Below are 40,409 nucleotides of genomic sequence, written 5' to 3'. Positions count from 1 at the left end.
CGCCCCCACCGGGGACGTGCGCCCGCGCGCCGGTCGTTCCGCGTCCGCTCAGTCGTTGGGGACCACGGGGTAGCGCGGCTCCCGCTCGGCCATCTGCCGCAGCGCCTCCTTGCGCTCCCGCTTGGAGAGCCGGTCGATGTAGAGGTAGCCGTAGAGGTGGTCGGTCTCGTGCTGGAGGCAGCGCGCGAAGTAGCCGGTGCCCTGCACGGCGATCGGCTCGCCCTTGGCGTTCTGGCCGCGGACCACGGCGTAGTCGGGGCGGGCCAGCTCGGCGTACGCGCCGGGCACGGACAGGCAGCCCTCGTTGGAGTCGTCCAGCACCCGGCGCTCGGCGGGCAGCTCGTCCAGGACCGGGTTGCAGACCGCGCCGACGTGCCGGACGCCCTCGTCGTCCAGGCAGTCGTAGACGAAGACCTTCAGGTCCACACCGATCTGGTTGGCGGCCAGGCCCACGCCCTCGGCGGTGCGCTGGCTGGCGAACATGTCGTCGATCAGCTGGGCCAGGTTGTCGTCGAACTCCGTGACGTCCTTGCACTCCTTGTGGAGCACCGGGTTGCCGACCACGGTGATCGGGCGGGAGGTGCCGCGCTCCCGGTGGGCGCGCTCACGCTCCTCGCAGTCCTCGGTGTCGACGATGAACTCGACGCTCTCCTGCTGATCACTGTCCTGCTGGGCCATCTCCGCCGTACGCCTTCCTCAAAACCCCGATGGGACGTCGTACAGCCTACGGGGACGGCTCGGCGCTCAGCAGACCTCTTCCAGATCACGCCATTCCCGGGTGTCCGGGCTGTCCGCGACCCAGCCGTCGAGCAGCCCGCGGACCAGCCCGGCCGGCGCCGCGATACCGCATTCGCGCTCCGGCACCCACAGCGAGCCCGAGCCCGCGGTGCGGTGGCCCAGCGGGCCGGGGTGGCCCGGTTCGCTGTGGTCGTGCGGGTCCAGGTGCTCGCCGTCGCCCTCGTCGCTGGGCATCCGGCTCTCCGAGCACGTACGGCACAGCAGGCGGACGGAGGACGACCAGTCCTCGGCGGCGAAGCCGGCGTCGGCCGCCAGCCGCTCCAGGGCGTCCCGGTCGGTCTCCGTGGCGGCCTCCAGGAGCACCACCCAGGTGGGGACCGGGGAGGGCGCCCACAGCTCGATCTCGTCGAAGACCGGGTACGCCTGCCCGTCGGACGTGGTCCGCTCGCCGTGCGGGACGCCGTCGTGCAGCACGACCTCGCCCCAGCGGCGCCCGGAGGACGGCAGCGGGATCGACAGCACCTCGATGCGGGCCGGGTCCAGGCGGCGGCCCCAGACCACCTCGGCCTCGCCCTCCGGGGAGAGCCGGACCGCGGCGCTGCCCAGGGCCATCCCGACGGGTTCGCCGGACGGGGAGCCCTCACCGGGGACCTTCAGGCCGTACGCCTGCCAGGCGCGGCGGGCCAGCGGCCAGTCCTGGAGGGCGGTGGCGGCGATGCCGACGTTCCACCAGTCGGGCGCACCGGTCTCGCGGTCGAGCAGCGCCACCGCGCGCAGCCCGGCGGCCCGGGCCTGCTCCCAGTCGTGCCGGAACTTGTGCAGCAGCGCGAGGTTGAACCAGGACTCCGACAGCCACGGCTCCATGTCCGCGGCCCGGGTCAGCAGCGCCCCCGCGTCCTCGTAACGGCCGTCACCGATCAGCGTGAAAGCGCGGTCGGTCGCCTGCCGCCACGAGGCGGAGGGCCGGTGCCGTACCTTGCCGAAGATCCTCACGATTCCCGCCTGCTGGTTGCTCTCGATGCCGCTCGGTAGGTCTCCCGGGCGGCTCCCGGGGCCCTTCCGGGGGCCCACTCGACAACCTGCCACAGATTGCCGTCGGGCTCAGCCTGGTTTGCTGCTCCCCCTGCGGCTGATGCCCTTCACCGACCCCCTGAACCCCCTGGGACTCTCCTTGCAGGGGCTTCCTTCGCATCCAACCATGCCCGTCTCGAAGGGCGCTCATTACCCATGGGTTCTGGCACCTCGGGAGGAATTCCGCAAGTGGAGGGAACCAGGGGCGGCACGGGCCGGACCGCGGCGGCTGCGGTCCTTCTCACACCTCCCGGCCGCCGCGGGCCAGCACCCGGGCGAGCGCCTCGACGACGCGCGGCTGGTGGTCCTGCGCGGTGGCCAGCCGCAGCCGCTCCAGGGCGCGCAGCCGGCCGCCCGGCCCGCCGGCGCCGCCCGCCAGGTCGTCGTAGGCGTTGACGGTCCGGACGATACGTGCGGTGACCGGCTGGTCCCGGTACGGGTCGGCCTGCCGCTCGACGATCACCGCGACCTCGGCGGGCACCCCGGTCTGCCGGACAACGGCGCCGCCCAGCAGGGCGATCCGGCGCTGCTCGGCGGGCGGCAGCGGGGCGGTGGCCCCGTCCGGCACCGGGTCCAGGAGGGACAGCTGGCCGATGTCGTGCATCAGGGCGGCGTACTCCAGCACGTCCAAGTCCGGCTCGGTCAGGCCGAGTTCGCGGCCCACCGCGCGGCTGAGCGCGGCCACCCGGCGGGCGTGGCCGTGCGGGGTGTACCCGGCGATCTCGGTGGCGCGGGCCAGCGAGGCGATGGTCTGGCGGTAGGTGGTGCGCACCGCCGCGAACCGGCCGAAGGCGAACTGGGTCAGCAGCAGCGGCAGACAGAACACCGGCAGTGCCCACAGCCCGGCGACCGCGGTGGCGAGCGCGATCACCACGCCGGTGGCGCAGACGGCCGTGCCGATGCCGGGCAGCGCCCGCAACTCGTCGCGCAGCAGCGGCCCGTACGGCCAGCCGGTGCGGGCGTGCGCCAGGGTCGCGGCGAGCACGGCGTCACACAGCGTGGTCAGCGCCAGCAGGCCGATCAGGAAAAGCGGGTAAACCGGTCCGTTCGCGACCCAGCTGTGCAAGGTGCCGGTGTTGTAGAGGGGTTGGAAGCAGGTGGCGGCGAACCCGGTGGTCAGCACCCGGCGGGCGAGCCGGTCCGACGCCGTGCCGCGGCCGCGCGCGATCTGCGGGACGACACCGATCAGGCCGGCCGCCAGGACCACGGCCACGGTCTGCGCAACGCCGTGCGTCGTCGGCCGGCCGCCCGCCTCCCCGAGCAGTGCGTACGCCAGCGCCCCGGCCGCGCCCAGCGGGGCGGCCGCACGGTCGTCCGGCGCCCGCCCCGGTCCGGTGGCCGGCGCGGGGCCGCAGGCGGCCAGCTCGCCGACCGCGATCAGCAGCCCGAAGGCCAGCGCGATGCCCGGCTGGTCGAGCCCGGCCCACAGGGTGTGGCCGAGGGACCAGCAGGCCAGCGCGGCGGCGGCGGTGTGGACGGCGGCGACGACGGCGCGGCCTCCGGGCCGGCGGACGGGCGGCCACGGGCCGTCCGGCACGGCGGTGGGCCGGCCGTCGGCCGTCGGACGGCCGGTCCGCCGGGTATCCGGGGGTTCGCCACGGGCACCGCTCATCGCGGTCCACCGCCCCACCCGGCCCGTCCGGCGGCCCCGGGCACCGGCTCGGGCACCGTGCCGGCCGGCCGGTCACCGCGGTCTTCCGGACCGGGCCCCTCCGCGCCCCGGGCGTCAGCCGTACGGGCTTCCGCGCCCCCGGCGTCCGCGGTACGGGCGTCCGTGGCGCGGCTCTCCCCGGTACGGGCGTCCGTGGCGCGGCTCTCCGCCCGTTCAGGCGTGACGTTTCCGCTCCGGGCCGCGCCCGGTCCGTCGTCCGCCGCGGTCACCAGGTCGGGGTCCCAGCCGTACCGGTGCAGCGACGCCACCAGCGCCCGCACCATCCGCGGGTCGAACTGCTTACCGGCGCATTTGCGCAGCTCCGCGACGGCCACCGGCACCGGCCGGGCCCGGCGGTAGGACCGGGTGGAGGTCATCGCGTCGAAGGCGTCGGCCACCGCGACCACCCTGGCGAACTCCGGGATCTGGTGGCCGCGCAGACCGTACGGGTAGCCGCGGCCGTCCAGCCGCTCGTGGTGGTGCAGGATCGCCGCCCGCGCCTCCCCCAGGAACCCGATGCCGCGGACGATCTCGTGCCCGTACTCCGGGTGCAGCTCGATCACCCGGCGCTCCTCCGGGGTCAGCGGCCCGTCCTTGCGCAACAGCCGGGTGGGCACGCCGAGTTTGCCGACGTCGTGCAGGATGCCGGCGAACCGGAGCACCTCGGTCCGGTCCTCCGTCATGCCCAGCTCGCGGGCGATCATCACCGAGGCGCGGCCGACCCGTTCGCCGTGCCCCCGGGTGTAGCGGTCCTTGAGGTCCACGGCCTGGACGAGCGCCCGTATGGTGGCCTGGTGAGCGGCGCGTTCACGGTGGCAGCGGTCGAAGACCCAGCACGACAGGCACATCGGCAGCAGCACCAGCAGCGCCGCCGGCGGCCCGTACGAGCTGTGCCACAGGACGGCCATCATCAGCCCGGCCAAACCGTGCACGAGGTGCCGGGCCAGACCGCCGGCGAGCAGCCCGCGCCAGGCGGTGCGCACCGGGTGCCGTTCGGCGGCGATCAGGATGCCGCCGTCCAGCGCCGCGAGCACCGCGCAGAACACCGCCGCGGCGGCCACGGCCGGCAGCAGCAGGAGCGGGAACCGCGGGGCGGACAGCGCGGGATGGCCCAGGGCCCGGAAGACCGCGGCGGCCGCACAACAGGCGAGGGCCTGCTCGGCGGCGTGCCAGATCCGGCGGGCGGTGGCCGCCCGGGGCCGTACGGGGGCGAGCAGCGCCCCGGGGACGGCGGCCAGCGCGGCCAGGGCCGGCGGCAGCAGGAAGACCCCGGCGAGGACCAGGGGGCTGGTCCAGCCCGTTCCGCCGCCGGACCGCGTCCGGTCCGGCAGCCGGCGGCCCAGGAGCGGGCAGCGCGGGATCCGTTCGCCCAGTGCGTACAGGGCGGCGAGGGTGAGGGCGGTGCCCCAGGGGGCGCCGGGGTCCGGCCGTAATGCCGGAGCGGTGCACAGCGCGGCGGCCAGGGCCGTGCCGCCGATGTACCCCCGCGCGGCCGCCGGAAGTTCCCGCATCGCGCCCTCCTCACCCTGCCGCCGGCTCCGCCCCGCCCCGGGACGGGGACGGCCTTCGGCACGCCGCATCCGCAGCGCGCTCGGGTCGGTGAGAATAGAGGGGCCGGCGCGCCCGGGAAGGCGCATCAGCGGATCGGGCGGGAGGAATCGCCCCGCCCCTCACTCATTGGGGTGATGTGCCGCGGTCTTCGCCCCGCACGGCCGCGGTCCGTGTATCGCGGCGGGGAGTCGGTGGCCCGGAAGGCCCTGCCGGGCCCGGGCGTCAGGCGTCGGCGGTGCGGGAGTCGGCCGCCGTGCCGGAGTCGCCGCCGGCCTCCGCCTCACGCGCCTCCTGCTCCCGCTGGGCCTGTTCGTGCCGGGCCTGGTCCAGGACGCTCACCTCGGGCACGGCCTCGCCGGCCCGGATGAGGTCGATCCGGCCCAGGACCTTGGAGCGCAGGTCGCTGGGGACGTCGTCATGGCCGCAGCAGCGCTTGACGAGCTTCTTGACGGCCTGCTCCAGGCCGTACTTCTCCAGGCACGGGGAGCATTCGTCGAGGTGCACCTGGAATTCCGCGCACTCCCCTGCGGGCATCTCCCGGTCGAGATACTCGTAAAGGTGGTCAAGGACCTCTGAGCAGTCCTTCTCGTGCGGCTCTCCGCAGCTCATGATCCCGAGCCTTTCCGGTCGTGCGACTCCGACGTCCGCGCGGCCTGCGGATCCGCAGTGGCCGCACCCGCCGGAACCAGCCCGCGTTCGCGGGCGTAATCCTCCAGCATGCCGCGCAGTTGGCGCCGGCCGCGGTGCAGACGGGACATCACCGTGCCGATGGGTGTCCCCATGATGTCCGCGATCTCCTTGTACGCAAACCCCTCGACGTCGGCGAGGTAGACCGCGATGCGGAATTCCTCCGGGATCGCCTGCAGGGCGGCCTTCACGTCGGAGTCGGGGAGGTGGTCCAGCGCCTGGGACTCGGCGGAGCGCAGCCCCGTCGACATGTGCGACTCGGCACGCGCCAGCTGCCAGTCCTCGATCTCCTCCGCGGCGCTGCGCTGCGGCTCGCGCTGCTTCTTGCGGTAGGAGTTGATGAAGGTGTTCGTCAGGATGCGGTACAGCCACGCCTTGAGGTTGGTGCCCTCGCGGAACTGGTGGAACGACGCGTACGCCTTGGCGTACGTCTCCTGGACAAGGTCCTCCGCGTCGGCCGGATTGCGCGTCATGCGCAGGGCGGCGGAGTACATCTGGTCCAGGAAGGTGAGCGCGTCCCGCTCGAAGCGCGCATTGCGCTCGGCCGCACCCTCCTGCCGGCGGTCGGACATCTCCTCGGCCGAGCCGTCGGTCCCTGCGTCGGTACCGGTGACCGGACCCACCTCCTCCAACACCGTCACGGATCCTGAAGCGGACCCACTCGATTCGGAGAATAGACGACGATCCGGTGCCGCCGCCGCTCCGGCCAGGGTGGGCTCTCCCACCTGCATCTGCGACCACGGCAGGTCGGCGGCCGGGCGGGCCGGGCAAGCGATTCCCATGCGGCGGACTCCCATTCCTCGTGCTTCGCTGTACGTACGCGCGTCCGTACGAAAGCCACAACAGCCGCCCCGGCCCGGGCATTCCCGCTCCGTGCGATCTTCTTCCGGAGGTTTTGCCGCCCACGGGTTGACAAATGGGGTTGCCGGTTCGGCAATGGAACCGTGGACGATGACACTGCGGGCACCCCGTCGGACCGGATGGCCGGCGCCCCGGCGGCCGGCGCCTCCCCCGACCGCGCCCCAACGGCACCGGACCAGGCGTACGACCGGGTCCTCGCCGAGGTGGGGCCCCGGCTGCGGCGGATCCGGCAGGAGCGCGGGGTGACCCTGGCCGCGCTGTCCGAGGCGACCGGCATCTCGGTGAGCACCCTCTCGCGCCTGGAGTCCGGCGGCCGCAAGGCCACCCTCGAACTGCTGCTGCCGCTGGCCCGGGCGCACCAGGTGCCGCTGGACGAGCTGGTGGGCGCGCCGGAGGTGGGCGACCCCCGGATCCGCGCGGTGCCGCAGCGGCGCGGCCGTATGACGGTGGTGCCGCTGACCCGTCAGCCGGGGGTGCTCCAGGCGTTCAAGCTGGTGATCGATCCCGTCGCCGGCCCACCGGAGCCGCGGACGCACGAGGGCTACGAGTGGCTGTACGTACTGTCCGGGCGGCTGCGGCTGCTGCTGGCCGACCGTGACGTGGTGCTGCGGGCCGGGGAGGCGGCGGAGTTCGACACCCGGCTGCCGCACTGGTTCGGGGCCGCGGACGGCACGCCGGTGGAGGTGCTGAGCCTCTTCGGGCGGCAGGGCGAGCGGATGCACGTCCGGGCCCGGCCGCGCGGGCAGGGCGACTGAGTCCGGAGACTCCCCCCCCGCCCGGGCACTCACCGGGGACGCGGGGCCGCTCCCGGCTCCCGGCTCCCGGCTCCCGGCTCCCGGCTCCCGGCTCCCGGCTCCCGGCTCCCGGCCGTAGGCTCTCAGCTCCCCGTCGGGCCTCCGTCGAGGCTCAGCCGAAGAGCCCGTCCAGCCAGGCGAGTACGGCGTCGCTGATCCGGGCCATCGTCGCGGCCTCGTCGACGCCCGCCTTCTTCGGGACCGCGAACCCGTGGTCGCCGTACGGCACTTCGGCGAGCTCCGTGCCCGGCGGGAACTCCTCGGGCCGGCCGAACGGGTCCCGGCCGCCCTGCACCACCAGCGTCGGCACCCCGGCGCCGGTCAGCTCGTCCACCCGGGACTTCTCCGGCCTGCCCGGTGGGTGCAGCGGGAAGCTCAGCGCCAGTACGGCCTCGGCGCCCAGGTCGCGGGCCGTACGGCAGGCCACCCGGGCGCCCGCGCTCCGGCCGCCGGCGACCACCGGCAGTCCCGGCTTCTCCAGCGCGGGCCACAGCGCCGTCCACGCCGCGTCCAGGGTCTTCGGCGCGGGCGCCACCTTCTTGCCGGCCACCCGCCACGGCTGCTCGACCAGCGCCACGGGGTAGCCGCGGGCCGGCAGCGCGGCCGCCAGGGCCCGCAGGTCACGCGCCTCGATGCCGCCGCCGGCGCCGTGGCTCACCGCCACCACGGCCCGTGCCGGCGTCGCCTCGCGGAACCACGTGATCCGGGCCTCGCCCGCCGGCGTCCCGACCGTCTCGGTCTCCTTCGCCCCTGTGCTCATACGCCCATCCTGCCCGCGCCCGGGCGCGAACGGCACCGCCCCACGCCCGTCGGACGGCCGCCGGCCCGGGCATGACCGGGTGCGCACCGGCTCAGAACAGCGTGCCGACCTCCGGCCCGTCGAGCTCGGTGAGCAACTCGGGCCCGTTGTTGCGGACGTTGCTGACGTCGGTCGGTACGGGATGGGCGCGCAACAGGCCGGGCGGCGGGGGCGCCAGCAGCTCCCGCAGCTCGTCGGGGTCCGTGCGGTCCGGGTCGAGCCAGGCGTCCCAGCGGTCGGGGGGCAGCACCAGCGGCATCCTGGGGTGGATCTCGGCCAGCGTCTGGGGGCCGGCGCCGCCGTCCGCCCCGGCCAGCGGGGTGGTCTCGGCGGCGGTGGTGACGACCGTGCAGGTCACCCACCAGGCCATCGGGTGGTCGCCGGGGAGCGTGCGGTCCCGCCAGAACTCGTACAGCCCGGCCATCGCCATCACGGAGCCGTCCGCGGGCGTCACGAAATAGGGCTGCTTGCGGGGCCGCTTCTTCCGGCCCTGCTCCTCCAGTTCCCGCTCGGCCGCTTCGGTGACCCACTCGAAGTAGCCGTCACCGGGGAGCAGACAGCGCCGGGTCGCGAAGGCCCGCCGGAACGACGGCTTCTCGTGGACCGTTTCCGACCGCGCATTGATCATTCGTGCCGCGCCGTCGGGTGATTTCGACCACGACGGGACCAGCCCCCACTTCAGCGGCCGCAGCTGGCGCACCGGCCCGTCGGGAGCGCCCTCACCTTTGAGGGGACGCTCCAGCACCGCGTGCACGGTGGCCGTCGGCGCCACGTTCCAACTGGGCGCCAGCGTCTCCTCGGGCTCCCACTGCTGCACCCCGAACAGGCCGACCAGGTCCTCGGGGCGACGACTCGCTGCATACCTCCCGCACATGCATGCCACACTGCCATGCCACACGAAGGGGAGACATGGAGACCGACCACCTCACCGACATATGGGGCCGGGTCACCGGGTCCCAGCCCGCCCCGTCGCTCTGGCTGGTGATCGCCACGGCGGTGCTCGCCCTGGGCGCCGTCGTCCCGCACACCGCGTGGCGGCTGTCGCGCAATGCGATCACCATCGCGCACGAAGGCGGGCACGGCCTGATCGCGCTGGTCACGGGGCGCCGGCTGGACGGCATCCGGCTGCACTCCGACACCTCGGGCCTGACGGTTTCCCGTGGCAAGCCGACCGGTCTCGGCATGGTGCTGACCGCGGCGGCCGGTTACGTGGCACCGTCCCTGCTCGGTCTGGCCGGCGCCGCCCTGCTGGCGGCCGGGCACATCACGGCGCTGTTGTGGGGCGCGACCGCCCTGCTGCTGGCGATGCTGGTCATGATCCGCAACGCCTACGGCGTGCTCACCGTCGTCCTGGCCGGTGCCGCGTTCCTGCTGGTCTCCTGGCTCACCACCCCGGACGTACAGGCCGGGTTCGGGTACGCGGCGGTGTGGTTCCTGCTGCTGGGCGGGGTGCGGCCGCCCTTCGAGCTGATGGGCAAGCGGCGCCGGGGCGGGGCAGTGGACTCCGACCCGGACCAGCTGGCGCGGCTGACCCACGTACCGGCGGCGCTGTGGCTCGGCCTCTTCCACGTGGTGACGCTGTGCTCCCTGATGGGCGGCGGGCGCTGGCTGCTCGGCCTGTGACGTCATCGGCGGGCCCCGGCCGTCAACGGCGGCACGCCCGGTACTCCCGCCCGGTATGTCCGCAGCGCCCCGTTCGACCGCCGTGCGCGGTCCGTACGTCCGCCCGCTCCGCACTTCCGGCACGCGCGCGCACTACCAGTGCCATGTTTCGGATGGGTTGCGCCACTTTTGATCAAGATCGGCACCCTTGCCCAGCCATTAAAGTAAGGGCATGACCGAGAGCCCCGCACATCCCGCCCTGTGGCCCGCCCCCGTCGCCCCCGGGGCCGTCGATGCAACCGTCACCGTGCCCGGCTCCAAATCGGTCACCAACCGCGGCCTGGTGCTGGCCGCCCTCTCCTCCGAGCCCGGCTGGCTGCGCCGCCCGCTGCGCTCCCGTGACACCCTCCTGATGGCCGAGGCGCTGCGCACCATGGGCGTCGGCATCGAGGAGACCGCCTCCTCCAGCTCCGCCGGTTCCGCGGGCGTCGTGGACCAGCCCGGCGGCGGCGAGGCCTGGCGGATCATCCCGGCCGGTCTGCACGGCCCGGCCACCGTCGACGTCGGCAATGCCGGAACGGTCATGCGCTTCCTGCCGCCGGTCGCCGCGCTCGCCGACGGCCCGGTCCGCTTCGACGGCGACCCCCGCTCCTACGAGCGCCCGCTCGGCGGCGTCATCGACGCGCTGCGCTCCCTCGGCGCCCGGATCGACGACGACAACCGCAGCGCGCTCCCGATGACGGTCTTCGGCAGCGGCGCCCTGGAGGGCGGCGCGGTGGAGATCGACGCCTCCTCGTCCTCGCAGTTCGTCAGCGCCCTGCTGCTGTCCGCGCCGCGCTTCAACCAGGGCGTCGAGGTCCGGCACGTCGGCGCGGCGCTGCCGTCGATGCCGCACATCCGGATGACCGTCGACATGCTGCGCAGCGTCGGCGCGCAGGTGGACACCCCGGAGGCGGGCGGCGAGCCCAACGTCTGGCGGGTCACCCCGGGCGCACTGCTCGGCCGCGACCTGGTCGTCGAGCCCGATCTGTCCAACGCCCAGCCCTTCCTGGCCGCCGCCCTGGTCACCGGCGGGCGGGTCACCATCCCGGACTGGCCCGAGCACACCACCCAGCCCGGTGACGCGCTGCGTGAGATCTTCACCACCATGGGCGGCTCCTGCGAGCTGACCGACCAGGGCCTGACCTTCACCGGCAGCGGCCGCATCCACGGCATCGACGTCGACCTGAGCGAGGTCGGCGAGCTGACCCCCGGCATCGCCGCGGTCGCCGCGCTCGCCGACTCCCCCTCCACGCTGCGCGGCGTGGCCCATCTGCGGCTGCACGAGACCGACCGGCTGGCCGCGCTCACCAAGGAGCTCAACGAGCTCGGCGGCGACGTCACCGAGACCGCGGACGGGCTGCACATCCGGCCGCGCCCGCTGCACGGCGGGATCTTCCACACCTACGAGGACCACCGGCTGGCCACCGCCGCCGCGGTCATCGGCCTCGCCGTCGAGGGCGTGGAGGTGGAGAACGTCGCCACCACGGCCAAGACCCTGCCCGACTTCCCCGCCCTGTGGACGGACATGCTCGCCGCGTCGCCCGGCCCGGCCCGGAGAGCCTGAGGGGTCCGGCCGCCATGCGCCGCTACGGCAAGAACCCCGATGAGGACGACGTCCGCGTCCGCCCCAACCGCAAGGGCAACCGGCCCCGTACGAACATCCGCCCCAAGCACGAGGACGCCGCCGAGGGCCTGGTCCTGACCGTCGACCGGGGCCGGCTGACCTGCCTCATCGAGGGCCGTACGGTCACCGCGATGAAGGCCCGCGAACTGGGCCGCAAGAGCGCGGTGGTCGGCGACCGGGTCGCCGTCGTCGGCGATCTGAGCGGCGCCAAGGACACCCTCGCCCGGATCGTCCGGGTCGAGCCGCGCACCTCCACGCTGCGCCGGACGGCCGACGACGACGACCCGTTCGAGCGGGTGGTGGTCGCCAACGCCGACCAGCTCGCGATCGTCACCGCGCTCGCCGACCCGGAACCGCGCCCCCGGCTCATCGACCGCTGTCTGGTCGCCGCCTACGACGCGGGCCTGGACCCGCTGCTGGTGCTGACCAAGTCCGACCTGGCGTCGGCCGACGCGCTGCTGGAGTCGTACGGCACGCTCGGCGTCCCCGCCATCGTCACCAACCGCGACGAACTCGCCGACGGCAGCGCCGCCGAGCAGGTCCGCGAGTCGCTCAAGGGCCGGATGACGGCGTTCGTCGGGCACTCCGGCGTGGGCAAGACGACCCTGGTCAACGCGCTGGTCCCGGAGCGCCGCCGGGCCACCGGCAACGTCAACGCGGTCACCGGCCGCGGCCGGCACACCACCACCTCCGCGCTGGCGCTGCCGCTGCCCGGTGACGCGGGCTGGGTCATCGACACCCCCGGCGTCCGCTCCTTCGGACTGGCGCACATCGACCCCTCCCGGGTCATCCACGCCTTCCCCGACCTGGAGCCGGGCACCGTCGACTGCCCGCGCGCCTGTAGTCACGACGAGCCGGACTGCGCCCTGGACGAGTGGGTCGCCGGCGGGCACGCCGACCCGGCCCGGCTGTATTCGCTGCGCCGGCTGCTGGCCACCCGTGAACGACGCGAGGGCGACTGATCTCCCGGAGTTCGCTGCCGACCGCCCGGGACAACTGCATAATCACACCAAGGCTGGCGCATGGTCACCGGCCGCTGACCGCCGGGCGGGGCCCCAGAGGAGTGAGGCTGCGGTCCCGTCGTCACTCATCCGGCTGACGGAGGCAATGGGACATGGCGTGGCTGCTGGTCGTGGTGGCGGGGCTGCTGGAGACCGGCTTCGCCGTCTGCCTGAAGCTCTCGCACGGTTTCACCCGCCTGCTGCCGACCATCGCCTTCGCATCCTTCGCGCTCGCCAGCTTCGGGCTGCTGACCCTGGCCCTGCGCAAGCTCGACGTGGGTCCGGCGTACGCGGTGTGGACCGGCCTCGGCGCGGCCGGGACCGCGGTCTACGGCATGGTCTTCCTCGGTGACGTGGTCTCCACCCTGAAGATCGTCTCGATCACGCTGGTCATCGTGGGCATCGTCGGCCTCCAACTGTCGGGCGGGGCGCACTGATCCGGCTGCCGTGACGGATCGTCAGCCCCGGCCGGCCGCGGCCCGTGCGCCGTCCCCGGCCGGCCGCCCGAACGCCCCCCGTACGAGCCGCGACACCGCCTCGGCCTCCTGGTCCCGCCGCGCCCGCTGGGCCGGTACGCGTCCCGGCGGTGCCGCCCCCGGGGGAGCCGGGGCGGGCGGGGCCACCACACAGGACAGCGTCAGCCGCGCCGCGGTCTCGCAGGCGGTGCCCAGGGCGGGCAGTTCCTCCGCGGGCCAGTCGGGCTCCAGCGCGGCGACCGCCTGGGCGCAGAACCGGCCGACCAGCTCGGCGGGCGCCGGGCCGGCGGACGGCGAAGGGGCCGGCAGCCACTCGCCCCAGCAGCCCGTCAGTGCCGCCCTGACCAGGGGGTTCGCCCGTGCGGTGCGCAGCGTCCAGGCGGCCGCCGCGACCATCCGGGCGGCCGCGTCACGGCGGGCGCCGGCCCTCCCGGTGCCGCCCCGGGCGAGCGCCCTGGCGACCCCGGCGAGGTAGTTGTCGGTCTCCCGGCGCACCAGGGCCCGGGCGAGCCCCTCCTTGCTGCCGAATTCGTTGTAGAGCGTCTGCCGGGACACCCCGGCCGCGGCCGCCACCTCGACCATCCGGATGTCGGACCAGGCCCGGGCGGTCAGCGCCGTATAGGCGGCGTCCAGCAAGGACTCACGCGCTGCGGGCATCCGTCGCCTCCCCGGCCGCCGGCCCAGGTGGCCGGTTTGCGCACAGAATTGAGGCGGCGTCAGGGGCTGTCAAGGGGCGTCACAGCGTCCTCGTCCGCGCGTCCCGTGACCGGTGCGCCGCCGGGGCCCGAGGGGACGCGGCCGGGTCCGCGCCCGCCGGACGGAGGGCGACACACGCCCGCCGGGCATGGCCGTGTGGCCAGCAGGTATACCAATGGATACTGTTCGCACATGCCCGACTATCACGATGATCTTCGCCTGGGCCACGTCCTCGCCGACGCCGCGGACGCCGCCACCATGGAGCGCTTCAAGGCGCTCGACCTGAAGGTCGAGACCAAACCGGACATGACGCCGGTGAGCGAGGCCGACAAGGCCGCCGAGGAGCTCATCCGCGGCCAGCTCCAGCGGGCCCGGCCGCGGGACGCCGTGCTCGGCGAGGAGTTCGGCAGCGAGGGCGCCGGACCGCGCCGCTGGATCATCGATCCGATCGACGGCACCAAGAACTACGTCCGCGGCGTCCCGGTGTGGGCGACGCTGATCGCGCTGATGGAGCGCGGCGAGGGCGGTGACCGCCCGGTGGTCGGCATCGTCTCCGCGCCGGCGCTCAACCGCCGCTGGTGGGCCGCGGAGGGCCTCGGGGCGTTCACCGGCCGCAGCCTGACCTCCGCGACCCGGCTGCAGGTGTCGAAGGTCGGCCGCATCCAGGACGCGTCGTTCGCGTACTCCTCGCTCACGGGCTGGGAGGAGCGCGGCAAGCTGTCCGGGTTCCTCGACCTGAGCCGGGACTGCTGGCGCACCCGGGCGTACGGCGACTTCTGGCCGTACATGCTGGTCGCCGAGGGTGCGGTGGACATCTGCGCGGAGCCGGAGCTGTCGCTGTGGGACATGGCGGCCTGCGCGGTGGTGGTCAACGAGGCCGGCGGGCGGTTCACCGGCCTGGACGGCAAGCCGGGTCCGCACAGCGGCAATGCCGCGGCCTCCAACGGTCTGCTGCACGAGGACCTGCTGAGCTACCTCGGCGACGCCGGCCACTGAATCCGCCGGGGGCCTCCGGTTTTCTGCCGGCCTTTGCCGCCGTATCCCGCGCTGACCTGTGACGCAGCGCCGCCAGGGGCAGGTGTTCGGACATCCGTCCAGCACTTGCCCCTTGTTACCGCGCGCGACGGCATGTGAACATGAGAATCCGCAAGTTTGTGAACTTGTGAATTCGTTCGCAAGGCGCATTCACCAAGGAGGTGGCTCCACTCCATGCCCATGTACGTCAAAGACGCCATGAGCACGGTGGTCCTCACCATCGGGCCCGCCCACACCCTCCGTCAGGCGGCCCAGCTGATGGCGGCCCGCCGCATCGGCTCGGCCGTCGTCCTCGACAGCGACCACAGCGGCATCGGCATCCTGACCGAACGCGACATCCTCAACTCCCTCGGCGCGGGCGAGAATCCCGACCGGGAAACCGTGCAGGCCCACACCACCCCGGACGTGGTCTTCGCCGCGCCGGACTGGACCCTCGACGACGCCGCGGACGCCATGGTGCGCGGCGGCTTCCGCCATCTGATCGTGCTGAACGACCACGGCCCGGTCGGCGTGGTCTCCGTCCGCGACATCATCCGCTGCTGGTCGACCGCCGGGGCACGGGCCGGCGCCGTCCCGGCCTGACCCCTCGTCAGCTGCCCTGGGTGAAGCGCCGGGCCCCTGGAGCCGGGCGCACGAAGAGGCCGGAGCCCCATGGCGTCCGGCCTCTTCGGCTGTTACGGCAAGCAGCCTCCGAGCTGCCCCGAGGGGCCGTTCGGTGATCAGCCGCGCAGGGCCTGGACCGCGGCCTCCAGCCGCTTGCCGTAGTCCGCGTCCGCCGAGCGGAAGTTCTCGATCGCCCGCTGGGCGATGTCGTCGCGGGAGACCTTGGCGAGGAAGCCCGCCAGGTTGTTGATCAGGCGCTCCTTCTCGTCCTCCGACATCAGGCGGTAGAGGTTGCCGGCCTGGACGAAGTCGTCGTCCTCGGCGTGCGAGGGCGCCGCGTGCTCACCGGTGGAGCCGGTGACCGGGGCCGGCTGCCACAGCGGCCGACCGGTCTGCGCCGGACCGCCGAAGCTGTTGGGCTCGTAGTTCTTCTGCCGGCCGTGGCGGCCGTCGTAGAGCGCGCCGTCCCGGCCGTGACTGCGTGCCTCGGTGGCGTGCGGGCGGTTGACCGGGAGGTGGTCGGCGTTGATACCGACGCGGTAGCGGTGCGCGTCGCCGTACGCGAAGAGCCGGCCCTGGAGCATCTTGTCGGGGGACGGGCCGATGCCCGGCACGAAGTGGTGCGGGGAGAATATCGACTGCTCGACCTCGGCGAAGATGTTCTCCGGGTTGCGGTTGAGCTCCAACTTGCCGATCTCGACGACCGGGTAATCCGCGTGCGGCCACACCTTGGTCAGGTCGAACGGGTTGAAGCGGTAGTGCGCGGCCTCGGCGGCGGGCATGATCTGCACCCCGACCGTCCAGGTCGGGAACTCGCCGCGCTCGATCGACTCGCGCAGGTCCCGCTGGTGGCTGTCCGGGTCCTCACCGGCGAGCTTGTTGGCCTCGGCCTGGGTGAGGTTCTTGATGCCCTGGTCGGTCTTGAAGTGGTACTTGACCCAGAAGACCTCACCGGCGGCGTTGTTCCACTGGAAGGTGTGCGAGCCGAAGCCGTCCATGTGGCGGTACGAGGCCGGGATGCCGCGGTCACCGAACAGCCAGGTCACCTGGTGGGTGGACTCCGGGCTCAGACCCCAGAAGTCCCAGACGTTGTCCGCCTCCTGCGAGCCGGTGTACGGGTCGCGCTTCTGGGTGTGGATGAAGTCGGGGAACTTGATGGCGTCCTTGATGAAGAAGACCGGGGTGTTGTTCCCGACGAGGTCGTAATTCCCCTCCTCCGTATAGAACTTCACCGCGAAGCCACGGGGGTCACGCACCGCGTCGGCCGCGCCGAGGTTGCCCGCGACGGTGGAGAACCGGAGGAAGACCTCGGTCTGCTTGCCGATCCCGGAGAGGAACGCGGCGCGGGTGTACTCCGTCACGTCGGCGGTGACCGTGAACGTGCCGTACGCGCCGGCGCCGCGGGCGTGCACGATGCGCTCCGGGATGCGCTCGCGGTTGAAGTGCGCGAGCTTCTCGATCAGGAGCTGGTCCTGGATGAGGCCGGGGCCGCCGATGCCCGCCGTCTCGCTGTTCTGGTTGTCCGCGACCGGAGCGCCGGCCTCCGTGGTCAGCGGTCCGGTGGTGCTCTCTACCGACACGTGCGCCTCCTGAAAAGTCTCTCCACCTGCCCTGGGCTTGCGCCGTACTCGATCCTACATTGGACAATGTCTAAGTCAAGAAGAACCCGAAACTCGTACCCGATCCGGCGATGGACGGCCGCTGGTACGCTGGCACTATCTGACTGATAGGTGATTGGCATGAGTGACCTGCTGGAACGACTCCGGGGACGCGGCTGGCGGCTGACCGCGCAGCGACGCGTCGTCGCCGAGGTCCTCAACGGGGACCACGTCCACTACACCGCCGACGAGGTGCACGCCCTGGCGGCCGACCGACTCCCCGAGATCTCCCGCGCCACGGTGTACAACACCCTCGGCGAGCTGGTCTCGCTCGGCGAGGTCATCGAGGTGAGCACGGACGGCCGCGCCAAGCGCTACGACCCCAACGCCCACCACGACCACCAGCACCTGATCTGCTCGCAGTGCGGCACGATCCGTGACGTGCACGTCCAGGGCGACCCGCTCACCGCGCTCCCCGAGCCGGAGCGGTACGGCTTCCAGGTCTCCGAGGTCACCGTGACCTACCGGGGCATCTGCCCCCACTGCAGCGGCACCTCGTCCTGACCCGCCGCGGTCACCGGCCCGCCCGGTGACCGCCCGGCACCCGCCCCGCCGGGCGGGCGCGCGGACCACGCGGACCGCCGGGCGCCTACGCATACGACGAAGGCCCGGATTCCTGGGAATCCGGGCCTTCGTCCTTCAGTAGCGGGGACAGGATTTGAACCTGCGACCTCTGGGTTATGAGCCCAGCGAGCTACCGAGCTGCTCCACCCCGCGTCGTTGTGCCCTTACTGTAACCCCCTCCCGACGACCGGTGCAAATTCCTTTCACCAGGCCGTCCGCACCGGTCCACCGGCCCGTCGCTACGCCGTCAGCTCGTCCTGCAGCGCCGTACGCAACCGCGCGGCCCGCTCGGCGACCTCCGGCGGGCCCATCTCGACGGCGTGCGCGCACCAGCGCTGCGCCTCGGCGAGCGCCCCGCGGCGGGCCGCGAGCAGCGCCAGCCGCAGCGCGGCCCGGCCGTGTCCGGCCTCGGCCGCCCGCTGCCACCACAGGGCCGCCTCGGGCAGGCTCCCCTCACGGGCCAGCAGCAGCCCGAGGTTGAAGGCGCCGTTCCGGCTGCCCGCCTCGGCCGCCGTGCGGTACCAGTCGGCGGCCTCGACCAGGTCCCCCCGGGCCGCCGCGAACATGCCCATCCGCACCTGGGCGCGGCGGTGCCCCTGGCGGGCGGCCCGCTCGTACCACTGCATGCTCTCGTCCTCGGCCGTGCGGTCGCCGTCCGTCTGCCCCGCGCCGGCCGCCGAGGCCTGCCGGTCGAGCAGGTCGGCGAGCCGGAAGGCGGCCTCCGCGCTGCCGCCGCCGGCCGCACAGCGCAGATTGCGCTCGGCGTCCTGCAGCCGGCCCTCCCGCAGCTGCACGATGGCCACCTGCAGCGCCGCGTCGGTGTGCCCGGCCGCGGCCGCCCGCTCGTACCAGGTGTGCGCGGTCCGGTCGTCGCCGCGGCTGGCGTAGAGGATGCCGAGGTTGAAGGCGGCGTCCACGCTGCCGGTCTCGGCCGCCTTGGAGAACCACGGCTCGGCCCCCGAGGCGTCGCCGCGCTGCAGCAGCAGGATCGCCAGCGCGTTGGCGGCCTCGCGGTGCCCGGCGTAGGCGGCCCGGCGGTACCACTGCTCGCCGCGGCCCGGACGGCCCTGCTCGGCGCAGAGCAGCCCGATGTTGTAGGCGCCGTTGACGTCCCCGGCGTCCAGGGCGACGCGGTACCAGCGCTCGGCGGTCTGCAGTTCGCCGCGGTCGGCGTGCAGCGCGCCCAGCGCGTTGGCGGCGTTGCCGTCGCCGTCCTGGGCGGCCCGACGCCACCATTCCGCGGCGCTCTCCTCGTCACCGGCGTCGCGCAGCAGGTAGCCCAGCGCACAGGCGGCGCGCGCCTCACCGTCCTTGGCGGCGGACAGGTACCAGCGGCCCGCCTCCTGGATGTCGCCGCGGTCCTCCAGGAGCACGCCGAGCTGCAGCGCGGCCCTGCGGTGGCCGCGGGCGGCGGCCTGGCGGTACCACTGCTCGGCCTCCTCCTGCTGCGTCAGCTCGCCGTACGCGGGCACCGCGCGGCGGTCGGTGTCGCGGCCGTCCTCGATGAGCCGGGCGAGGCGGTACGCGGCCTCGCGGTGGCCGCGCTCGGCGGCGGCCCGGAACCAGCGCTCGGCGCCACCGTCACCGCGGTGTTCGAGCAGGTCGGCGAGGGCGTACGCACCCAGGCAGTGGCCGGACTCGGCGGACTGGCGCAGCCAGTACTCGGCGGCCGGCTCGTCGCCGCGCTCGCGGTAGTGGCGGCCGAGGGCGTGCGCGGCGGCGGCGGAACCGGCGACGGCGGCGATCCGCCACCAGCCGGCCGCCTCGTCGGCGTAACCGCGCTGGTGGAGCAGGACACCGAGGTTGTTGGCCGCGGCGCGGTCGCCGGTGGCGGCCGCGGACCGCAGATGCGGCTCGGCGCCGTCGAGGTCACCGCGGCGCAGCAGCATCGCGCCCAGGGCGCTCATCGCGGCGGGGTCGCCCGCCTCGGCGGCCCGGCGGTGACCGGACTCGCTCACGGCATCGGACGCCTCGGCGGCCTCCGCGGCCTCCATCGCGTCCATCTGCAGCTCGGATGCGCGCCCGTCGTCGGGCGCAGGTACAAACCGGTCCGTGTCCAACAACCTTGCCTTGTCCCCCATAAGACCCATCGTCGCATCACCTGTAACCCGCGTACACCTGGTATACCGCAGCCAGTGAGGTCACTTCAGCGGTTTGTCGACTTCCCGACACGACGACATGTCAAACTCAAGCACACAGGTTCCCCACAGAGGCCGTGCGACCCGGCTTTCTTTCCGGATCGGCATGAACACATGACGAAGGCCCGGATCCTTGAGGATCCAGGCCTTCGACCTTCAGTAGCGGGGACAGGATTTGAACCTGCGACCTCTGGGTTATGAGCCCAGCGAGCTACCGAGCTGCTCCACCCCGCGTCGTTGTGCCGTCAATCTATCACGATCCCGCACGGCCGCCGCACGGCCCCTGAAACGGCGCGGCCCCGCGCCAACCGGTGCGTACCGGTTGCCGCGGGGCCCGTGCTCCGCCGGGAGGTCAGCTGCCCGGCTTGCCGGCCTTCTGGGCGGCCTTGGCGGCCCGGTCCAGCGCCGCCTTGAGCTTCTTCTTCGCCTCGTCGTACCCGGCCAGGTCGCGCCGCCCGAGGGCCTTCTCGCCCTCCTCGTACGCCTTCTCGGCGTCGGACAGCGCCTGCTGCACGCTCTGGTCGGCCGGCGGCTGCTTGCCCGTCTCGCCGCCCGGCGGGTTCTCCGTTCCGGAGCTGGCCGCCTTCTTGCCGAAGACCACGTCCAGCGCGTCCTTCAGGGAGTCCTCCAGGACCGGCTTGTTGTCGCCGTAGCTCACCAACACCTTCTTCAGCAACGGGTAGTTGGTGTTGGCACCGCGCAGGTACACCGGTTCGACGTAGAGCAGTCCGCCGTCCAGGGGCACGGTCAGCAGATTGCCGTACTCGATCTCCGAGTCGCCGAACTTCTTGAGGATGTTGAGCTCGTTGGCGATGACCGGATCGGAGTTGAACTTCGACTGCACCAGCTGCGGGCCGGGCACCGGGGTCTCCGACGGCAGCTTCAGCAGTCTGATCCGGCCGTAGTCACCGCTGGTCGCATTGGCGTCGACCGCCATGAACGCGCCCAGGTTCTCCCGCTTGTTGGGCGTGAAGGTGGTCGTCAGCGAGAAGGACCGGTCCTTCTGGTCCGGCATCTTCATGCTCAGGTAGTACGGCGGTACCGCGTTGCCCGACTTGGTGGTCGGGTCGCTGGGGATCTGCCAGCGCTCGGAGCCGGTGTAGAACGTGCCCGGGTCCGTGACGTGGTACGTGGTCAGCAGCTGGCGCTGCACCTTGAACAGGTCCTGCGGGTAGCGCAGGTGCTCCTTCAGCGACGGGCTGATCGCGCTCTTCTTCTCGACCGTGCCGGGGAAGGCCTTCATCCAGGTCTTGAGGACCGGGTCCTTCTCGTCCCACTGGTAGAGCTTGACCGACCCGTCGTAGGCGTCCACCGTCGCCTTGACGGAGTTGCGGATGTAGTTGACCTGGTTCTGCTGGGCCACCACCGCCCGCTGGCCGTCGGTGAGCGAATCGGCCGTGGTGTCCCCGAGCGTGGTGCGCGAGGCGTACGGGTAACCGTTGCTGGTGGTGTAGGCGTCCACGATCCACTTGATCCGGCCGTCGATGACCGCCGGATAGGCGTCGCCGTCGATGGTCAGCCACGGGGCCACGGACTCGACGCGCTCCTTCGGCGTGCGGTTGTACAGGATCCGCGAGCCGTCGCCGATCGCGCCGGAGTAGAGGATCTGCGGCTCCCCGAAGGCCACGGCGTAGGCCGCGCGGTTGACCGGGTTGGCGAGGCTGACGCCGCTGCCGCCCCGGTAGCTGTAGCTCTTCTCACCGCCGTTCTCGGAGTAGTCCAGCTCCTTCTGCGGTCCGCCGACGATGGAGTACTGCGTGGTCTTCTCGCCGTAGTACACCCGCTGCTGGTACGGCTTCGCGCTCAGCTGCCCCTTGGCGGGCAGGTCGGACTCGGTGTACTTGGGGCCGCCGCCCTCGGCGGTCTCGGTCCCCTTGGCGGCGACCGCGCCGTAGCCGTGGGTGTACTTGAAGTGGTCGTTGATCCAGTTGCGCTCGGGGATGCCGGCGAGGTTCAGCTCGCGCAGACCGATGACGGTGTCCTGCTCGGCGCCGTCCTCGTCCTTGTACCGGTCGACGTCGAGCGTGGAGGGGAACTGGTAGTACCCCTTGACCTGCTGCTGTTGCTGGAAGGCCGGCGAGACCACGTTCGGGTCGAGCAGCCGCATGCTGGCGGTGGCGTCGGCGTCGTCGCGCAGCCGCTGGCTGTCCTCCTTGCTGCTGGGCTTGTCATCGCCCTTGTACGGCGTGACCTCCGAGTCCTGGATGTCGTACGCGTCCCGGGTCGCCTTGATGTTCTGCTTGATGTACGGCGCTTCCTTGGCCTGCTCATTGGGCTGGACCTGGAACTTCTGCACGATCGCCGGATACAGCCCGCCGATCAGGATCGCGGAGAGCACCATCAGACCGAAGCCGATCACCGGCAGCTGCCACGTACGCCGCCACAGCGTCGCGAAGAACAGCACCGCGCAGATCGCCGCGATGAAGAACAGGATGGTCTTCGCCGGGAGATAGGCGTTGGCGTCGACGTAGCGCAGACCCGTCCAGTTGTCGGCCGACTTCAGGCCGCTGGACTTCACCGCGAGGCCGTACCGGTCCAGCCAGTACGCGATGGCCTTGAGCGACACGAAGATGCCCAGCAGCACCGACAGATGGCCGGTGGCGGCGGCGGTCGCCCGCGAGCCGGGGCTGGTCAGCCGCAGCCCGCCGTAGAGGTAGTGCGTCAGCGCCGCGGCGACCAGGGACAGCACCGCGGCGGCGAAGCCGAAGCTCAACAGGAAGCGGTACCACGGCAGATCGAACGCGTAGAACGCGACGTCCATGCCGAACTGCGGGTCCTTCGTGCCGAACGGCACGCCGTTGACCCACTGCAGCCACGTCTGCCACTCACCGGACGCGGACGCTCCGGCGATCAGGCCGACCACGGCCGCGATCGCGATCAGCGCCCACTTCTTGAAGGGCGCGACGCCCATGCGGTAGCGGTCCAGGCTCTGCTGCTCCATGGACATCGCGCTGAGCGGCGGGCGCAGCCGGTGCGCCAGCCAGATGTTGACGCCGACGGCCACCGCCATCACGACGCCGAAGGCGAAGAACAGACCGATCTTGGTCCACAGGGTCGTGGTGAAGACCGAGGAGTAATGGACCGAGCGGTACCAGAGCCAGTCGGTCCAGAACCCCGCGAACATCACGAAGAGCATGGCCAGCACGGCCAGTACGCCCAAGGTCATGAGCAGGGTCCGGACCCGCCGCGACGGTCGGCCGACTCTGATCCGTGGCCCGGACGGGCCTCCGCCGCGGTCCGGCATCTGGAAAGCCAAGGTGCGCACCTCGAAGTTTCGCTGTCGTGTGGAGCAGGCCCGGCGATAGTAGGACCCATCGATGCAACTTACGAAGGCTTTACCCGGTTCCCGATTTCGGGGGTGGACAAGGCACGATGTTGAGCATGACTGACATCCCCGGCTCTCCCGCTGCCGGCACGCCCCTCGCCGCCGACCCTCTGACCCGCGCGGTACTCGAGATCGACGAGTACAGCGCCGGGCTCGGCTGGGACCAGCCCGCCCGACTGTTCGCCCTCGTCGACACCGCCAAGCTGCGGGCGCAGGAGCCCTCGCTCGCCGAGCAGCTCGGCATCGACGACTCCACCACCGCTTCCCTGACCCCCGTGGAGCAGGACGAGATCCCCGCGGACGTGCCGCTGGACGAGTTCCTCGCCACCATCGCCTGGCCGGACGCCGTCACCGGCTGCGCGCTGACCGTGGAACGGCTGATGCTGCCGCCGTCCGCCGAGGACTCCGAGCCCGAGGGCATGGACGAGGCGCAGCTCGCCAAGTGGGTCGCCGGGCACCCGGACCGCGAGGAGGTCCGGATGACGGTGGCCGTGCTGCGCGACGGCCGGCGCGAGTCCGCGCTGCGGCTGCGCGCGAAGGACTCCGCTGCCGAGGTGCTCACCGGCTCGGCGCTGGTGCCCGGCCTGGCCGACGCGCTCGCCGCGACCTTCGAGGGCTGACCCGGCGGGCGGCCGGGGGCGTGAAGCCTACGACCGGCCTGCCGGGCCGCAGCTCGGCAGGCCGGCGGTGTCGCCCTTGCTGATCTTCTGCAGTGCCTTGACGGCGTCGCCTATCGTGCCGACCTTGACCAGGCGCAGGCCGGCCGGTATGTCCTTGGCGGCGGTGGCGCAGTTGTCCTTGGGCGTCAGGAAGAACTCCGCGCCCTGGTCGCGGGCGCCGACCGTCTTCATCGAGATCCCGCCGATCGGGCCGACCTTGCCGTTGTCGTCGATCGTGCCCGTACCGGCCACGAACCGGCCGCCGGTGATGTTGCCCGGCGTGAGCTTGTCGACGATGCCCAGCGCGAACATCAGCCCGGCGCTCGGCCCGCCCACGTCGGCCAGCTTGACGTCGATGGGGAACGGGAAGACGTGGTCGACGCCGGGCGCGATGCCCACGATGGCCCGGCCGTTGTCCGCCTTCTGGGTCGGGACGGTGATCTGCCGGGTGGCCGCCGCGGGCTTCTTGCCCTGCTTCTCCGCCGCGGCCGCGTCCTTGGCCGGGATGATCGTGAAGACGACCTTCTCGCCCGGCTTGTGCTGGGTGACGAGCTTGGCGACGTCGCCGGCCTGCTTGACCTCGGTGCCGTCCACGGCCTTGATCACGTCGCCGGCGTGCAGCCGCCCGTCGGCCGGCCTGCCCTTGCTGACGGAGGCGACCACGGTCTGGGTGGCGACCGGGATGTGCAGCTGCTGGAGCGCGGCGGTCTTGGCGCTCTCCTGGGACTGGGTGAACTCCTCGGCGTTCTCCTGGTCGGCCTGCTCGGCCGTCTGTCCCTCGGGGTAGAGCGTCTTGTGCGGGACCACGGCGTTGTCGTGGTCGAGCCAGCCGTAGACCGCCTCGAGGAGGTTCATCCGGTAGTCGGGGCCGGTGACGCGGACCGTGGTCATGTTGAGGTGACCGGTCGCCGGGTACGTCTTGCGTCCGGAGATCTGCAGCACCGGTTCGCCGTTGTGCTCACCGAGCGTGTTGACCGTCGGGCCGGGCGACATCTCGGAATACGGCACGGGGATCAGCACTCCCGCGCAGAGCAGCGCGATCAACATCAAGATCGAGGCGAGCAGCGTCGCGGTGCGGCGTGGCATGGAACGACAGTACGGGACGAGTATGACAACCGGCCCGCGGGGCCGTCCGTACGAGGTCGAACGCGCGACCGTATCCAGGAGCCCCGCCCACGGCGGCACTTGCTACTGCGTACGGGTGAGGGATCTCAGGCCGAGTCCGAGGCGGCCGGGGCGGGATCCGGAACGGAATGCTGCTTCTCCATCGCGTCACGGAACCGGGCATAGCCGGCGAGTTCCGCGACGTCCCCGGTCTTGCGGTTCCGCAGGGCCCAGCTGCTCCACGCCGCGGCGACCAGCCCGGCACCGACCGGAATGAGCAACCAGAGGAGCGCACCCATCAGCGACCTCCCTACCCCTTGCACGACCGCAATCGACGAATAAGCAGATTAACCATCTGCCAGGTCAACGCTCACGCGAGGGGGTGGGTTACGCAACCGGAACCCACGGCACCGCTTCGGCCCCGCGTTCGAAAGAGGACCGGACCCTCGCGCGCTCTAAGACGCGCCTACCCGCCCTCCCGTCACCCGACCCCCGCCCCCGGAAGATGGCGCTACGCGCCGACCCATTCGTCCGTTCCATCCGCAAAAGTCTGGTGTTTCCAGATGGGCACCTCATGCTTGAGGTCGTCGATCAGCTTGCGGCAGGCGTCGAACGCCTCGCCCCGGTGCGGACAGGACACCGCGACGACCACCGCCAGGTCCCCGATCCGCAGATCGCCTACCCGGTGGACGGCGGCCAGCGCCCGCACCGGATGGTCGGCGATCACCTTCTCGGCGATCCGGCGCATCTCCGCCTCGGCCGTCGGGTGCGCGGAGTACCCCAGGGCGTCGACGTCGGCGCCGTTGTCGTGCGAGCGGACCGTACCGACGAACAGGGCGGTCCCACCGGCCGCCGCATCACCCACGGCGGCGAACACCTCGTCCACGGACAGCGGGGTGTCGCGGATCGCCAGGAGCCGGATCGGGTCCGCCGCGGCGCGCTCACCGGGGTGGTCGCGGCCGGGCGTCGAAGGAGAGGGCGTGCCAGACATACCCCCATCGTGCCGTACCCGGGGAGCGCCGGGGAATGGCCGGATCCGCCCGTCGTCCCGGCACCGGTATGGAGACTCCTCCAGTACGCGGCCGGTCGTCCCCTCTCAGATACGGCGGCGGGCCTTGCGGGCACGCCGTACCAGCGCGGCGGTGCCCAGCAGGGCGACGGTGGCGCCGGCCGCGCCCGCGGCGGTGGCGTCCTTGCGGCCCAGCCGGCGGCCCGCGACGGTGTGCCGTCCGGCGACCTCTTCGAGGAGCTCGGCGAGCACCTGCTCGTTCGTCCAGTTCGGCCGCCAGCCCGCGTCGTGCAGCCGGCTGCCGCTGACCACCCAGGGATGCATGGTGTACGCGAGGTCCCCGGCGGGCGACGGCGTCAGCCCGATCCGGTGCAGCCGGGCCGCCGCGCCCAGCGCCACGGAGGACGGCAGCTCCATGCGCCGGATACCGGAGAGCTCCTCGACCTCCTCCTGTTCCAGCCAGCCGTCGCAGCCCACCGCCAGCTCGCCGTCGACCTTCTCCAGCGCGGCGTACTCCAGCGCGCTGACCAGGTCCTCGACGTGGCAGAACTGCCAGGCGGGCCGGGATCCGGCGACGACCAGGAGGCGCGGCGATTCGAAGTACCGGGTCAGTGCGGTGTCGGTGCCGCCCACCAGGACGGTGGGGCGCAGCACGGTGACGTTCAGGCCGGGGTGGGCGCGCGGCGCGCGGCGGGCCAGGTGCTCGATCTCCAGGAGGTCGCCGACGCCGGTGGCGTCCGCGGTGGCGCGCAGCTCGGCGTCCTCGGCCAGCGGCACGTCGTTGTCGGGCAGCGCCCCGTAGACCATCGCGGAGGTGCACAGCACCACCCGGTGGATGCCGGCGGCCGCGGCGGCGGTGAGCACGGTCTGGGTGCCGCGCACGTTGTAGGCGGTGCGGGCGGTGGCGTCGGTCTCCAGGTCAAGGTCGAGCGCCAGGTGGACGACGACGTCCGCGCCGCGCAGTTTGTCCGCGATGGCCGGGTCGCGGACGTCCAGGACGTGCCACTGCGCCTCGGCGACGTCACCGCGCCGCTCATCGATCGCCACCACCTCGCGGACCTCGTCGGAGGCGACGAGGGCGCGGGTGAGCAGCGCGCCGACCCCGGACGCGGCTCCGGTGACGGCGACGACGGGCCGGCGCAGCGGCCGGTCCGCGGCGCCGGCAGGGGCGTCGTCCGTCGTCTCGGTCGGGGCGGCAGCGTTTCGCGCTGCGCGAACGGTCGGATCTGGGGAACTCACCGGGCGTCTCCAGCGGTTGTCTTCAGTGCGGGCGCGTGCTGACGCGTGCGCACCAGGTGGCGTCCATCCTGCCCCAGCCACCGGGACAGCGAAGCACCGAGCCCCGAAGCGGTCCGGGTGTCTACGCTGGAGGTGATGTCGGGCAGCCGCCGTCGGCCACCTGGCCGGCGGCCCTACGAGCCGAGGAAACCCGTGAGTGACACCCCATTCGGATTCGGCCTTCCGCCGGAGGAGCCGGAGGACGGCGACAACGGCAAGCAGAAGGGCGGCCAGGGAGGTAGCCAGGGCCCCGCGAACCCGTTCGGGTTCGGCGGCGGGAGCGGTGGCGCGGACAATCCGTTCGCGGCGCTCTTCGGCGGCATGGGCGGCCCCGGCGGCGAGATGAACCCCGGCGACCTGGGTGCCGCCTTCCAGCGCCTGGGCCAGATGCTCTCCTACGAGGGCGGCCCGGTGAACTGGGACATGGCCAAGGACATCGCGCGGCAGACGGTCGCGCAGGGCGCCGAGGACGGCAGCAAGGACGCGAGCGTCGCACCGGGCGAGCGGACCGCCGTCGAGGACGCCGTACGGCTGGCGGACCTGTGGCTGGACGGGGTGACGTCGCTGCCGTCGGGCTCCGCCTCGGTGGTGGCCTGGAGCCGCGCCGAGTGGGTCGAGGAGACCCTGCCGGTGTGGAAGGACCTGGTCAATCCGCTCGCCGAGCGCGTCGGATCGGCGATGGGCGAGGTGCTGCCCGGCGAGATGCAGGCCATGGCGGGCCCGCTGCTCGGGATGATGCGCTCCATGGGCGGCGCGATGTTCGGCACCCAGATCGGGCAGGCGCTGGGCGTCCTGGCGAGCGAGGTCGTGGGTTCCACCGACATCGGCCTGCCGCTCGGCCCGGCCGGCAAGGCGGCGCTGCTGCCGAAGAACGTCGCCTCCTTCGGTGAGGGCCTCGGTGTGCCCGAGGAGGAGGTGCGGCTCTACCTGGCCCTGCGGGAGGCCGCCCACCAGCGGCTCTTCGCGCATGTGCCGTGGCTGCGCTCGCATCTCTTCGGTGCCGTCGAGGGCTACGCCCGCGGCATCAAGGTCGACACGACCAAGCTGGAGGACGTGGTCGGGCAGATCGACCCGCAGCACCCCGAGGAGCTGCAGAACGCCCTGCAGCAGGGCATGTTCCAGCCCGAGGACACCCCGGAGCAGAAGGCCGCGCTGGCCCGTCTGGAGACCGCGCTGGCGCTCGTCGAGGGCTGGGTGGACGCGGTGGTGCACGCCGCCGCCAAGCCGCATCTGCCGTCCGCGGACAGGCTCCGTGAGACGCTGCGCCGCCGCCGGGCCAGTGGCGGCCCCGCCGAGCAGACGTTCTCCACGCTGATCGGTCTGCAGCTGCGTCCGCGCCGGCTGCGGGACGCCTCGCGACTGTGGGCGTCGCTCACCGACGCCCGGGGTCTGGACGGCCGGGACGGCCTGTGGGAGCACCCGGACATGCTGCCGACGGCGGCCGACCTCGACGACCCGGACGGGTTCGTCCACCACGAGCAGATGGACTTCTCCGAGCTCGACAAGATGCTCGGCGAGGCCGCCGGCGGCGGGAGGACCGAGCCGGGCGGCTCCCCCCAGGAGGGCGACGGTCCGGATGCCGCCCCCGGCGAGGGCAAGGGTGACGGCGACCGGTGAGTCTGCACGAGGATGCGGCGCGGGTGCTCAAGGAGTGGCCCGCGCCCTCGCCCGATCAGGAGCAGCTGCGGCTGGCCTACCTCGACCACCTCGCCGCCCATCAGGACGGCATGTGGAAGCCCTGCAAGGACGGTCACCTCACCGCGAGCGCGCTGGTGATCGACCCGGTGGGCGGCCGGGTGCTGCTCACGCTCCACCGCAAGCTGGAGATGTGGCTGCAGATGGGCGGCCACTGCGAGCCGGAGGACGCCTCGCTGGCGGACGCGGCGCTGCGTGAGGCGCGGGAGGAGTCCGGGATCGCCCGCGGGCTGACGCTGCTGCCCGGCGGCCCGGTGCGGCTGGACCGCCATCGGACGCCCTGCGCGGTGCATCTGGACGTCCAGTACGCGGCGCTGGCGCCCGAGGGCGCGGTGGCCGAGATCAGCGACGAGTCGCTGGACCTGCGGTGGTTCGGCTACGACGAGGTGCCCGCCGTCGCCGACACCTCGGTGGTGCGCCTGGTGGAGCGCACCCGCGCGCTCCTCTGACGGGTAGTCAGAACCTGTACGGCTGACGCCCGCCCCCTTGGAGGACGGGCGTCGGATCGACGTTCCCCGGCCGTCAGTTGGTGAAGATGTTGCCCTGGTTGGCGCCCCGGGCTCCCTGCTGGCCCATCCCGAACTGGGCGGCCATTCCGGAGCCGATGACGGCGTTCTGCGGCGGCAGCAGCTCACTGGGCTGGACCAGCGCGTACCCCTGCCCGAGGAAGCTCAGCTCCCAGCCCTCGCCGGTGTTGCCGCGCCGCCGCCAGACGCCCGAGGAGTGCGTCTGCGCCTGCATCTGGACCCGCAGCGACGCGGACCAGGCGACCACCGCGTCGGCGTCGGCGTTGACGTACTTGTCCGGCGTGACCTGCAGCATCAGCGGCTGGCCGGAGGTCATCAGGGCGACCTTGCCCTGCCCGGTGATGTTGAGCTGGTACTTGCCGGTGCCGGAGATGCCGTACTGGCTGTCGACCGAGACGACCTCCCAGTGGAGGCCCGAATCCAGCGCCAGGACATAGGCGCCGTCGACGGTCAGGCCGTCGTGGTCGACATCGACGACGTGCACGTACTGGGCGAGGTTGGCCAGATAGACGGTGCCCTGCCCGGAGACCCGCATCAGGTCGAGGCCCTCGCCGGAGTGGGCGCGGGCCCGCTGCTGGCCGGGCGTGGTGTAGTTGCCGTCGAACTCCAGCAGCCCCTGATAGGCGACCATGCTGCCCTTACGGGCGAGGACGTCGTCGTGGCCCGTCAGGGCGACCCGCAGCAGCTGGCTGTTCTGCAGGGCGTAGCGGTCCTGGGTCGGTGCCTCGGTGAAGGCGAAAAGCGGACTCTGCATGGCGTGTTCGGTCCTCCCCCTCAGCCCCGGGCCCGGAGCCGGTCGGTGCTGTCCTCGCTGGGCTGGACGACGACGAACCCCTGGCCGGAGAAGCCGAGTTGGTACGCCTCGCCGCTGCCGCGGCCGATCATCGAGGACGCCTTGAAGCTGCGCTTGCCCTTCATCTTCAGATGGGTCGACCAGGCGACCAGGGCGTCCGGGTCGACGTAGGTCTCGTCCTCGCCGCGGCCGCAGTCGACGACGACCGGCGTGCCCCGGGAGGTCAGCGCGACCCAGCCGGTGCCGGAGATCCCGACGTTGAACAGTCCCTGGCCGGCGAACTTCGCCATGCCCTTGACGCGCTGCACACCCCACTGGAGGTGGGCGTCGAAGGCGAGGAGGTTGGTGCCGTTGACGGAGAGCGAGTCGCCGTTGAGGTTGATGCAGACCACGTCGGCGCCGTAGTCGGCGAGGTAGAGCAGACCGTCGCCGGAGCACTTCATCAGGGGCGCGCCCTCGCCGGTGAGCCACTGGGAGGCCATCTGGCGGACGGCGGGCGGGTTGGGCTCGTACTGGACGAAGCCCTCGTAGGCGATCATCGAGCCGGTGCGGGCGAAGACGTCCTGGCCGCTCTGCATGGCGATCTTCACCATGGAGCTGCCGTGGTTCTCCATCCGGGCGGCGGGCGGGGTCGGGACGTAGCCCGACAGCTGCTGCTGGTTCATGACGTGCGGGCTCCCTCAGACCTCGTAGGGCTGGACGACGATGAAATTGCCGGGCGCACCGCGGAATTGGAGGTTCACGGTCTCGCCGGAGTGGCCCGGATAGGCGTGCCGGCGCAGGCTCACCTGGCTGGAGATGATCACCTGCGAGCCGGCGGACCAGGCCACGACGGCGTTGGCGTCGGCGAAGGTGGTCGGGGTGACCGGCAGCACCACGGGCGTTCCGTGGGTCGTGACGACGAGGGTGCCGGTCCCCTGGAACTGCATGGTGAACAGGGCGCCACCGGGGATGCCGTGGCCCTCGATCCGGCGGACCTCGTACTGCAGCGACTCGTCGAAGGCGAGGACGGACTCGGCGGACACGCAGATCGCGTCGCCCTGCAACTCGATCGGGTGGACATGGGCGCTGTTCTCCGCGAAGAACACCTGGCCCTGGCCGGTGCAGCGCATCAGCTGCATCTCCTGGCCGGTGGCGTTGCCGACGATCCGGCCGCGGAAGCCGGCGCCCTTGTAGCTGAAGTCCACCTTGCCCTGGTAGAGCACCATGCTGCCCTGGCGGGCGAGCACCGGCTGGCCGTCGATGCCGAGGTCGGCGCGGATCAGCTTGCCGTTCTGGGACGTCCAGCGCTGGCCGGTGGGGGCTTCCTTGTACTTGTCCAGGACGACGCCGAGGCCCGGGCCGCCGCCCTGGGGGACGGCGGGTGGCTGCCCGGCGCCGTACGGTGCGCCCGGGGGCTGCGCGCCCGGCTGGCCGTAGGAGGCGGGCTGTCCCGGGTAGGGGTCCTGGCCGCCGTACGGGGGTGCCGGCGGGGCCGGCTGGCCGGGGAAGCCGGCGGGCGGCGGCTGCGGCGGGCCGTAGGGCTGGCCGGGCGCCGGCTGGCCGTAGGGGGCGGGGGGCGGCGGCGCGGGCACACCGGGTGGCACCCCTGGGCCGGCGAGCGGCGCGGCGATCGTGGGCGCGTTGTGGACCTGCGGGGCCGCGGGCTGCGGGGTCGGCGGCGCGGGTGCCGGATGCGGGGCGGCCGGCGGCGCGGCGGGGGCTGCGCCCTGGGGCGGGCCGAAGGACGGGGCGGGCTGGTCGGGCACGGGTGCCGGGGCCGGTGCGCCGAAGGACGGGGCGGGGGCGGCGGGCCCGGGCGGCGGCGCGAAGCTGGGCGCCTCCTGCGCCGGCGCGGCCGGCTGAGCCTCCGCCTCTTCGGCGACCTCGCCGCCGAAGTTCTTCAGCAGCGCCTCCAGGCCGCCGTCGAAGCCCTGGCCGACCGCGGCGAACCGCCACACGTCCTTGAGGTAGAAGTCGCCGAGCATGACGGCGCGTTCGGTGCTGAACTCGCTGCCCGTGAAGGAGTAGCGGGCGACCTCCTCGCCGCCGGCCACGATCCGGAGGTAGCCGGGGCCGATCTGGGAGACCTGGCCCGGGCCGTCGAGCGCGGCGGTGAACGACAACTTCCGGATGTGCGCCGGGATCTTGTCGAGGGTGACCCGGAAGGACTCGTTGTCGCCGGCCTGCGCGCCGAGCAGTTGGATGGCTTCCTCGGGCGTCTTGGGCTGGTTGAAGAAGACGAAGTACCGGTCGTCGGAGAGCCGTTCGTCGGCGTCCAGGCCGAAACAGCTGATGTCGAAGGTCAGGCCGGGCCCGCCGATCTGCACGCCGACGTACAGATCCGTCCCCGCCGTGAGATCACCGATTTTGGCCTTGTGGCCCCGCTGGAATTCCCTGGCCATACGTAACGCCCGTCCCCCGCTCCCGCAGTGAGTCCCTGGGCGGCCCAGGCTAACCGCTGGCGGTGACAGCGGGCGATGCCGGGGCGCGCGGGACCCCGACCGGTACGGGCCGCTATTCCCGGCGTGCGGCGGGCAAATGGGGCAGCCGGTCGGCCGCCACCACCCCTTCGAGGTAGCCACGGGCCCGTTCCGTACGGGGGTAGGACTCCAGCAGCCGCCAGAACTCCGGGCCGTGGCCGGGGACGAGCAGATGCGCGAGCTCGTGCAGCAGGACGTAGTCGATGACGTACTCCGGCATGCCCTGCAGACGGTGCGACAGACGGATGCTGCCCTCCGCCGGGGTGCACGAGCCCCAGCGGGTGTTCTGGTTGGTCACCCAGCGCACCGACGCCGGCCGGGCGCGGGCGTCGAGGAACTGCTCCGCCAGCCGCCCGGCGCGCTCGGCCAGCTCCCGGTCGCCGAGCATCCGCTTGCTCTCCTGGGCGGCGAGCTTGTCCAGCATCACCGTCACCCAGCGCTGCTCCTCGGCCTCGGACATCCGGGCCGGGATCAGTACGACCGTGCGGTCGCCCTCGCGGTACGCGGAGACCGTCCTGCGCCGCCGCGAACTGCGGCGCACCTCGACCGCGCTGGTGCCCGAGCTGCGGGCCTTCGGAGTCGGGGAAGCCCCGCGCGAGGCGTCAGCGGCGCGGCGCAGGGGCGTCTCCCCGGAGCCGTGGGCGGAAGGGTCGGCGGGCACGCGCCCGACGTTACCTGCTGGCCCGGCGGGAAGTCCCCACCCGCGGTCGGTTCGCCGCCGAACCACTCCATGGCGGGCACAGGTTGTATGACAAATCCTTCCCCGGCCTGTGGATAACTTCGGCCCCGATCCGCGACAGGGCGCATGCTGAAGGCCGGACGACGAAGGACGGGGGCGGATGACATGCATCCGATGCTCAAGCCCGCGCTGCGGCGCGGCTGGCGGGACAGGGAAACGGTGCGGTTCGGCGTGGCGCCGGCCCATGCGAGGGTGCTCGGGCCGCTCGACACGGCCACCGGCAGCTTCCTCACCTTGATCGACGGCACCCGCACCATGCAGCAACTCATCGACGAGGCCGCGTTACTGGACCTCCCGCCCGATCACGTGCGGGGAGTGGTCGGGCGGCTCGGCGCAGCCGGGCTGCTGGAGGCGCCCACCGCGGGCGGCCCGGCGGCCGACGCCGTACGCGCCGACCGGCCCGCCCATGAGCAGCTGCGGGCCGACCTGGCCTCCCTGTCGGTGCAGCACCGGGAGCCGGCCGGCGCGCTGGGGCGCATGGGGGCGCGGCGGGCGGTCCGCGCGCGGGTCAAGGGGCTGGGGAAGGTGGGCGCACTGGTGGCCGTACAGCTCGCGGCCGCCGGCATCGGCCGGGTCGAGGCGTTCGACGGCGGCAAGGTCGCACCGTGGGACGTGACACCCGGCGGCCTGCCCGCCGAGCGGATCGGCGAACCGCGCAAGGAAGCCGTGGAGCGGCTGGTCCACCACGCCTCCCCGTGGAGCCGCCGGCAGCGTCCGACGGGGGTACCGCTCAGCGAATCCGGCGAACCCGGCCTGTCCCTGGTGGTGCTCACCCCGCGCGACGGGCTCGGCGCGTACGCCCCCGACCCCGTGCTGTCCGAGCCGCTGCTGAGCGCCGGCATCCCGCACCTCTACGCGGGCGTGATCGAGGGCACGGGCGTGGTCGGCCCGCTGGTGCTGCCCGGCGGCACGGCCTGCGCCCGCTGCGACGAACTGCGCCGCACGGACGCGGAACCGGCCTGGCCGCGGCTGCTCGCCCAATGGAGGTCGGGCCGGGCCGCCCCCGCCGTACCGTCCTGCGACACCGCGCTGGCCACCACGGTCGCCGGGCTCGCCGCCGTCCAGGCACTGGCGTTCCTCGACGGGGACCTCCCGCCGTCCACGGGGGCGCGGATGGAGCTGGCGCTGCCGTGTGCGGGCGTACGCACGGTGCGGATCGAGCCGCATCCGGAGTGCGGATGCGGGGCCGCCGCTTCGCTGTGTGCGGCAGGCACCTCGGATACTCGGCCATGACACGCCACAATGACGGGGTAACCCCGGTTGGGGGACAGTGTGAGTTGGAGGGGCGCATGTCTGATCTTCCCCGCAAGGCGGTCACCCGCACCGCCAAGCTGGCCGCGCTGCCACTGGGGTTCGCCGGCCGCGCCACCTGGGGCCTGGGCAAACGGATCGGCGGCAGATCCGCCGAGATCGTCGGCCGGGAGCTCCAACAGCGCACCGCGGAACAGCTCTTCAAGGTCCTCGGCGAGCTGAAGGGCGGGGCGATGAAGTTCGGGCAGGCGCTGTCCGTCTTCGAATCGGCGCTCCCCGAGGAGATCGCCGGCCCGTACCGCGCCGCCCTGACGAAGCTTCAGGAAGCCGCGCCGCCGATGCCGACGAGCACGGTCCACGCCGTACTGGCCGAGCGGCTCGGCGAGGACTGGCGGGAGCTCTTCGAGGAGTTCGAGGACAAACCCGCCGCGGCGGCCTCCATCGGCCAGGTGCACCGCGCGGTCTGGCACGACGGCCGCGAGGTGGCCGTCAAGGTGCAGTACCCCGGCGCCGGCCAGGCCCTGTTGTCGGACCTCGCGCAGCTGAGCCGGTTCGCCCGGCTGCTGGGCCCGCTCGTGCCCGGTATGGACATCAAACCGCTGATCAGCGAGTTGCGCGACCGGGTCTCGGAGGAGCTGGACTACTCCCTGGAGGCGGACGCCCAGCGGGCCCATGCCGAGGAGTTCGCCGACGACCCGGACGTGTGCGTGCCGGCCGTGGTGCACCAGAGCGACCAGGTACTGGTGACGGAGTGGATGGACGGCGTGCCGCTGTCCGAGGTGATCGCGGACGGCACGGACGAGCAGCGGGACCGTGCCGGCCAGTTGCTGGCCCGCTTCCTGTTCTCCGGTCCGGCCCGCACGGGGCTGCTGCACGCCGACCCGCACCCGGGCAACTTCCGGCTGCTGGCCGGCGACTCCCCCGACGCGCCGGCGGAGGAATGGCGGCTGGGCGTGCTGGACTTCGGCACCGTCGACCGGCTGCCCGACGGACTGCCGGCCACGATCGGCGCCTCACTGCGGATGACCCTGGACGGCGAGGCGGACGCGGTCTACCAGCTGCTGTGCGAGGAGGGCTTCGTCAAGGAGTCCATCGAGCTGGACCCCGACGCGGTGCTGGAGTATCTGCTGCCGATCATCGAGCCCGCGCAGGTCGACGCGTTCACCTTCACCCGCGGCTGGATGCGCCGGCAGGCCGCCCGGGTCGGTGATCCGCGCTCCCCCGCCCACCAGTTGGGCAAGCGGCTCAACCTGCCGCCCGCCTACCTGCTGATCCACCGGGTGACCTTGAGCACCATCGGCGTGCTGTGCCAGCTCGGCGCGACCGTTCGGCTGCGGGACGAGCTGGAGGCCTGGATGCCCGGCTTCGTCCCCGAGCACGAGCCGGCCGGCGCCGACCTCACCGGCAGCGGCCCCGGCCCGGACGAGGACCCGGCCGGCCCCGATAGGGACATCGACGAGGAGGCCGTTGAAGAGACCACCGCCTGAGCTCCCGCCGGCGGTACCTCACCACCAGCTGGAATCCAGGCGTCCCTCGATGGCCCTGATGTTCTCCCGGGCGCAGCGGTCGCAGAAGTAACGGCGCTCGCCGTTCTCGACGGAGCAGGTCCAGGTCGGCGGGGTGCCCTCGGCGACGGCGCCGCAGCCGGCACACACCGTCATCCCGTCGGCCAACTCCGCCTCGTGATGCGTCTTCTGGTTCACCATCCGACGATATCCCCGTCAACCACATGAACCGGGGCGCAACGCACCACGGGGCCCGCCCTGTCGGACGGACCCCGTGGAAGGTGGTATCAGCGCTGCCCTGCCGGGCGCACGGACCTGCCCACCGCCTTACTGCATCACGGCCATGGCCAGCGCCCGGCGGGCACGGAGCGACGCGCGCTCGGCACGCCGCTGCATCCGCCGCGCGGCGGCGAGCCGGTGCCCCCTGCGTTCGGACTCGGCCTCCCGCAGGCGTTCATGCATATGCGCACGTGCCAGGGCTTCTGGGATGAGTTGCATGGCGAGGTTCCTGTTCTGACGCGACTCGATCGCGTCGGCGTTCGCGGGGACGGGCATGTCGGTGAAGGTGGGATTCATCGTGAGGTCCTGCTTCTTGGGATCCCGTGTGACGGGACGGTCGATCGTTCCTGCGCCGGTGGTGTTCATGCCGCAACCGGGTTCTTGCGCGGACGGCCACGCGGACGCTTCCGCGGCACCACGACGCCCTGGACGAAGAGCTCGCCACCCCAGACACCCCAGGGCTCACGACGGTCCTTGGCGCCGGCGAGGCAGGCCTCGCGCACCGGACAGGACTGGCACAGCGTCTTGGCGTACTCGACGTCGGCCGGGGACTCCGCGAAGAAGACCTCCGGGTCGTAGGTGCGGCACGGAACAGCGGCGCCGAGGCGGTCGATCTCGTCGTCGAGCTCGGTGAGGGGCAGCAAGGAGTTCTCCTGAGGGTCGGGCGGAGGGATCAGGTCGGTGGCTACGGACGGGGTGTGCGTCTGGAGTTGCACGGTGTGTGTTCCTCGTCTGTTGTGGCCCGCTGGTGGCGAGCGTGTGGGGCAAACAAAAGGGCCGCGGATCCCGGTGTGGGTTCCGCGGCCCTGGAAGGTGCCGACCTGATCTGCCGATCAGGCTGGATCTCTCCAGGGTTCGAGGCCGCGGTAGGCCCACATGTCATGCTGCGTCAGGTACTGCTTCCGGGATTCGGCACCGTTGGCCGCCGCGAAGGCAAAGGCATTCGCCCCAGCCGCCACTGCTACTGCCGCAGGTGCCTCGGTCGGTCGCGCGGTGCGCTCACTGCGGGTCAGCACAGCGAGGGACTCGGGGCGCGCGACCTCGGTACCGGAAAGGCGGCCGAAGCCGGACAGACCGGTGCCACGGAGCGAGGAGCCGAGCGGGCAGGTGGCGACGACCGAGCGATCGGTCATTTTGTTCGTCTCGATGAAGCTGATCACTGGGCTCGCCTCCTCTCGGCGTCTCGGTGGAACGGGAAACCCGTTCCAGGGTGTTCAAGTACAGCACGGATCCATCGGATCTCGGAAGATTCCGTTGTCTCCGTTGCTCACGAAGGCTATGGGGATGCGCTCCGCGCGCGCAAACTATTTTTCCGACGAGTTTTCCGCGTCGCCTCCGGACCCGTCGCCCGAGGCTCCCGTGAGCTCCTCGCCGGCACAGATTGCCAGCACATCGCTGCCGTAGCGGTCGAACTTGCGCCGCCCCACACCAGAGATGACCGCAAGCTCCGATTCGGTTCCCGGCACCGCCTCGGCAATCGCCATCAACGTCTTGTCCGTGAAGATGCACCAGGCCGGCTGCCGGGCCCGGGCGGCCTCCTCCGCACGCCACGCGTGCAACCGCTCGTACAGCGCCTCGTCCAGCTCCGACGGACAGTCCTCACACCGCATCAGCTTCATCTCGCCCGCGTCCGTCAGCGTCCGGTTGCACACCCGGCACCGGGCCGGACGGCGATCCCGGGGACGCCGCGGCACCGCAGCCGCCGCCCCACCGCGCTCCACGCCCCGCAGCACCGAACCCCCCGTACGGCGCCCGGCAACCGCCCCGGAACCGGGCCGCAGCCCGGTCAGGAAACGGCTGGCACTCCGGGACGCCCGGCCGCCCGGGGACCGCGCCAGCGACCACGACAGCGCCAGATGGCGCCGCGCCCGGGTGACGCCCACATAGAGCAGCCGACGCTCCTCCTCTATCTGCTCGTCCGTCCGGGCGTACGTGATCGGCATCATGCCCTCGGTCAGCCCCACCAGGAAGACGGCGTCCCACTCCAGGCCCTTCGCGGCGTGCAGGGAGGCCAGCGTCACACCCTCGACCGTCGGCGCGTGCTGTGCGTTGGCCCGCTCGTCCAGCTCGGCGACGAAATCCGCCAGCGAGGCCCCGGACCGGGCCCGGGCGAACTCCTCGGCGAGCCGCACCAGGGCCGCCAGCGACTCCCAGCGGTCCCGTACCGCCCCCGAACCGGCCGGCGGCGCGCTCGTCCAGCCCATGTCGCTGAGCACCGCCCGCACCTCCGACGGCAGGTCCGGCGCATCGTCGAGCAGTGTGTCGTTGGCCCCGAAACGGGCGGCGCCGCGCAGCTTGATCCCCGCCTCGCGCACCTCCGGCCGCTCGAAGAACCGCTCGGCGCCCCGAAGCTGGTACGGCACGCCGACATCGGCCAGCGCCTGCTCGTAGACCTCCGACTGCGCGTTGACCCGGAAGAGCACCGCGATCTCGCTGGCCGGCACCCCCGAGGCGATCAGGTCCCGGATCCGGCGGGCGGTGCCCTCGGCCTCCGCGGGCTCGTCGGCGTACTCCGTGTACACCGGCTCCGGGCCCGGCTCGCGCTGCGAGACCAGCTCCAGGCGGTGCTCGGCCGCGCGCCCCTTGGCCTGCGAGAGCAGACCGTTGGCGAGGTGCACGACCTGCGGGGTGGAGCGGTAGTCGCGGACCAGCCGGACGACGGTGGCGTGCGGATGGCGGGTGCGGAAGTTCAGGAGGTGGTCGGGGGTGGCGCCGGTGAAGCTGTAGATCGTCTGGCTGGCGTCACCGACCACGCACAGACTGTCGCGGTCCCCCAGCCACAGGTCCAGCAGCCGCTGCTGGAGCGGGCTGACGTCCTGGTACTCGTCGACGACGAAGTGCTGGTACTGGGTGCGGACCTGCTCGGCGATGTCGTGCCGGTCCTGCAGCACCCCGACCGTGAGCAACAGCACGTCCTCGAAGTCGATGGCGCCCCGGTCGCGCTTCAGCTGCTCGTAGGTGGCGTAGATCTGCCCCGTCTCGGCCGGGTCGCGCGGCGCCTCCCGGCCCGCCTTGGCGACCGCGGCCGGATAGTCCGCCGGCACGGTCTGGGTGACCTTGGACCACTCGATCTCGGCCGTGACATCGCGCAGCTCATTGCGGTCCAGCCGGACCCGGCAGCGCGCACCCGCCTCGGCGACGAGCTGCGCCTTCCGCTCCAGCAGCCGCGGCAGCTCGCCACCCACCGCCTTCGGCCAGAAGAACTGCAACTGCCGCAGCGCCGCGGAGTGGAACGTCCGCGCCTGGACCCCGCCCGCTCCGAGCTGCCGCAGCCGCCCGCGCATCTCGCCGGCCGCGCGCGCGGTGAACGTGACGGCGAGCACACTCGCGGGCTGCAGGATCCCGGCCCGCACCCCGTACGCGATCCGATGGGTGATCGCCCGCGTCTTGCCCGTACCGGCACCGGCCAGCACGCACACCGGACCGTGCAGCGCCGTCGCGACCTCCCGCTGCTCGGGGTCGAGCCCGTCCAGCACCCCGTCGGCCGAGTCCGGCGCCGGCGGGAAAAGGGAGGAGTGCGTTGCTGCTGTCACCCCGCCATGCTGCCAGGTCCACCGTGACGGCCGGGACGCCTGTCCACAGCCTCCCGTCTCCTGTCGTACGCAACCGCGCCGCTGTGGACAGCCGGCGGCGCGACTGCTGCGGGTGGGGTGAGGGGGGTGCGGGGCGGGCTGAGGCGGGGCCGCCCCCCGAATCCCGCGCCAAGCCACCCCGGGAATTGCCCGCCCGTCCCATGCGTTGTGTCCCATGGCCGCGCCGAGTGGGCGGTACGAAGAGACGACTGACAAAGGAGCGCGGGGCGCATGGCGGGCACTGTGACGATGTACAGCACCACCTGGTGCGGTTACTGCCGTCGGCTGAAGAGCCAGATGGACCGTGAGGGAATCACGTACACCGAGATCAACATCGAGCAGGACCCGGAGTCCGCGGCGTTCGTGGAGAAGGCCAACGGCGGCAACCAGACGGTGCCGACCGTGCTCTTCGCCGACGGGACGACGCTGACCAACCCGTCCCTGGCGCAGGTCAAGCAGAAGGTGGGCGTGGCCTGAGGCAGGTCGTGGGGGGGGCGCCGGCGGCCCCCCCCCCCCGTGGCGCGGGGGGGGGCCCACGCCGCAGCGGTGACTGGGGGCGGGGGGGGGCCGGTGGGCGGGGGGGGTGTGTTTTAAAAAAATGAACCGGGCGCCGGAAGGGG

39 protein-coding genes and 2 tRNA genes are annotated in these 40,409 nt (G+C 72.6%); 14 read left to right on the top strand and 27 right to left on the bottom strand.

Going from position 1 to position 40,409, the window contains the following annotated elements; all coding sequences use genetic code 11:
* Positions 1 to 48: 48 nt before the first annotated feature.
* The 6 genes from def to ACFV1J_RS27805 form a co-directional block, all read right to left on the bottom strand.
* Entirely contained in the window at positions 49 to 678 is a 630-nt protein-coding gene (gene def, locus ACFV1J_RS27830) for a peptide deformylase (protein WP_385862487.1), read from the bottom strand.
* Between the two features lie 66 nt (positions 679 to 744).
* A complete protein-coding gene (locus ACFV1J_RS27825; protein WP_385862485.1) occupies positions 745 to 1,731 on the bottom strand; it encodes a tetratricopeptide repeat protein in 987 nt (328 codons plus the stop codon).
* Positions 1,732 to 2,050: 319 nt separating this feature from the next.
* The gene (locus ACFV1J_RS27820; RefSeq protein WP_385862483.1) at positions 2,051 to 3,421 is read right to left on the bottom strand and encodes an HD-GYP domain-containing protein; all 1,371 of its coding nucleotides are present in this window, start codon (positions 3,419 to 3,421) and stop codon (positions 2,051 to 2,053) included.
* On the bottom strand, positions 3,418 to 4,971 hold the full coding sequence (locus ACFV1J_RS27815) for an HD-GYP domain-containing protein (RefSeq protein WP_385862482.1): 1,554 nt from the start codon (positions 4,969 to 4,971) through the stop codon (positions 3,418 to 3,420). The genes ACFV1J_RS27820 and ACFV1J_RS27815 overlap by 4 nt, the downstream gene beginning before the upstream one ends.
* Positions 4,972 to 5,233: 262 nt before the next feature.
* On the bottom strand, positions 5,234 to 5,620 hold the full coding sequence (rsrA, locus tag ACFV1J_RS27810) for a mycothiol system anti-sigma-R factor (protein WP_385862480.1): 387 nt from the start codon (positions 5,618 to 5,620) through the stop codon (positions 5,234 to 5,236).
* Entirely contained in the window at positions 5,617 to 6,321 is a 705-nt protein-coding gene (locus ACFV1J_RS27805) for a sigma-70 family RNA polymerase sigma factor (protein WP_385862501.1), read from the bottom strand. The genes rsrA and ACFV1J_RS27805 overlap by 4 nt, the downstream gene beginning before the upstream one ends.
* Positions 6,322 to 6,678: 357 nt before the next feature.
* Between ACFV1J_RS27805 and ACFV1J_RS27800 the strand changes: the two genes are divergently transcribed.
* On the top strand, positions 6,679 to 7,314 hold the full coding sequence (locus tag ACFV1J_RS27800) for a helix-turn-helix domain-containing protein (protein WP_385862499.1): 636 nt from the start codon (positions 6,679 to 6,681) through the stop codon (positions 7,312 to 7,314).
* Positions 7,315 to 7,465: 151 nt separating this feature from the next.
* Here ACFV1J_RS27800 and ACFV1J_RS27795 read toward each other — a convergent pair whose 3' ends face one another.
* On the bottom strand, positions 7,466 to 8,113 hold the full coding sequence (locus tag ACFV1J_RS27795; RefSeq protein ID WP_385862478.1) for an alpha/beta family hydrolase: 648 nt from the start codon (positions 8,111 to 8,113) through the stop codon (positions 7,466 to 7,468).
* 91 nt (positions 8,114 to 8,204) lie between these two features.
* Positions 8,205 to 9,026 carry an SOS response-associated peptidase gene (locus ACFV1J_RS27790; RefSeq protein ID WP_385862476.1) on the bottom strand — a complete coding sequence of 274 codons (822 nt, stop codon included), beginning with the start codon at positions 9,024 to 9,026 and terminating at the stop codon, positions 8,205 to 8,207.
* A gap of 35 nt (positions 9,027 to 9,061) precedes the next feature.
* On the opposite strand from ACFV1J_RS27790, the gene ACFV1J_RS27785 reads away from it, so the two are divergent.
* From ACFV1J_RS27785 to ACFV1J_RS27770, 4 genes are all read left to right on the top strand, one after another.
* Positions 9,062 to 9,775, top strand: coding sequence for a M50 family metallopeptidase (locus ACFV1J_RS27785; protein ID WP_385862474.1), 714 nt, complete (start codon positions 9,062 to 9,064; stop codon positions 9,773 to 9,775).
* Positions 9,776 to 9,986: 211 nt separating this feature from the next.
* Positions 9,987 to 11,360, top strand: coding sequence for a 3-phosphoshikimate 1-carboxyvinyltransferase (aroA, locus tag ACFV1J_RS27780; protein ID WP_385862472.1), 1,374 nt, complete (start codon positions 9,987 to 9,989; stop codon positions 11,358 to 11,360).
* Between the two features lie 14 nt (positions 11,361 to 11,374).
* Positions 11,375 to 12,382, top strand: a complete 1,008-nt coding sequence (rsgA, locus tag ACFV1J_RS27775; protein WP_385862470.1) for a ribosome small subunit-dependent GTPase A — start codon at positions 11,375 to 11,377, stop codon at positions 12,380 to 12,382.
* A gap of 152 nt (positions 12,383 to 12,534) precedes the next feature.
* The gene (locus ACFV1J_RS27770) at positions 12,535 to 12,858 is read left to right on the top strand and encodes a DMT family transporter (RefSeq protein ID WP_385862468.1); all 324 of its coding nucleotides are present in this window, start codon (positions 12,535 to 12,537) and stop codon (positions 12,856 to 12,858) included.
* Positions 12,859 to 12,879: 21 nt separating this feature from the next.
* Here ACFV1J_RS27770 and ACFV1J_RS27765 read toward each other — a convergent pair whose 3' ends face one another.
* Entirely contained in the window at positions 12,880 to 13,554 is a 675-nt protein-coding gene (locus ACFV1J_RS27765; protein WP_385862466.1) for a TetR/AcrR family transcriptional regulator, read from the bottom strand.
* 231 nt (positions 13,555 to 13,785) lie between these two features.
* Here ACFV1J_RS27765 and hisN point away from each other — a divergent pair, with 231 nt between their 5' ends.
* Both hisN and ACFV1J_RS27755 read left to right on the top strand, forming a co-directional pair.
* Positions 13,786 to 14,589 carry a histidinol-phosphatase gene (hisN, locus tag ACFV1J_RS27760; RefSeq protein WP_385862464.1) on the top strand — a complete coding sequence of 268 codons (804 nt, stop codon included), beginning with the start codon at positions 13,786 to 13,788 and terminating at the stop codon, positions 14,587 to 14,589.
* Positions 14,590 to 14,808: 219 nt separating this feature from the next.
* Positions 14,809 to 15,210 (top strand): cyclic nucleotide-binding/CBS domain-containing protein, encoded by a 402-nt coding sequence (locus ACFV1J_RS27755; protein WP_385862497.1) that lies wholly within the window; start codon positions 14,809 to 14,811, stop codon positions 15,208 to 15,210.
* 137 nt (positions 15,211 to 15,347) lie between these two features.
* Here ACFV1J_RS27755 and ACFV1J_RS27750 read toward each other — a convergent pair whose 3' ends face one another.
* On the bottom strand, positions 15,348 to 16,811 hold the full coding sequence (locus ACFV1J_RS27750) for a catalase (RefSeq protein ID WP_385862462.1): 1,464 nt from the start codon (positions 16,809 to 16,811) through the stop codon (positions 15,348 to 15,350).
* A gap of 159 nt (positions 16,812 to 16,970) precedes the next feature.
* Here ACFV1J_RS27750 and ACFV1J_RS27745 point away from each other — a divergent pair, with 159 nt between their 5' ends.
* Complete coding sequence (locus ACFV1J_RS27745) at positions 16,971 to 17,393, top strand: Fur family transcriptional regulator (protein ID WP_385862460.1); 423 nt, start codon at positions 16,971 to 16,973, stop codon at positions 17,391 to 17,393.
* Between the two features lie 139 nt (positions 17,394 to 17,532).
* On the opposite strand, the gene ACFV1J_RS27740 is transcribed toward ACFV1J_RS27745, so the two are convergent.
* From ACFV1J_RS27740 to ACFV1J_RS27725, 4 genes are all read right to left on the bottom strand, one after another.
* Positions 17,533 to 17,606: transfer RNA gene (locus ACFV1J_RS27740), tRNA-Met, on the bottom strand.
* 86 nt (positions 17,607 to 17,692) lie between these two features.
* Positions 17,693 to 19,534 carry a tetratricopeptide repeat protein gene (locus ACFV1J_RS27735; protein WP_385862457.1) on the bottom strand — a complete coding sequence of 614 codons (1,842 nt, stop codon included), beginning with the start codon at positions 19,532 to 19,534 and terminating at the stop codon, positions 17,693 to 17,695.
* A gap of 217 nt (positions 19,535 to 19,751) precedes the next feature.
* Positions 19,752 to 19,825: transfer RNA gene (locus ACFV1J_RS27730), tRNA-Met, on the bottom strand.
* Positions 19,826 to 19,943: 118 nt separating this feature from the next.
* A complete protein-coding gene (locus tag ACFV1J_RS27725; protein WP_385862495.1) occupies positions 19,944 to 22,835 on the bottom strand; it encodes a UPF0182 family protein in 2,892 nt (963 codons plus the stop codon).
* 128 nt (positions 22,836 to 22,963) lie between these two features.
* Between ACFV1J_RS27725 and ACFV1J_RS27720 the strand changes: the two genes are divergently transcribed.
* Complete coding sequence (locus ACFV1J_RS27720) at positions 22,964 to 23,536, top strand: PPA1309 family protein (protein ID WP_385862455.1); 573 nt, start codon at positions 22,964 to 22,966, stop codon at positions 23,534 to 23,536.
* Positions 23,537 to 23,563: 27 nt separating this feature from the next.
* On the opposite strand, the gene ACFV1J_RS27715 is transcribed toward ACFV1J_RS27720, so the two are convergent.
* From ACFV1J_RS27715 to ACFV1J_RS27700, 4 genes are all read right to left on the bottom strand, one after another.
* A complete protein-coding gene (locus tag ACFV1J_RS27715) occupies positions 23,564 to 24,661 on the bottom strand; it encodes a PDZ domain-containing protein (RefSeq protein WP_385862453.1) in 1,098 nt (365 codons plus the stop codon).
* A 125-nt stretch (positions 24,662 to 24,786) separates the two neighbouring features.
* Positions 24,787 to 24,978: a hypothetical protein gene (locus ACFV1J_RS27710; protein WP_385862452.1), complete on the bottom strand. Its 192-nt coding sequence runs from the start codon at positions 24,976 to 24,978 to the stop codon at positions 24,787 to 24,789.
* A gap of 212 nt (positions 24,979 to 25,190) precedes the next feature.
* Positions 25,191 to 25,670, bottom strand: a complete 480-nt coding sequence (locus tag ACFV1J_RS27705) for a molybdenum cofactor biosynthesis protein MoaE (protein ID WP_385862450.1) — start codon at positions 25,668 to 25,670, stop codon at positions 25,191 to 25,193.
* Between the two features lie 105 nt (positions 25,671 to 25,775).
* A complete protein-coding gene (locus ACFV1J_RS27700; protein ID WP_385862449.1) occupies positions 25,776 to 26,927 on the bottom strand; it encodes an SDR family oxidoreductase in 1,152 nt (383 codons plus the stop codon).
* 192 nt (positions 26,928 to 27,119) lie between these two features.
* On the opposite strand from ACFV1J_RS27700, the gene ACFV1J_RS27695 reads away from it, so the two are divergent.
* Complete coding sequence (locus ACFV1J_RS27695; RefSeq protein WP_385862446.1) at positions 27,120 to 28,583, top strand: zinc-dependent metalloprotease; 1,464 nt, start codon at positions 27,120 to 27,122, stop codon at positions 28,581 to 28,583.
* On the top strand, positions 28,580 to 29,110 hold the full coding sequence (locus ACFV1J_RS27690) for an NUDIX hydrolase (RefSeq protein ID WP_385862444.1): 531 nt from the start codon (positions 28,580 to 28,582) through the stop codon (positions 29,108 to 29,110). The genes ACFV1J_RS27695 and ACFV1J_RS27690 overlap by 4 nt, the downstream gene beginning before the upstream one ends.
* A gap of 73 nt (positions 29,111 to 29,183) precedes the next feature.
* On the opposite strand, the gene ACFV1J_RS27685 is transcribed toward ACFV1J_RS27690, so the two are convergent.
* The 4 genes from ACFV1J_RS27685 to ACFV1J_RS27670 all read right to left on the bottom strand — a co-directional run bounded on the left by ACFV1J_RS27685 (position 29,184) and on the right by ACFV1J_RS27670 (position 33,104).
* On the bottom strand, positions 29,184 to 29,942 hold the full coding sequence (locus ACFV1J_RS27685; protein WP_385862440.1) for an AIM24 family protein: 759 nt from the start codon (positions 29,940 to 29,942) through the stop codon (positions 29,184 to 29,186).
* 20 nt (positions 29,943 to 29,962) lie between these two features.
* Positions 29,963 to 30,646, bottom strand: a complete 684-nt coding sequence (locus ACFV1J_RS27680; protein ID WP_030806226.1) for an AIM24 family protein — start codon at positions 30,644 to 30,646, stop codon at positions 29,963 to 29,965.
* 15 nt (positions 30,647 to 30,661) lie between these two features.
* Positions 30,662 to 32,365 (bottom strand): TerD family protein, encoded by a 1,704-nt coding sequence (locus ACFV1J_RS27675; RefSeq protein ID WP_385862438.1) that lies wholly within the window; start codon positions 32,363 to 32,365, stop codon positions 30,662 to 30,664.
* A 112-nt stretch (positions 32,366 to 32,477) separates the two neighbouring features.
* Complete coding sequence (locus ACFV1J_RS27670) at positions 32,478 to 33,104, bottom strand: M48 family metallopeptidase (RefSeq protein WP_385862436.1); 627 nt, start codon at positions 33,102 to 33,104, stop codon at positions 32,478 to 32,480.
* A 192-nt stretch (positions 33,105 to 33,296) separates the two neighbouring features.
* Between ACFV1J_RS27670 and ACFV1J_RS27665 the strand changes: the two genes are divergently transcribed.
* Complete coding sequence (locus ACFV1J_RS27665) at positions 33,297 to 34,415, top strand: ThiF family adenylyltransferase (protein WP_385862493.1); 1,119 nt, start codon at positions 33,297 to 33,299, stop codon at positions 34,413 to 34,415.
* Positions 34,416 to 34,471: 56 nt separating this feature from the next.
* On the top strand, positions 34,472 to 35,920 hold the full coding sequence (locus ACFV1J_RS27660) for an ABC1 kinase family protein (protein ID WP_385862434.1): 1,449 nt from the start codon (positions 34,472 to 34,474) through the stop codon (positions 35,918 to 35,920).
* Positions 35,921 to 35,938: 18 nt separating this feature from the next.
* On the opposite strand, the gene ACFV1J_RS27655 is transcribed toward ACFV1J_RS27660, so the two are convergent.
* The 5 genes from ACFV1J_RS27655 to ACFV1J_RS27635 all read right to left on the bottom strand — a co-directional run bounded on the left by ACFV1J_RS27655 (position 35,939) and on the right by ACFV1J_RS27635 (position 39,750).
* Positions 35,939 to 36,139, bottom strand: coding sequence for a hypothetical protein (locus ACFV1J_RS27655; protein WP_385862432.1), 201 nt, complete (start codon positions 36,137 to 36,139; stop codon positions 35,939 to 35,941).
* 126 nt (positions 36,140 to 36,265) lie between these two features.
* A complete protein-coding gene (locus ACFV1J_RS27650; protein WP_385862430.1) occupies positions 36,266 to 36,583 on the bottom strand; it encodes a hypothetical protein in 318 nt (105 codons plus the stop codon).
* Positions 36,580 to 36,933: a WhiB family transcriptional regulator gene (locus ACFV1J_RS27645; RefSeq protein ID WP_030413462.1), complete on the bottom strand. Its 354-nt coding sequence runs from the start codon at positions 36,931 to 36,933 to the stop codon at positions 36,580 to 36,582. The genes ACFV1J_RS27650 and ACFV1J_RS27645 overlap by 4 nt, the downstream gene beginning before the upstream one ends.
* A 117-nt stretch (positions 36,934 to 37,050) precedes the next feature.
* A complete protein-coding gene (locus ACFV1J_RS27640; RefSeq protein WP_385862428.1) occupies positions 37,051 to 37,377 on the bottom strand; it encodes a hypothetical protein in 327 nt (108 codons plus the stop codon).
* A gap of 144 nt (positions 37,378 to 37,521) precedes the next feature.
* The gene (locus tag ACFV1J_RS27635; RefSeq protein ID WP_385862427.1) at positions 37,522 to 39,750 is read right to left on the bottom strand and encodes an ATP-dependent DNA helicase UvrD2; all 2,229 of its coding nucleotides are present in this window, start codon (positions 39,748 to 39,750) and stop codon (positions 37,522 to 37,524) included.
* A 270-nt stretch (positions 39,751 to 40,020) separates the two neighbouring features.
* On the opposite strand from ACFV1J_RS27635, the gene ACFV1J_RS27630 reads away from it, so the two are divergent.
* Entirely contained in the window at positions 40,021 to 40,266 is a 246-nt protein-coding gene (locus ACFV1J_RS27630) for a mycoredoxin (protein ID WP_385862425.1), read from the top strand.
* Positions 40,267 to 40,409: the final 143 nt, after the last annotated feature.

It is taken from the genome of Streptomyces sp. NPDC059649 (genome assembly GCF_042734445.1).
Lineage (GTDB): Bacteria > Actinomycetota > Actinomycetes > Streptomycetales > Streptomycetaceae > Streptomyces.
The sequence above is the reverse complement of the archived record's forward strand: the minus strand, read 5'-3'. Positions and strand labels throughout refer to the sequence as shown.

What these genes read in the sequence shown, in the direction of transcription:
- def (WP_385862487.1), bottom strand. Translation starts at nt 678, where the DNA reads ATGGCCCAGCAGGACAGTGATCAGCAGGAGAGCGTCGAGTTCATCGTC.
- ACFV1J_RS27820 (WP_385862483.1), bottom strand. Translation starts at nt 3,421, where the DNA reads ATGAGCGGTGCCCGTGGCGAACCCCCGGATACCCGGCGGACCGGCCGT.
- ACFV1J_RS27815 (WP_385862482.1), bottom strand. Translation starts at nt 4,971, where the DNA reads ATGCGGGAACTTCCGGCGGCCGCGCGGGGGTACATCGGCGGCACGGCC.
- rsrA (WP_385862480.1), bottom strand. Translation starts at nt 5,620, where the DNA reads ATGAGCTGCGGAGAGCCGCACGAGAAGGACTGCTCAGAGGTCCTTGAC.
- ACFV1J_RS27800 (WP_385862499.1), top strand. Translation starts at nt 6,679, where the DNA reads ATGGCCGGCGCCCCGGCGGCCGGCGCCTCCCCCGACCGCGCCCCAACG.
- ACFV1J_RS27795 (WP_385862478.1), bottom strand. Translation starts at nt 8,113, where the DNA reads ATGAGCACAGGGGCGAAGGAGACCGAGACGGTCGGGACGCCGGCGGGC.
- ACFV1J_RS27790 (WP_385862476.1), bottom strand. Translation starts at nt 9,026, where the DNA reads ATGTGCGGGAGGTATGCAGCGAGTCGTCGCCCCGAGGACCTGGTCGGC.
- ACFV1J_RS27785 (WP_385862474.1), top strand. Translation starts at nt 9,062, where the DNA reads ATGGAGACCGACCACCTCACCGACATATGGGGCCGGGTCACCGGGTCC.
- aroA (WP_385862472.1), top strand. Translation starts at nt 9,987, where the DNA reads ATGACCGAGAGCCCCGCACATCCCGCCCTGTGGCCCGCCCCCGTCGCC.
- rsgA (WP_385862470.1), top strand. Translation starts at nt 11,375, where the DNA reads ATGCGCCGCTACGGCAAGAACCCCGATGAGGACGACGTCCGCGTCCGC.
- ACFV1J_RS27770 (WP_385862468.1), top strand. Translation starts at nt 12,535, where the DNA reads ATGGCGTGGCTGCTGGTCGTGGTGGCGGGGCTGCTGGAGACCGGCTTC.
- ACFV1J_RS27765 (WP_385862466.1), bottom strand. Translation starts at nt 13,554, where the DNA reads ATGCCCGCAGCGCGTGAGTCCTTGCTGGACGCCGCCTATACGGCGCTG.
- hisN (WP_385862464.1), top strand. Translation starts at nt 13,786, where the DNA reads ATGCCCGACTATCACGATGATCTTCGCCTGGGCCACGTCCTCGCCGAC.
- ACFV1J_RS27755 (WP_385862497.1), top strand. Translation starts at nt 14,809, where the DNA reads ATGTACGTCAAAGACGCCATGAGCACGGTGGTCCTCACCATCGGGCCC.
- ACFV1J_RS27745 (WP_385862460.1), top strand. Translation starts at nt 16,971, where the DNA reads ATGAGTGACCTGCTGGAACGACTCCGGGGACGCGGCTGGCGGCTGACC.
- ACFV1J_RS27735 (WP_385862457.1), bottom strand. Translation starts at nt 19,534, where the DNA reads ATGGGGGACAAGGCAAGGTTGTTGGACACGGACCGGTTTGTACCTGCG.
- ACFV1J_RS27725 (WP_385862495.1), bottom strand. Translation starts at nt 22,835, where the DNA reads ATGCCGGACCGCGGCGGAGGCCCGTCCGGGCCACGGATCAGAGTCGGC.
- ACFV1J_RS27720 (WP_385862455.1), top strand. Translation starts at nt 22,964, where the DNA reads ATGTTGAGCATGACTGACATCCCCGGCTCTCCCGCTGCCGGCACGCCC.
- ACFV1J_RS27715 (WP_385862453.1), bottom strand. Translation starts at nt 24,661, where the DNA reads ATGCCACGCCGCACCGCGACGCTGCTCGCCTCGATCTTGATGTTGATC.
- ACFV1J_RS27710 (WP_385862452.1), bottom strand. Translation starts at nt 24,978, where the DNA reads ATGGGTGCGCTCCTCTGGTTGCTCATTCCGGTCGGTGCCGGGCTGGTC.
- ACFV1J_RS27705 (WP_385862450.1), bottom strand. Translation starts at nt 25,670, where the DNA reads ATGTCTGGCACGCCCTCTCCTTCGACGCCCGGCCGCGACCACCCCGGT.
- ACFV1J_RS27685 (WP_385862440.1), bottom strand. Translation starts at nt 29,942, where the DNA reads ATGCAGAGTCCGCTTTTCGCCTTCACCGAGGCACCGACCCAGGACCGC.
- ACFV1J_RS27680 (WP_030806226.1), bottom strand. Translation starts at nt 30,646, where the DNA reads ATGAACCAGCAGCAGCTGTCGGGCTACGTCCCGACCCCGCCCGCCGCC.
- ACFV1J_RS27675 (WP_385862438.1), bottom strand. Translation starts at nt 32,365, where the DNA reads ATGGCCAGGGAATTCCAGCGGGGCCACAAGGCCAAAATCGGTGATCTC.
- ACFV1J_RS27665 (WP_385862493.1), top strand. Translation starts at nt 33,297, where the DNA reads ATGCTCAAGCCCGCGCTGCGGCGCGGCTGGCGGGACAGGGAAACGGTG.
- ACFV1J_RS27660 (WP_385862434.1), top strand. Translation starts at nt 34,472, where the DNA reads ATGTCTGATCTTCCCCGCAAGGCGGTCACCCGCACCGCCAAGCTGGCC.
- ACFV1J_RS27655 (WP_385862432.1), bottom strand. Translation starts at nt 36,139, where the DNA reads ATGGTGAACCAGAAGACGCATCACGAGGCGGAGTTGGCCGACGGGATG.
- ACFV1J_RS27650 (WP_385862430.1), bottom strand. Translation starts at nt 36,583, where the DNA reads ATGAACACCACCGGCGCAGGAACGATCGACCGTCCCGTCACACGGGAT.
- ACFV1J_RS27630 (WP_385862425.1), top strand. Translation starts at nt 40,021, where the DNA reads ATGGCGGGCACTGTGACGATGTACAGCACCACCTGGTGCGGTTACTGC.